Source organism: Rhodococcus rhodnii NBRC 100604 (genome assembly GCF_001894925.1).
Taxonomy (GTDB): domain Bacteria; phylum Actinomycetota; class Actinomycetes; order Mycobacteriales; family Mycobacteriaceae; genus Rhodococcus_F; species Rhodococcus_F rhodnii.
On the sequence record NZ_BCXD01000014.1, the window covers coordinates 1 to 57,671 of the forward strand.

Genomic DNA, 57,671 nt, shown 5'->3' on the forward strand with positions numbered 1-57,671 from the left:
CCAACTGGCCCTCGATCGACGCCAACGACGACAACTTGAACAGATTCCGCACACCCGTCGCGTTCTCCGCGACCATCGTCATGTGCGTGTACGCACCACTACCCGACACATCGTCCGACTTCTGCCCCGGATCACCCCACTTGACCCGCTTCGACGAGAACCGCGACTCCGGCGCCACATACGCCTCGATCCCGATGATCGGCTTGATCCCGTGCTTCGTCGCGACGTTGTAGAACTCGCTCGCCCCGTACATGTTGCCGTGATCGGTCATCCCGACCGCCGACATCCCCAACCGCTCCGCCTCCGCGAACAACGGCCCCACCTTCGCCGCACCATCGAGCATCGAATACTCGGTGTGATTGTGAAGATGCACGAACGAGTCAGCCACGAACGCCTCTTTCGTCTCGTCGTCGGCCGGTGTCGTCGCGTCGGTGTCGTCGCGTCGGCCTGGGGGCGCACCGAGTCTAAGCCCTGCCTCCGACACCACCCGGGGTGCCGCGCCGTCGCCGCAGGCGAACTGTCACGTCTGTGGTGAAAATCGCGAGCGCGACCCAGATCAGAGCGAATCCGGCCCACCGCGACGCGGGCATCTCCTCGTGCGCGACGAGCACTCCCCACGCCATCTGGAGGGTCGGTGTGAGGTACTGGAACATCCCCATCGCCGCGAGCGGAACGCGCTTGGCCGCGAACCCGAACAGCAGGGGCGGCGCCGCGGTGACAGGCCCCGCGGCGAGCAGCAGCAGAGTGTGCCCGAGCCCGTCCGCCACGAACGTGCTCGTCCCGGTGACCGCGAGGAAAACGAGATATCCGATCGCGAACGGCGCCGCGACGATGCCCTCGGCGGTGAGCGACGAGCGCGGGTCGAGCGGAACGACCTTCTTGACGAGCCCGTACGTCGCGAACGAGCCGGCGAGCAGCAGCGCGACGACCGGCACGCGGCCGTAGTCGACAGTGATGACGACGACGGCCGCGAACGCGAGAACCAGGGCGACGGCGACGGGCCGGGTGAGTCGTTCACGGAAGATCACGACGCCGAAGATCACGCTCACGAGGGGGTTGACGAAATACCCGAGCGCGGCCTCGACGACACGTCCCGACGTCGCGGCGTAGATGTAGACGCCCCAGTTCAGCGAGATCGCCGCCGACGCCGCGGCGACGATCGCCCACGTCCGCAGCGGCAGCCCGCGCAGCAGCCCGAGCCGGCGGGTGGGCGCACCCACGACGAGCATCAGCACGAGCGTCCACACGACGCGATGCGCGAGAATCTCGACCGGGCCCGCGCCCGTGAGCAACCCGAAGTAGGCGGGGAACGCACCCCAGATCGGTAGGCGCCGACGGCTGCGGCGGCCCCGATCCCGACGCCTGTCGCGGCGTCGGGGTGTGTCACGGACCGACCGCCGGGATCGGCCCGTCGTCGGGTCCGGGAGCGATCGTGCGGGTCTGCTCGGGTTCGAGCGGCCGCACCGCGAACCTGCCGGCGACGGCGTCGGCGGGCGCCACCTCCACGGCCCGCACGACGGGCTCGGCGGCGAGCGCGCGCAACGCGTCCGCCTCACCGCGCACCACCGCGGTGAGCACGCACCGGCAGTTCTCGCCGAGTTCGGCGGACGTGTACGCGAGGGCGGCCGACGCCCGATCCGACGACGCGACCATTCCCTGCGCCCGGCCCTGGGCCAGAGCGGGGGCGCGGAGCAGCGCGTCCTCCCCCGCCGCGACCGACAGCGTCACGACGGGCATCTGGACTCGATCGAGTTGCGCGCGGAAGAGCACCTGCGCGACCCGGACGTCGGCGGCCTCGGTCACCGCGGCGAGCGTCGGCACGTCGATCTGCTCGGTGAACGACACCAGCGCCCACCGCGTGCCGTCGGCGGCGTCGAGGCCGTCCCGCGCCGTACTCAGATAGTCGTCGACCTGTGCGCGCCCGTCGGGCCCGAGCGAGTCCGACATCGCGACGTGGGTCCGTGTCGACGGGGTCGCGATGCCGACACCGACGACGAGCGCCAGCAACGCCACGACCCCGATCACGACCCGGCGAGACACCTCACACGTTCCGGAGGACGTCGAGCGCGTGCTCGAGATCGGCGGGATAGTCGCTCGTGATCTCGATCCAGCGGCCGTCCGCGGGATGCGCGAAGCCGAGGGAGCGGGCGTGCAACCACTGGCGCTGCAGGCCGAGCCGCTCGGCGAGCCGCGGGTCGGCCCCGTACGTCAGATCGCCGCAGCACGGATGCCGCAACGCGGAGAAGTGGACGCGGATCTGATGCGTCCGGCCCGTCTCGAGGTGGATGTCGAGCAGGCTCGCCGCCTGGAACGCCTCGACGGTGTCGTAGTGCGTGACGCTGGGCTTGCCGTCCGCGGTGACCGTGAACTTCCAGTCGCTGCTGCGGTGCCGTCCGATCGGCGCGTCGATCGTGCCGCTGCTCGGATCGGGATGCCCCTGCACGAGGGCGTGGTACCGCTTGTCGATCGTGCGCTCCTTGAAGGCACGCTTGAGGACGGTGTACGCACGCTCGGACGTCGCGACGACCATGACGCCGGACGTCCCGACGTCGAGGCGGTGGACGATGCCCTGCCGTTCGTGCGCTCCGGACGTGCTGATCCGGAAGCCGGCCGCGGCGAGACCGCCCACGACGGTCGGCCCGGTCCAGCCGACGCTCGCGTGCGCAGCGACACCGACGGGCTTGTCGACGGCGACGATGTCGTCGTCCGCGTAGAGGATCTCCATCCCCTCGACGGGTTCGGCTTCGACGGTGAGCGGCCGCGGGGGCTCGGGCAACTGCACCTCGAGCCACGACCCGCTGGGGAGCCGATCCGACTTGCCGGCCGGCCCGCCGTCGAGGGCGACCGCTCCTTCGTCGCAGAGCGCGGCGACCGCGGTGCGCGAGAGCCCGAGCAGGCGCGACAGGCCGGCGTCGACCCGCATGCCGTCGAGTCCGTCGGGGACGGGCATCGACCGCGTCTCCCTCATTCCGCGGTCTCCGCGCCGGGCTGCTTCGCCTCGGACTTCTGCGTCGTCTCGGACTTCTGCGCGTCACCCGACTTGCCGTCGCGCTCGTACCGGGTGCCGTTCGGCTCGATGCCGAAGAGCGTGAGCACGACGAGCAGGATCGCGCCGCACACGATCGACGAGTCGGCGACGTTGAAGACGGGCCACCAGCCCACCGACACGAAGTCGACGACGTGGCCCTGCATGAACCCGGGGGCACGGAAGAGCCGGTCGACGAGGTTGCCGAGGGCGCTGCCGAGGACGAGTCCGAGGCCGAGCGCCCACCACCCCGACCGCAGCCGCCGTCCCATGCGGATCACGCCGATCACGACGGCGACGGCGACGAGCGTCAGCAGCCACGTCATCCCGGTCGCCATCGAGAACGCAGCGCCGGGGTTGCGGACGAGCGTGAGCGTCACGGTGTCGCCGATGATCTCGACGGGATCGCGCGGATCGATGAACTCGACCGCGGCGATCTTGGTGACGAGGTCGGCGACGAGAATCGACAGGGCGAGCGCGACGAGCGTCGTCATACGCGGCCGACCCGCGGGTTCGGCGTCGTCGTGCGGCCGCGTCGCGGCCTCGCTGTCGGGCGTGTCGTGTCCGGTCGCGGACGCGCGATCGTGGGGGACGTCGGGGCTCACCCCTCCATCATCCACGATGCGCGAGCCGATGGCCGCCCCCCGGTCCGTAACCTGGACGGGTGTCTGCCGCGCCGCCCCTCCCCGCAGCCCGTGTCCGTCCCCGATCGGCTCCGTTTCGCGGTCGCGTGGCGTCGAGCGGCGAACGCGGCCGCCGGCTGCGCCGCGTCGGTGCGGCCGCCGTCGCGGCGGTGGCCTCGCTCTCGCTCGTCGCCGCGTGTTCGTCCGAGGACGAGCCCGCCACGGCACCCCCGGCGGGCGGAGCGACCGGTGAGGTGACGGTCCCGATCTCGGCGATGACGACGCGACTGCTCGATCCGGGCGCCGAACCGCACGCCACGATCGAGGTCGCCCCCGCCGACGGGACCTCGCAGCGGATACGTATGACGACCGAATCCGGTGTCCATCAGCAGATCGGAACCCAGCCGACGCAGGACTTCTCGTCCCCCGAACTCACGCTCGATCTCGATGCGCGGACGCACACCGAGCCCACCGGCGGCTACCGCGTCGAGATGACCATCGCGGACACCTCCAGCCCCGACGAGACACTCGGTCGCGCGCTCGAGGACGCTGCCGGTTCCGGCGCCGGCCTCACTGTCGCACCCGACGGCTCGGTCACCGCACTCCGACTCCGGCCGGCACCCGACTCGCAGGACATCGCGCGCTCGGCCATCGAGCAGGCCTTCTACACGGCCGTGTATCGGATGATCGCGTTCCCGGCCGAGCCGATCGGCGTCGGCGCGCAGTGGACGATCCACCAGAACGTGCAGAGCGGAATCGCGCTCGACCAGACGACGACGGCGACACTGACCGCACTCGACGGCGACGTCGCGACAGTGGAGTTCAGCGTCGACCAGACCCCGCAGTCACCGACGTGGACGCTGCCCGGCGACGGCGGCACCCTCGACGTCGACCGCTACGTCATGCAGGGAACCGGGACGGCGCGAGTCGACATCGGCTCACCGCTGCCCACGCTCCTCGACGTGTCGGTGGGCGGCGAACAGTCGTACAGCGATCCGGCGGGGACGACGGCGCTGCACCAGACCACCACCAACAGTGTCGAGCTGAGCGAGCAGTGAGACCGGCTTCACGAGCAGTACTGCGGCGCACAGCACCGGGCCGCACAGTACTGGGGCGCACAGTACTGCGGCGCACCGCGTTCGGCGCCGTCGCCGCGGTGGCACTCATGGCCGCGGGCTGCGGCGACGACGACGGCACGGGAGCCGAACCGATCGGAGCGCCGGTCACCGCGAACCCCGAGGCACCCGGAACGCCGATCCTCGGCGACGACGCGCTCGCGGCGACGCTGCTCGACGTCGCAGATCTGCCGCCCGGGTTCGTCGCGCAGCCCGATCCGGTCGCGGACCTCGGCCTCGATCCCGAACCGGGACCCGACGACTCGCGCACCGATCCCGCACAGTGTGGTGACGTGCTCGCGCCGCTGGACCGGCAGAGCGATCCCGAGTCCGCAGCCGCACGCGCGTTCACGGGACCAGGCTTCACGAGCATCGATCAGGACAGCGCGTCGTACGGCGACTCCGCCGCCGCGGCCGACGCGTTCGCCGCGGTGCAGCGCACGCTCGCCGAATGCTCCGAGTACAGCGGTACGGACGCCGACGGCTACTCGATCGAGTACCGCGTCGGTGCGGGCGAGGACGTCGCCGTGCCGGGCGATCCGGCGCCGCCGAGCGCGACGGTCCGGGTGGAGTCGACGAGCGAAGGAATCACCCTCTACTCGGACGCCGTACTCGTCGCCGTCGGGCCGACCCTCACCCAGGTCGTCGTGACCGGCACCGAACCCGCCGACTCCGGTGAGGTCACGGATCTCGTCGATGCCGCGGTGGCGCGGCTCGACGCGCCCTGACCCGGTAGGCCCGAGCCCCTGACGCCCGTGGGCCCCGGAACCGTACGGTTCCGGGGCCCACGAGAGGTCGTTCGCGTGCCGTGTGTCAGGCGGGGCACGCAGGCGACGTGAGGCCCGCGAGCGTCACAATCTGGCACGCGCTGGCCTGCGCGAGCTGCCACTCGCCGTCCGGCGTGGGCACGAACTGCGCCGCCGGGCCGCCCTGCTGCGGCTGGCCGTTGATCGTCAGCTGCAACTGGCCCGAGGCCGAGCCGTCACCGTTGTCGATGATCGGGTCGAGCACCTGGACCTGCACGCCGTTCTGCTGTGCGGCAGCGACGACCTGGTTGATCAGCTCCGGATCCTGCTCGGCGCCCTCGACCCAGCCGACCTTCTCCTCCAGCGGGACGGCGGGGTCCAGCGCCCGGTTGAGCAGGTCGTTGAAGTAGGCGGCGTCGGGCAGCTCGGCGATCACGGCGTCCTCGGTCGTCGTGGCGGCGGCCGTGGTCGTCGTGGTCTCGGTCGTACCCGAATCGTCGGAGCCGCAGGCCGTCATCGTCAACGCAGCGGCCACGGCGACGGTGGCAACAGACATGGTCCGGAACTTGCGAAGCTTCAACTCGATATCCTTCTTCGTCTCGGGGATCGGCGGTCTCGCACGATCGTGGCATGACCGCCACACGCGTCCACGACGAGGGCGACGGGCCGGTTCAGCGTATCGGACCCCCACCACCGGTCGGGGACACACGTGGCTTCCGTCGGCGCACGCTACCGGCCGCACCTGTGGACTCTCTGAGAGACCGGCGGGCAGGCCGACGCGCCGCACGGCGCCGGCGGCGCGTCAGGCGAGACTGTCGAGCGCATCGGCGAGAATGAGATCGGGATCGTCGGCGGAGAATGTGCGCGCGACGCCGGGACCGGTCGTGCGGGTCTCGAATCGGACGGTGAGCACGCCGTGTCCCGCTCCCTGCACCCAGCCGTGCCCGTGCTCGGGGTGGCGCACGTCGAGCCCCGGATACCAGCGGTCGGTGGGACGGCGCGCGGACGCCGGAACCTCGCCGATCGTCTCGGGCCCCGCCGGCGTGTCGGGGTCTCCGCCGGTGGTGAGCGCGACCGATCCCCCGTCCCGACAGAGCGAGTCGAGATCCGGGAAGAGCGATCCCTGGCTCGCCGTCGACAGGCCCGAGTACCCCACTCCGACGAGCCGAATCGGCCCGATCTCCGCGGGATCGAGGATGCTGCGCCGTGCCGCCGCGGCGAGGACCTCGGGGTCGGCGCTCGCGTACGCCAGCGTCGTCGATCGTGTCAGCACCGACATGTCGGACTTCTTGAGCTTCACGACGACGGTCCGCGCGGCCCGGCCGTCGGCACGCAGCCGCCCGAACGCCTGGGCGGCACTCGCGTCGACCGCCGCCCGCAGTTGCGCGAGCGTCACGATGTCGCTCGCGAAGGTCGTTTCGGCGCTGATCTGTTTGGCCTCCGCGCGCTCCGCCACAGTGCGATCGTCGAGGCCCCGCGCGATGCGGTGCAGTGCGGGGCCGATCGTCGCGCCGAGCAGGGACGCGACCTCGACCTCCGGTGTCCGGGCGAACTCCCCGATCGTGTCGATCCCGACGCGCGCGAGCTTCTGCTCCGCGACCGGGCCGACGCCCCACAGCTTCCGGACGGGAAGCGGGTCGAGCACGGCGTGCTGGTCGTCGCGCCCGATCACCAGCACACCGTTCGGTTTCGCGAGGCCCGACGCGATCTTCGCGGCCTGCTTGCCGGGCCCGCCGCCGAGCGACGCGACGAGTCCGGTCTCCTCGAGGACGCGGGCGCGCATCCGTTCGCACCACTGCCGCACCTCGTCGGCAGAGGCACCCGCGAGGTCCGCCGGTTCGGCGAACGCCTCGTCGACCGACAGCTGCTCGACGACGGGAACGAACGACCGGACCACCTCGAAGACCCTGCCGCTCAGCGCCGAGTACAACGCGCCGCGAGGCGGCAGCACGACACCGGCCGGCCCGACGAGCCTGCGGGCACGGTGCATCGGCATCGCCGACCTGGCGCCGAACACGCGCGCCTCGTAGCTCGCACCCGCGACGACGCCACGGCCGCCCAGCCCTCCCACGAGGACGGGGCGACCGCGCAGCGTCGGTCTGCTGAGCTGCTCGGCGGACGCGAAGAACGCATCCATGTCGAGATGCAGCACCCAGCGGGCGGTCACCGCACGCTCAGTCCCGCGCCACCCGCGCGAGCGACGCGCGCACCCCGTCGCCGAGGTCCACGCCGTCGTCGCCGACGGTGCTGAACTCGAGCGACGTCGCGAGGACCTCGCCCGCGACGAGGTCGCGATGACGCTCGGCCCAGTCCCGCCGCGCGCCCGGGACATCGAGCACGACGGCGATGCGGTCGGACACGTCGAGCCCGGCGGCACGGCGGGCCTCCTGCAGCTCGCGGATCCGGTCCTTCGCCCAGCCCTCGGCCTCGAGCTCCTCGGTCACGTGCGAATCGAGCACGACGACACCGGTTCCCGCGGGCAGCGCCGCCGTCGACTCGGGTTCGACCGCCACGAGCTTGCGCGTGAACTCGGCGGGCTCGAGCGCGATCCCGGCGGCGACGACCGTGCCGTCCGCCTCCTCGTGCCAGTCCCCCGCCTTGACGGCCTTGATGACGGTCTGCACGTCCTTGCCGAGCCGCGGGCCCGCAGCACGAGCGTTGACCGCGATCTCGAACCGGCCGTGCGCACCGACGTCGTCGGTGAGATCGACCTTCTTGACGTTGACCTCGTCGGCGATGAGGCCCGCGAACGGCGCGAGCCGCTCGGCGTCCTGCGCCGCGACGGTCACCTCGGACAGCGGCAGCCGCACCCGAAGCTGCTGCGCCTTGCGCAGGCTCAGCACCGTCGAACACACCGTGCGGACCTCGTCCATCGTGTCGACGAGGTCGGTGTCGGAGGTGAGTTCGTCCGCGGTCGGCCAGTCGGCGAGATGCACCGAACGGCCGCCCGTGAGGCCACGCCACACGACCTCGCTCATCATCGGCAGCAACGGCGCCGCGAGCCGCGTCGTCACCTCGAGGACGGTGTGCAACGTGTCGATCGCGTCCTCGTCCTCGTCCCAGAACCGCGTCCGCGACCGCCGCACGTACCAGTTGGTGAGCGCGTCCGCGAACTGCCGCAACTCGTCGCACGCACCCGCGATGTCGATCGCCTCGAGCGCGCGAGTCATCTCGTCCCGCGTCGCCGCGAGCTTCGCGAGGATGTACCGATCGAGGACGTTCGGCGAATCCGTCCGCCACACACCCGGTTTCGGTGCGTACAGCTGCAGGAAGCTCCACGCGTTCCACAACGGCAGCAGCGCCTGCCGCACGCCGTCGCGGATCCCCTGCTCGGTGACGACGAGATTGCCGCCACGCAGGATCGGCGAGGACATCAGGAACCAGCGCATCGCGTCCGAGCCGTCACGATCGAAGACCTCGTTGACGTTCGGGTAGTTGCCCTTGGACTTGCTCATCTTCAGGCCGTCGTCGCCGAGCACGATGCCGTGCGCGGCGACCGACTGGAACGCCGGCCGGTCGAACAGCGCCGTCGCGAGCACGTGCAGATTGTAGAACCAGCCGCGGGTCTGCCCGTTGTACTCGACGATGAAGTCGCCCGGGTAGTGCGTCTCGAACCAGTCCTGGTTCTCGAACGGGTAGTGCACCTGCGCGAAGGGCATCGATCCCGACTCGAACCAGCAGTCGAGCACCTCCGGCACCCGGCGCATCGTCGACCTGCCGGTCGGATCGTCCGGATTGGGCCTGGTCAGCTCGTCGATCGCCGGCCGGTGCAGGTCGTCCGGACGCACCCCGAAGTCCCGTTCGAGTTCGTCGAGCGAGCCGTACACGTCCGTACGCGGGTACGCCGGATCGTCCGAGACCCACACGGGGATCGGGCTGCCCCAGTAGCGGTTCCGGCTGATGTTCCAGTCGCGAGCGCCCTCGAGCCACTTGCCGAACTGCCCGTCGCGGATGTGATCGGGCACCCACCGGATCTGCTGGTTGAGCTCGACCATCCGGTCACGGAACTCGGTGACGGCGACGAACCACGACGGCACCGCCATGTAGATCAGCGGCTGTCCGCTGCGCCAGCTGTGCGGGTACGAATGCTCGATCGTCTCGTGCCGCAGCAGCCGGCCGTTCGCCTTGAGGTCCTTGATGATCACCGGGTTCGCGTCGAACACCTGGAGGCCCTCGTACTGCGGCACCATCGAGGTGAACTTCCCGCCCGCGTCGAGCGGCTGGACGAGCTCGATGCCGTTCGCCGTCGCGACGTCCATGTCCTCCTCGCCGAACGCCGGCGCGAGATGCACGACGCCCGTACCGGAGTCGGTCGTGACGTAGTCCGCGGCAAGGATCCGGTGCGCGTTCTCGCGACCCACGAAGAAGTCGAACGGCGGGTCGTACGCCAGTCCGACGAGGTCGGCGCCGGTGTGCTCGGAGAGGATCGCGGGCTCGGCGCCGAGCTCCCGCGCGTAGTGCGCGAGCCGTTCCTTCGCGAGGATGTACCGCGCGCCGTCGACCTCGACCTGCACGTACGTCAGCTCGGGGTGTACGGCCATCGCGAGGTTCGACGGCAGCGTCCACGGCGTCGTCGTCCAGACGAGCGCGGCGGCGCCGTCGAGTTCCGATCCCGGTGCCCGCAGCGGCATCGTGACCGTGACGGCGGGGTCCTGCCGCATCTTGTACGCGTCGTCGAGCTTCGACTCCTGATTCGACAACGGCGTCTGCTCGTACCACGAGTACGGGAGCACCCGGAAGCCCTGGTAGATCAGGCCCTTGTCCCACAGTCGTTTGAACGCCCACATCACCGACTCCATGAAGTCGAGATCGAGCGTCTTGTAGTCGTTGTCGAAGTCGACCCACCGAGCCTGGCGCGTGACGTAGTCACGCCACTGGTCGGTGTAACGCAGGACCGACTGCCGGCAGTAGTCGTTGAACCGGGCGATGCCCATGTCCGAGATGTCGCCGGTCTTGATGCCGAGTTGCTTCTCCGCTTCGAGCTCGGCGGGCAGACCGTGCGTATCCCAGCCGAACCGGCGATCGACCTTCTTGCCGAGCATCGTCTGGAAGCGCGGGACGACGTCCTTGACGTAGCCCGTCAGCAGATGGCCGTAGTGCGGCAGCCCGTTCGCGAACGGCGGGCCGTCGTAGAAGACGAACTCGTCGTTGCCCTCGCGCTGCGTGATCGACGCGCGGAAGGTGTCGTCGGCCTCCCAGTCGGCGAGGACCTGCTCTTCGAGACGCGGAAACGACACGCCGGAGTCACGCGGCATGTCGTAGGCGATGCGCGGGTACCCGTCGCGAACGTCCCGCGGTGTCGGGGTGTCGGCAGTCATCGTGGCTCGTCTCCTCGTGCCCGTCGTGTCCGGCACGGGGACGACGCGGCGCATCTCGCGCCGGGCCGCGGTACCACCCCGCTTGCGCCGCTCGCCGGTGACGGCAGCGCCTCTCTCACGGACTGTGACGGGTCCACCCGTTCGGTTCTACTGAGCCGCGTCGGCGGCCGTTCTTCCGAAAGACTCCCCGGTGATGGCCGGATCGGTGCCTGCGCGTGCGCCGACGAATCGGAGCACCCGATGTGTCGAGATTAGCAGTCCGTGACCACGGAGCCGACGAGCGTGCAGACCCGACGAGCGTGCGCACGCCCCACCGGGCGTACTCAGCGACGATGGCGGTGCGCTGACCGATCCGGCTCGTCACGCGGCCCGGCGTGCTTGCCACCGAGTGCCGACACGAGCAGCAGCACTGCGCCCGCGAGACACACGGCGATACACGCCCAGGCCCACGCGACCGAGCCGGTCGTCACGGCCACCACGAGCAGGGCGAACCCGATCGCGGCGAGCGCGAGAGTCGCGATCAGCACGGCGCGCCGGCCGACCGTCGGCTCAGTTGCCGCCCTTCGCGTAGGACTGGGTGAACGACTCCTGGCTGCCTTCCGCGGGCGCGGCCGAGCCACGCTGCTCGAGCTCTTCGAGCTGCGACTCCAGGTACGACTTCAGGCGCACCCGGTACTCCCGCTCGAAGGTCTTGAGCCGCTCGATGCGGCCCTCGAGAACGGAACGCTGCTGGTTGATCGTCGCCATGATCTCGGTGTGCTTCTTCTCGGCATCGCTCTGCAGCGCATCGGCCTTCTCCTTGGCCTGGCGCAGCTGCGTCTCCGAGCGGGTGCGCGCGTCGGCCAGCAGTGTGTCCGACTTCTCACGCGCCTCGGCGATCATCGACTCCGAACGTGTACGCGCATCGCTCACGAGCTGCTCGGAATTGGTGCGAGCACTGCCCAGCAGCTGCTCCGACTCCGCCTTGGCGTCGCTGGTGAGCCGATCGGCCATCTCCTGTGCGAGGCCGAGGACCTTCGCGGCCTGCATGTGCGCATCCGAACCGGAGGACGCAGCGGCGGGCGCCGCCGCAGGAGCGCGGGCCGGTGCTGGTGCCGGTGCCGGTGCCGGGACGGGCTTGGTCTCGGCAGGACGCGGAGTCTCGGCCTTGACGGGAGCCGAGTCCGACGCGGAACGGCCGTTCTTGGCCTCTGCGAGCTCCTGGTCGAGTTCGGTCACCCGCTGACGCAGATCCGTGTTCTCCTCGATCAGATGTGCGAGTTCCTGCTCGACGAGATCGAGGAACGCGTCGACCTCGTCTTCGTTGTAGCCACGCTTCCCGATCGGCGGCTTGCTGAACGCGACGTTGTGCACATCAGCTGGGGTCAGCGGCATGGACGGATCCCTTCACGCGGTTACTTGGCGGGCGAGCAGCCCGGACACTTTCCGGACGACTCTTCATCGTCAATTGTCACCATTGTGTCACACCACGCCCGCGGCACGGGCTTGTCCTTGCACGATCGACATCAGAATGAACACGAGAAACAGCAGCACCATGATCGACAGATCGAGACGGACGCCACCGAGATTGATCGGCGGAATCACGCGGCGCAGCAGCTTCACGGGCGGGTCCGTGACGGTGAAGATCGCTTCGAGCACGATGACGACGAAGCCGCTCGGCCGCCAGTCTCGTGCGAAGGTCCGGACGAACTCCACGACGATCCGGCCGATGAGCAGCAACCAGAACAGGAACAGCAGCAGGTACAGCACCGAGAACAAGGCCACATCCTCACTCTGCCCGAAACTCGCGGGCTGGTCCAAACCACAGGCACACTCTCGGCCCCCGGACCGTTGAGATCCGGGGGCCGAGAGTCGCGCTGGAAGATCTTGCAGGACAGGTCGTCCGGACGGCGCCGCGTGGGTCGATCGCCCCGGCGCTCGTCATCCGGTCGGTCTCACCGCCGGGTGCGGCGTCGTCACTTCTGGCTGTAGAAGCCCGTCTCCGCGATACGGCGACGTTCCTCCGCCGACACGTCGATGTCGGCCGGCGACAGCAGGAAGACCTTCGTCGCGACCTTGTCGAACGATCCGCGCAACGCGAACGCGAGACCCGCCGCGAAGTCCACGAGTCTCTTGGCGTCGGCGTTGCTCATCTCGACGAGATCCATGATGACGGGCGTGCCGTCACGGAAGCGCTCACCGATCGTGCGGGCCTCGCTGTAATCACGCGGACGCAGCGTCGTGATCTTCGACAGCGGACCACCCTCGTCGAACAACGGCGACCGGCCGTCGCCACGCGACGCGAAGCCGCCACCGGACGCGCGAACCGGCCGCGGGCCCGGTGCCGCCGGACGGGGACGCACGGGTGCGGCTTCGCTGCGCGGCGCACGGCGCTCGTAGCGGTCGTAGTCGGCATCCGCGTCGTCTCGCCGCGACGCGTATCCGGCTGCGCTGTAGGAAGGTTCGAACTCGCGGTCCTCGGGACGGTACGAGGCCGGCTCACGTGCGGGCCGCGGCGCGCGGCGCGGCTCCGGCTCGTCGATGTAGTCGTCCTCGTAGTCGTCGAGCGGGACCATGCCGAAGTACGCCTTGAACTTGTGCAAGCTGCTCATTGTCGACCTTCCTTCGCGCGGCGAGAACTAGGGCGAGACTATCGGCCGTGATCCGAGGATCGCGGTTCCGACACGCACGAGCGTCGACCCGTGTGCGATCGCGGCCTCGAGATCTCCGGTCATCCCCGCCGACAGCGCGCCCGAGTGCGGAAACTCCGCGACGAAGCGGTCGCGGATCCCCGCGAGATCGGCGAACGCGCGTTCGGCGTCGGCGCCGAGCGGGGCGACCGCCATCAGCCCCGCGCAGTCGAGGGAGTCGCTCGCCGACACCCGCTCGCCGAGACTCGCGAGGTCGGCCGCCGCGACGCCACCCCGCGACGTGTCGCCGTCGAGACTGACCTGGAGATACACGGACAGCGGCCCGGACCGCGCGCCGTCGTCGAGCGCGGCGCGCACGCCCCTCTCGAGTGCGTCGACGAGCTTGTGGCCGTCCACCGACTGCACGACCGACGCCCAGCGGGCAACGGCCTTCGCCTTGTTGCGTTGCAGCCGCCCCACCATGTGCCAGCGGATGTCGGGGGCGTCCAGCGCCGCGGCGACGTCGGCGACCTTGACGGAAGCCTCCTGCTCGCGCGATTCGGCGAACGCCCGGGCACCGAGCCCGTAGAGGATCTCGACGTCGGAGCTCGGGAAGAACTTGGTGACGGGCAGCAGTTCGACCGCGTCGCGCGCGCGACCCGCGTCGGCGCACGCCCGTGCGACCCGCGCCTCGACGGCGGCCAGCGACTCCGCGAGCTCGGCGCGGCGAGCCCCGCTCACCCCCGGCTCCACCCGATTCACGCCGATTCCATCCAGATCACCGCGGCGAGCCGTCCCGTCGGTGCGTCGCGACGATGGCTGAACAGTTCGGTGTCCTCGATCGTGCAGCGCGGATCCTCCGCGACGGCGCCGACGCCGGCCGTGGTCAGCTGGCGCCGCAGTCCGGCGCGCAGATCGAGCCCCGGCGTGCCCTTCTCGGTACGGCTCGCGCTGCCGGGCAGATGCGTCTCGACGTCCTGCTGCATCGCGAGCGGAACCTCGTACCGCCGACCGCTCGCCGCCGGGCCGAGCAGGGCTCCGATCCGGGCGGGTTCGGCGCCGAGTCCGATCATCGCGTCGAGGACACGCGGCACGATCCCGATTCGTGCGCCGATCCGGCCCGCGTGCACGGCGGCGATCACGCCCGCGTCGTCGTCGGACAACAGGATCGGGACGCAGTCGGCGCTGAGCGTGACGAGCGCGAGATTCGGCACCGTCGTGACGAGAGCGTCCGTCGCGGCGACGGGCCCGTCCTGCGGTTCCGTCACGACGGCGACGTTGCGGCTGTGGATCTGCTCCATCCAGACGAGCCGATCGGGCGGAAGCCCGATGCCCTCCGCGAGCCGGCGCCGATTGACGGCGACCGCCTCGGGATCGTCGCCGACGTGATCGCCGAGGTTGAAGCTGTCGTACGGTGCCGCCGACACACCGCCCCGCCGGGTCGTGACGACCCGGCGGACACGGCGTGCGTTCGAGGTGTGTGCGTCGTTCACCGCTGCATGAACGTCGGAACGTTGATCTCGTCCTCGTCGTCCCCGATGTCGGTGACGGGCTCACGGCGGCCGTGATCGGGCTTCGGCGGGGTGCCGCGAACCGGATCCGGCAGCGGCGGCAACGTGCTCCCGCCGGTCGCGCCTGCGGGCTGCGACGGCGCCTCCTCACGCGAGCCGTGTCCGTCGACGTCGCCGGCCCGTCCCACACCGATCGCGGTGCGGCCCGCCTTGTCGCCACCCTCGCCCTGGCGGCGCGTGGGAGTCCCGCCGTCGAAGCCGGCGGCGATGACCGTGACCCGAACCTCGTCGCCGAGCGAATCGTCGATCACGGTGCCGAAGATGATGTTGGCGTCGACGTGCGCCGCCTCCTGGACGAGCGACGCGGCCTCGTTGATCTCGAAGAGACCGAGGTCGCTACCACCGGCGATCGACAGCAGCACGCCCTTGGCGCCTTCCATCGACGCCTCGAGGAGCGGCGAGTTGATGGCCGACTCGGCCGCCTTGATCGCGCGGCCCTCGCCCCGCGAGCTGCCGATGCCCATGAGCGCGCTGCCGGCTCCCGACATCACACCCTTGACGTCGGCGAAGTCGACGTTGATCAGGCCCGGCGTCGTGATGAGATCCGTGATGCCCTGCACGCCGTTGAGCAGGACCTCGTCGGCCGAGCGGAACGCGTCCATGAGGCTCACGGCGGCGTCGCCGAGCTGGAGCAGGCGGTCGTTCGGGATCACGATGAGCGTGTCGCACGACTCGCGCAGCGACTGGATACCCGCGTCCGCCTGCGATCCGCGGCGCTTGCCCTCGAACGAGAACGGGCGCGTGACGACGCCGACGGTGAGCGCGCCGAGCTTGCGGGCGATGCTCGCGACCACGGGAGCGCCACCGGTTCCGGTGCCACCACCCTCGCCCGCGGTGACGAAGACCATGTCGGCGCCCTTGAGCACCTCTTCGATCTCGTCCTTGTGGTCCTCGGCGGCCTTGCGCCCGACCTCGGGGTCGGCACCCGCGCCGAGACCACGGGTGAGTTCGCGGCCGACGTCGAGCTTGACGTCGGCGTCGCTCATGAGCAGCGCCTGCGCGTCGGTGTTCACCGCGATGAACTCGACGCCCTTGAGGCCCTGCTCGATCATGCGATTGACAGCGTTCACGCCGCCGCCGCCGATGCCGACGACCTTGATTACGGCGAGGTAGTTGTGCGGGGGCGTCATCGGCTCTCGCCTTCCGTGAGTGTGTTTCGCGTGCTCGTGCTGGTGGTGCTGGTACTGCTGCGGATGGTCAACTATCGCCTTCCCGGTGTGCGGGCCGCCGAGACCGCCCCGACCTGTCGTGTTCCGGTCCGGGCCGAACCCTCGACCACAACCCTCAACCTCAACCATAGGGTTAGCGTTATGTCAAGTGCTCGACTGCGACCGAACGTTAGGTGGCCACGGGGCTCGATGCCATTAGGCGCGCCGCTCGCGGACGAATTCTCGTGTCGCGCGTTCCGGTACCGGCGGGGACCCGGCGTCATCGCACCGTCGGCAGGTCGGGACTCGACACGTCGAAGGTCCCGCCCGGCTGGGTGAGCAGTGCCAGGGTCACCGCCGCCTTGCGCTCGGCGTTCTCGTCGGCACCCCACAGCACGATCCGTTCGTCCGCGAGGGTGAACTCGACATCCGAGATCGTCGAGGCCCGCACGACCGTCACCTGATCGCGCAGCGGCGCCGGCAGACCGCTCAGGGCACCCAGCGCCGCCTCCGTCGCGGGATCACCGAATCCGGCGTTCTCGGCGACCAGCTCCGGGACGCCGGGCGGCGGCGGGGCGGTCTCGAAGTCGACGCCGTCGCGGTCGAGCAGATGCGGGCCGTCGTCCGCCTGCACGAAGACCATGGGCGTGCGTTCCTCGACCGTGACGCGGACGGTGGACGGATAGACCCGCTGGACCCGGGCCGACGCGACCTTGCGGAGCTCCGCGACGCGCATCGCCGCCGCGCCCGTGTCGACACGCGCCAGCGGCTGCCCGTCGGGAACGGCCAGCGCCGTGCGCACGTCCGATTCCGGGACGGTCGCTGCACCGGTCACCTCGATCTCGCGGACCGACAACACCGGCGTGAAGAAGACGACGGCACCGAGTCCCAGCACGACGACGAGCACCGCGACCGCGATCGGGAGCGGACGGGCGTACCACGACCGCCGCGGACGCTCGGGCCGTTCCGTGTGCTCGCGACGCTCGGCACCGGGCCCACGTCCGGGCTTCTCGCGGCGCTCGGCCTTTCCCGCGCGCCGGGCTCGCTCGTCCGGCCGCTCGCCGCCCACCCGCTCCGGGCGCGCGCGGCGCTGCTCGCTCTCGCGCCGCCCCCGCTGCGACGCCGCATCTCGGCGGTCCCGCGTCACCGCGGACTCTCGAGCCGCGGCGCCGAGCCGAGCGCGCCGAGGATCTGGTTGCCGAGCATCGTGACGTCGCCCGCGCCCATCGTGATGACGATGTCGCCGCGCCGGGCGAGGTCGGCGACCTGCCTCGGCACGAGCGAGAGGTCGGGCTGATAGTGGACGGGACGCGTCACCGACCGCGCGATGAGCGCGCCGCTGACCCCGGGAATCGGCTCCTCACGGGCACCGAAGACGTCGAGCACCACGACCTCGTCCGCGAGATCGAGCGCCTGCGCGAACTCCTCGGCGAACGACGCCGTCCGGGAGTACAGGTGCGGCTGGAAGACGACGATCACGCGGCCGTCGCCACCCGTGTGCGACGACGCGACGAGTTCGCGTGCGGCGCTCAGCACGGCCCGCACCTCGGTCGGATGATGCGCGTAGTCGTCGAACACCCGCACGTCGTGCTCACGGCCCGTGAACTGGAAGCGCCGGTGCACTCCCCCGAAGCCCGCGATGCCGTCCAGGATCTCGTCGGTCGACGGCGCCTCACCGGTGTCGGTGACGGCGTCGCGCGCCGCGAGGAACGCTCCGAGCGCGTTGAGCGCCATGTGCCGGCCGGGAACGCCGAGCCGGACGGTGCGCGGCCGCGACTCCCCCGCGACGTGCACGCGCATGACGCCGCCGACGTCGCGCGGCTCGAAACCGACGAGCCGCACCCCGACCTCGACCCCGTCGACGGGCGCGAACGGATCGCCGTCGTCGGCCGTCGCACCCGTGTAGCCGACGACGCGGATGTCGTCGCGCGCCGCCGCGACCCGGGCGCCGAGCGCGTGGGCGCCGGGATCGTCGAGACAGACCACGAGCAGCCCGCCGGGCTGGATGCGCGTCGCGAAGTCGTCGAACACCTGCACGTACGCCTGCGCCGTCCCGAAGAAGTCGAGGTGATCGGCCTCGATGTTCGTCACGACGACGACGTCGGGGGTGTACTGGAGCAGCGAGCCGTCGGATTCGTCGGCCTCCGCGACGAAGACGGCGCCGCTGCCGTGATGGGCGTTGGTCCCCGCTTCGTTGAGCTCGCCGCCGACCGCGAACGACGGATCGACACCGCAGTGCTGCAGGGCGACGACGAGCATCGACGTCGTGGACGTCTTGCCGTGCGTGCCCGAGACGAGCAGCGTCCGGTCACCCGCCATGAGGGCCGCGAGGACCGCGGGCCGCAACGAGATCGGGATGCCGCGTCGCCGAGCCTCGACGAGCTCGGGATTGTCCTGCGGGATCGCGGCGTGCGTCGTGACGACCGTCGTCGGGCCGCCCTCGACGAGGTCGAGTGCGCTGGCGTCGTGACCCACGCGCACCTGCGCCCCGCGCGCCCGCAGCGCGAGGACGGACCTGCTCTCCTTCGCGTCGGACCCGGACACCTTGCCGCCGCGCGAGAGCAGAATGCGCGCGATCCCCGACATGCCCGCCCCGCCGATTCCGACCATGTGGACTCGCTCGAGTTCCGGCGGCAGGCTTTCCGACGCGCTCATCGTTCGCTATCCCTCTACTCGTGTCGCTCGTGTATCGGTCAGGTGCGCTCGCGCGCGGTGCTCGCGGCGATCTCGAGTGCCACACGCGCGACGTCGTGTGCGGCGGTGCGGTGCCCCGTTCCCGAGGCCGCGGCGCTCATCTCGGCGAGCCGCGTCGCGTCGGTCGCCACGGCGACCACGGTAGTCGCGACGAACTCCGGGGTGAGGTCGCCGTCGGCGACGAGGACGCCGCCGCCCGCGGCCACGACGGGGCGCGCGTTGAGTTCCTGTTCGCCGTTGCCGTGCGGCAGCGGGACGTAGAACGCGGGCAGGCCGGTCGCCGACACCTCCGCAACCGTCATCGCCCCGGAACGACAGATCACGAGGTCCGCCGCCGCGTACGCGAGATCCATCCGATCGAGATACGGGACGGCGACGTACGGCGCGCCGCCCGGATCACCTGGCACCTCGACGGAGTTCTTGGGGCCGTGGGCGTGCAGTACCGCGACGCCCGCGTCCGACAGGGCGCGCGCCGCGCCGGACACCGCGACGTTGAGCGAACGGGCGCCCTGCGAGCCGCCGAAGACGAGCAGCACCGGGCCGTCGTCCGGGAGGCCGAAGAACCGCCGTGCCTCGGCGCGCAGTCCGGCGCGATCGAGACCGGTGATCGACCCGCGCACGGGAATCCCGACGATCTGCGCGTCGGCGGCGACGCCCGATCCCTCGACCGCCGCGAGCGTGCGCACGGCGAGCCGGGAGCCGATCTTGTTGGCGATGCCGGCACTCGCGTTCGCCTCGTGCACGACGACGGGGATCCGGCGGCGGCGGCGCAGCGGGCCGCCCGTGGACGCGAGATATGCGGGCAGTGCGACGTAGCCGCCGAAGCCGACGACGACGTCCGCCGAGGTGCGATCGAGCACCTCGCGGGTGCGGCGTACCGACCGGACGACACGCGCCGGAAGGCGCAGCAGGTCGGCGGTGAGCCGCCGGGGCAGCGGCACCGGCGGGATGAGTTCGAGCGGATACCCGCGCGCGGGGACCAGCGTCGTCTCCAGACCTCGCTCGGTGCCCAGCGCGGTCACGGTCGCCGTCGGGTCGAGTTCGCGCACGGCATCCGCCACGGCGAGCGCCGGCTCGATGTGACCCGCCGTGCCACCGCCCGCCACCACGATCGACGGGCCTGTCCTCGGCTCGCTCACCGCCGTTGTCCTCGCTCTCGTCGTTCTCGTGGATCTCGTCGCCGCCGGGTGTCGGATGCATCCGGCCGCCGCGGGCGCCCGCGGGCGGGGCCGTCGTCGCGGCGCCGCTCGGCCGTCCGCCTGCCGTCACCACCGTATGTCGCCGCGCGCGGCGCCGAGGAACGACCCCGGCTCTGCGCCTGCGCCTTGCGCACGGCGGCGTTGCGCGCGACTGCCGGATCGACGGGCAGGTACGGCTCGGGCACGGGGAGCCGGAAGAGCTTGCCGGCCCGCTTGTCGCGTCCGGCGCGCAGCGCGGCGATCGCCTCCGGTTCGTGGCGCGCCGCCGACGCGATGATGCCGAACATCACGAGGGTGATCGCGAGCGACGACCCGCCCGCCGAGACGAGCGGCAGCTGCAGACCGGTGACCGGCAGCAGCCCGACGACGTACCCGATGTTGATCATGGCCTGGGCCAGGATCCACGTCGTGGCCGTCGCCGTGAGCAGCTTCAGGAACGGATCGACCGACCGGACCGCGATGCGCAGGCCCGTGTAGACGAACAGCGCGAAGAGCCCGACGACGGCGGCGCAGCCGATGAGGCCGAGCTCCTCGCCGATGATCGCGAAGATGAAGTCGTTGTGCGCATTCGGGAGATAACTCCACTTCGCGCGGCTCTGGCCGAGCCCGCGGCCGAACACTCCCCCGTCGGCGAGCGAGAAGCTCGCCTGCCGGGCCTGGTAGTTCATACCCTGCGGGTCCGCGCCGGGATTGAAGAACGCCTGCACGCGGCTCGACCGGTACCCGGCCGTCACCGCGAGGACGCCCGCCGCGATCACACCACCGAGCGCGAGCCCGCCGAAGAGCTTGCCCGGCAGCCCGCCGAACCACAGCAGCGCCGCGAGGATGATGCCCAGCGCGATGGTCGTCGACAGGTTCGGCTGCGACACGACGAGCAGGCAGACGAGCAGGCCCATCGGGACCAGCGGGAACAGGATCGTCTTGAGCGGTGCGCCCGGCCGCCGGGACGCGAGCAGATGCGCGCCCCACAGGGCGAGCGCGACCTTCATGAGCTCCGACGGCTGCAGCGAGAATCCGGCGACCTGGAACCACCGCGTCGAACCCTGGACCTCGGTGCCGACACCGGGAATCAGGATCAGCACCAGCATCAGCAGACACACGGCGAACAGGGGGAACGACAGCCGCCGCCACACCCGGATCGGGACGCGCAGCGCGACGTAGAACAGGACGGCGCCGAGCAGCGCGTACACGAGTTGCTGTACGAACAGCGAGTAGGCCGAGCCGGACGCCGCGTACTGCTCGACGCTCGACGACGACAGCACCATCACGAGGCCGAGCACCGTGAGCAGGAACGCGATGGTGACGACGAGGTGGAACGACGCGAGCGGCCGCGCGAGCCACAGCCCGATGCGCGTGCGCACACCGGCGAGCGGACCCGACGCGGCGTCGCGTGCCGGCGCGGGGCGCCGCTGCGGAGCCCGCGTCACGTCGCGGGGCGGCGCCTCACGGCTCGTCATACCGCTCGTCCCGGTTCCGGCCCGCGGTCACGGCCGCAGCGAACGCGTCGCCGCGGTGCCCGTAGCTGCGGAACATGTCGAGCGACGCCGCCGCCGGCGCGAGGACGACAGCCGTGCCCGGCGTCGCGAGCGCGGCCGCCTCGCGGACCGCTGCCGCCATCACGTCGTCGGCGGAGGTTCGCGGCGGCAGCACGCGTGTCCTGGACGGCTGCTCGGCCTGGACGGCCGGGTCGGGGCGCTGCTGCACGTCCCCATCGTCACCCGCGACGACCCGAACGACGGGGACCCCCGGCGCGTGTCGCGCGAGCGCGGCTGCGATCTTCGCCGCATCGACTCCGATGAGCACGGCGCCTGCCAGGCGTGGCCCGACCTCGGCGACGAGCGCGTCGACGGCGGCACCCTTGAGCTGGCCCCCGCCCACCCACACGACGCGATCGTGCGCGAGCAGTGCCGGACGTGCAGCGTGCGGATTGGTCGCCTTCGAGTCGTCGATCCACGTCACGCCGTCCGTTGCAGCGACGACCTGGCCTCGGTGCGGGCCGACCTCGTGCGCCGCGAGCCCCGCCGCGACAGCGTCCGCGGACACTCCTGCCGCACGGGCCAGCGCGGCGGCGGCGAGCGCGTCGAGCAGACCCGCCGGCCCCGGCGGCGTGATGCCCGATGCGGGGCCGAGGGCGACCCGGGCTCCGTCGCCGAACACACCGCCGTCACCGAACGCGCGATCGACCAGCGAGTCCCCGGCGACACCGAGTTCCCCGGGAGCGGGCTCGCCGAGCCGGAATCCGACGACCCGCCCCGACGCCTGCGGGGCGAGCGCCGCCGCGTTCTCGTCGTCGAGACCGACGACGGCGACGTCACCCGAGAGCGCGCGGGCCTTCGCCGCGACGTATCCGGGCATCCCGCCGTGCCAGTCGAGGTGGTCCTCGGCGATGTTGAGCACGGCGCCCGCGTCGGGACGCACCGACGGCGCCCAGTACAGCTGGAACGACGACAGCTCGACGGCGAGCCACTCGACGCGCGGCTCCGCCGTCAGGGCGTCGAGCACGGGCAGGCCGATGTTGCCGCACGCCGCGGCACTGCGGTCGGCGGCACCGAGGATCGACCGCAGCATCGACGTCGTCGTCGTCTTGCCGTTCGTGCCCGTCACGACGAGCCAGTGGCGCGGCGGGCCGTACACCCCCGCGCGGTCGATCCGCCAGGACAGTTCGACGTCCCCCCACACCGCGACGCCGGCGCCCGCGGCCGCCGACAGCAACGGTGTGTCGGGCCGGAAACCGGGACTCGTGACGACGAGCGAGAACTCGCCGATACGGGCAGGGACGTCGTCGTCGAGCACGACGGTGTCGGCGCCGAGCGCCGCGCACGCAGCGAGCGCGGCGGGATCGGTGTCGGTCACGGTGACCCGCGCACCGAGCGCCTGCAACGGGGCGATCGTCGCGCGGCCCGACACACCGGCGCCCGCGACGAGCACACGTTCTCGCGCCGGGGCGAGGTCGTCGCCGTCCGGCCGCTGCGACTGCGCCATCACGTGCCGATCGCCGCGAGATACTCGCTGTAGAACAGCGCGAGACCGATCGCCGAGGCGATCGCCCCGAGCAACCAGAATCTGATGATCACCGTGGTTTCCGCCCACCCGGCCAACTCGAAGTGATGATGGAACGGGGCCATCCGGAACACGCGCCGTCGGCTCGACCGGAAAACCGCGACCTGGATCATGACCGACGCCGCCTCCGCGACGAACAGCGCGCCGATGACGACCATGAGCAGTTCGGTGCGCGTCGTGACGGACAGGCCCGCGAGCAGACCGCCGAGCGCGAGCGAGCCGGTGTCGCCCATGAAGATCTTCGCCGGTGCGGCGTTCCACCACAGGAAGCCGATGCACGCGCCCGCACCCGCCGCGCAGATCAACGCGAGATCGAGCGGATCGCGGACGTCGTAACAGCCGATCCCCGGACTCGTCTCGCACGCGTTGCGGTACTGCCAGAACGTGATGACGACGTACGACCCGAGCACGAGGCTCATCGAACCCGCGGCCAGGCCGTCGAGCCCGTCGGTGAGGTTGACGGCATTCGACCACGCGACGACGAGGAACACGCACAGCAGCACGAACACGAGGGCGCCGAACGTCACCGTCGTGATGTCGCGGACGTACGACAGATTGGTGCTGCCGGGCGTGAGCCCGCTGCCACCGCGGAACTGCAGCGCCAGCACCGCGAAGATCACGGCGGCGAGGATCTGGCCGACGTACTTACCCGTCGCGGTCAGCCCCAGATTGCGCTGTTTGCGGATCTTGATGAAGTCGTCGAGGAAGCCGACCATGCCGAGCGCCGTCGCGAGGCCGAGCACGAGCATGCCCGACGCCGACGGTCCCGGCGCGTCGTATCCGATGCCGATGAGGTGCGAGCCGAAATACCCGGCCCACAGGCCGATGATGATCGCGACGCCGCCCATCGTGGGCGTGCCGCGCTTGGACTGGTGGCTCTGCGGGCCCTCGACACGGATCTCCTGCCCGAAGCCCTGCCGGGAAAACGCCTTGATCAGGACGGGAGTCAACAGGATCGACACGGCGAGCGCGATGCCCGCCGCGAACAGTATCTGCCTCACGCGCGGCCACCTGCCTCGTTGTCCGTGCCGTCACCGTTGTCCGTGCCGTCACCGTTGTCCGTGCCGTCACCGGTGATCGCCTCCGCGACCCGCCACAGTCCTGCGGCCTGCGACGCCTTCACCAGCACGACGTCGCCCGGCGCGAGTTCTTCGCGCAGCAACGCGACCGCGGCGTCGACGTCGGGGACGAGTACGGCCTCGTCGCCCCACGATCCCTCCATCACCGCACCCTGGTGCAGGGCGCGCGTCGGGCGCTCGGTGCCGACGACCACGAGCCGGCTCACGTCGAGACGCACCGCGAGCCGCCCCAGCGCGTCGTGGGAGGTGATCGTGTCGTCGCCGAGTTCGGCCATCTCGCCGAGGACGGCCCAACTGCGGCGCTCGCTGGTGCGGTCCGACTTCGCCATCGTGACGAGCGCCTTGAGCGCCGCGCGCATCGAATCCGGGTTCGCGTTGTACGAGTCGTCGACGACGGTCACGCCGTCGGGGCGCTCGTGAACCGCCATGCGCCGCGCGGACACGGGCCCGGCTCCCTCGAGCGCGCGGACCACCGTCGCGAGATCGGCGCCGCATTCGAGACCGACGGCCGCGGCGGCGAGCGCGTTGCCGACCTGGTGTTCGCCGTGGACCGCGAGCCGCACGGGCGCGCTCTCGGTCTGCGTCGTCAGCGTGAACTGTGCGCGGGCGCTCGGGTCGAGCACGACGTCGGTGGCGCGGACTCCGGCCGAGGCGTTGAGCCCCACGTAGACGACGCGCGCGGTGGTCCGCAGGCTCATCGGGACGACGCGCGAGTCGTCGCCGTTGAGGATCGCGATGCCGCCGTCGTCCGCGGCCGGAAGTGCTTCGACGAGTTCGCCCTTCGCCTGCGCGATCGCGTCGCGCGACCCGAACTCGCCCAGGTGCGCGGTGCCGACGTTGAGAACGACGCCGATCCGCGGCGGCGCGATGCGGGCGAGCTGCGCGATGTGCCCGGTCCCGCGCGCCGACATCTCGAGGACGAGGAAGCGGGTCGACTCGTCGGCCCGCAGCGCCGTCCACGGATGGCCGAGTTCGTTGTTGAACGACCCCGGTGGCGCGACGACCTCGCCGAGCGGCGCGAGGACGGCGGCGACGAGGTCCTTCGTCGACGTCTTGCCCGCCGACCCCGTGATCCCGACGACGGTGAGGCCGCGCTCGGCGAGTTCGCGCGTCGAGACGCGGGCGAGTTCGGCGAGGGCGTGCAGGACGGCGGCGCCCGCGCCGTCACGGTCGTGTTCGAGGGCCATCGCACGGCTCGGGCCCGAGTCCGGCGCGGGCGGCACCACGATCGCGGGGCCGTCGACGGGACGTGCCGCGATCACCGCGAGTGCTCCCGCGTCCACCGCCGTGCGCGCGTAGTCGTGCCCGTCGACACGCTCGCCGGGCAGCGCGAGGAACAGCCCGCCCGGCGTCACCGTGCGCGAGTCGAACTCGACCGTGCCCGTCACGAGCGCCGACGGGTCGTCGACGCCGTCGAGCCGTCCGCCGACGATCTCGGCGACGCGTGCGAGCGTCATCGGGATCATGAGCGCTCTCCCAGAACGTGGTCGATCGCCGCACTCGTGACGTCACGATCGTCGAATGGGTGCTTCACCCCGTGGATCTCCTGACCAATCTCGTGTCCCTTGCCGGCGACGAGGACGACGTCACCGCTTCGTGCCCAGCGCACCGCGTCCGCGATCGCGTGCGCGCGGTCCGCGATCTCGCGTACCTCGCCGCGCTCGGTGACCGGCACAGCGAGCGCGCCCGCCATCACCTCCCGGCGGATCTCGGCGGGGTTCTCGCTGCGGGGATTGTCGTCGGTGACGACGAGCAGATCCGCGCTGCGTGCCGCGACCTCCCCCATCTGCGGCCGCTTGCCGGTGTCGCGGTCGCCGCCCGCACCGACGACGACGGCGAGTCGCCCCGCGCTCTGCCCGCGCAGCGTCGCGATGACCGCCTCGAGCGCGGCCGGCTTGTGCGCGTAGTCGACGACGGCGAGGAATTCCTGGCCGCGCTCGATGCGCTGCACGCGTCCCGGCACGTCGACGTCGGCGATTCCCCGGGCCGCGTCGTCGACGGCGACACCGAGTTCGGCGGCGCACGCGAGCGCGAGCGAGGCGTTCGCGACGTTGTACGCACCCGGCAGCCGAGTCGAGACGGTGTGGCTCGCGCCGTCGGGGCCGACGAGCGTGAAGGTCTGCGTTCCGGACGCCGACGCCTCCGGAGCACCGGCCGCCCAGTCGGCGTCGGCTCCGCGCGTCGCGACGGTGACGACGACGCCGTCGCCCGAACCGGCACGCGCGGCCATCGCCTCGCCCCAGCGGTCGTCCACGCACACGACGGCGCGGTCCGCGTGTACCGGCGACTCGGGGTCGAACAGCCGGGCCTTGGCCTCGAAGTAGTCGTCGAGATCGCGGTGGAAGTCCAGGTGGTCCTGCGAGAGATTCGTGAACGCGCCGATGTCGAAGTGCACGCCGTCGACGCGGCCGAGTGCGAGCGCGTGGCTCGACACCTCCATCACGACGGTGTCGACGCCCGCCTCGAGCACGAGGGCGAACAGTGCGTGGAGTTGCGGTGCCTCGGGGGTCGTCAGTGCGCTCGGCACGCGCCGCCCCTCGACGCGCGTCTCGATCGTCCCGACGAGCGCACACCGGCGACCGGCGGCGGCGAGCGCGGCCTCGACGAGATAGGACGTCGTCGTCTTGCCGGACGTTCCGGTGATCCCGACGACGCTCATGCGCTGCGACGGGTTCCCGTAGATCGCTGCAGAGATCACGCCGAGCACCGAGCGCGGAGCGTCGTGCACGAGAATCGGCACGGTCTGCGGAATCCCGGACTCCCGGGCCAGCGCGAGCCCCGCCTCGTCGGTGAGGACGGCCACGGCCCCCGCGGCGACGGCGTCGGCCGCGAAGCGGGCGCCGTGCGAACGCGTCCCGGGCAGCGCGGCGAAGAGATCGCCGGGCTCGATGTCCTGTGCTCGCAGATCCACGCCCGTGACGGCCGCGCCGCCGTCGGCGGGATCGTCCGGTGCGGGCAGTTCGAGGCGGGCCTGCGCGAGTCGCGCGAGATCCCGGAGCGGGGTACTGATCCGCCGCTCCGGGCGCAGACGACCCGACGCCATCCTCGCTGCGAGGTCGGGCGACGGATCGGAGTCCGGCGACACTGGCAAACGCCTTCCTTTCTGTGCCGAGTCATCTTCCGCCGGTCCCACCCCCGTACCGGCGTCCTCTCGTGTGATCGTCGTTGCATCCGGTCGTCTCGCGCAGCACATCCGCGCGCGAATCGACCACGCGCGAAACGGCCCCGGGGCGATCCCGATCCGGGGAGTCAGCGTACCGCGCGAGGGTGCTCGCTCAGGACCGGTGACCGCCGTGCCGCCCGGCGGCACTCCGCCCGTGCGCCACCCCTCAGTCCGCTTCGAGAACCAACTCCCGCCCCGGGTCCGGCGACATCGGGACGCTGTCGCGTTGCAGCATCCACGACGCGATGTCGTGGAAGAGCGGCGCGGCCGACTGTCCACCCGAACCGTCCGAGCTCCTGGTCGGCGCATCGAGCATGATGCCGATGACGAAGCGGGGATCGTCCGACGGGGCGATGCCCGCGAACGTGATCCAGTAGTTCGAGTTGGAGTAGCACCCGCACGCGGGATCGACCTGCTGCGCGGTGCCCGTCTTGCCGCTGATCTGATATCCCTCGACGGCGGCCTGCACGCCGGTCCCCTGCTGGACACCCATCGGGTCGCTCTGGGTGACGGAACGGAACATGTCCCGCACCGTGTCCGCGGTGTCGGGACTCACGACGCGCACCCCTTCCGGCCGTTCGGCCTCGGTCCGTGTGCCGTCGGGATCCACGACGGCACGCACGACGCGCGGCGGCACGCGGACGCCGTCGTTCGCGATGGCCTGATAGATGCCCGTCATCTGCAGCAGCGTCATCGACAGACCCTGCCCGATCGGGAGATTCGCGAACGTGCCGCCCGACCACTGGTCGCGCGCCGGGACGCTGCCGGCGCTCTCGCCGGGAAGCCCGACGTCCGTGCGCGCGCCGAGCCCGAACCGCGACAGCATGTCGGCGAAGCGATCCTCGCCCACCCGCTCCGCGAGCATCAGCGTCCCGACGTTCGAGGACTTCCCGAAGATTCCGGTGGTCGTGTACGGCTCGACGCCGTGGTCCCACGCGTCCTTGACGCTGACCCCGGACATCTCGATCGACCCCGGGACCTGCAGCACCTCGTCGGGATTCGTCAGCCCGTACTCGATCGCCGCCGCGGCCGTGATCATCTTGTTCACCGACCCCGGCTCGAACGGGGTGCTCACGGGAAGATTGCCCATCTGCACGTCGCGCGGATTGTTGCCGACGCCGATCCCGGCGTTGAAGGTGTTGTCGTTCGACATCGCCATGACCTCGCCCGACTTCGCGTCCAGGACGACGGCGGACGCGTTCTGCGCGCCGGAGCGGTCCTTCGCGAGCTGCACCTGCTGCTGGACGTAGTACTGCAGATCCGAGTCGATCGTGAGCTCGACGCCGGAGCCGTCGACGGCGGGCCGCCGGTCACGCCAGCTGCCCGGGATCACGGCGCCGTCGGAACCTCGGTCGTAGGTCTGCGAGCCGTCGGTACCCGCGAGGATCGAGTCCATCGACTCCTCGAGTCCGAGGAGGCCGTGCCCGTCCCAGCCCGTCGCGCCGATCATGTTCGCCGCGAGCGAGCCGCCCGGATACTGACGGATGTCCTGCCGTTCGAGTCCGACCTCGGGGAACTCGTCCGCGATGCGTGCTGCCGTCGCCGGATCCACGCTGCGCGCGAGATAGACGAACGTCTCGTCGCTGCGCAGCTTCTCGAGCACGTCCTCGGCGGACGGCGCCGACGTCACCTGCTCGGCCGCGGCGTCGGATTCGGCGGCGGCGAGTTCGTCGTGGACCTTGTCGGCGATCGCCTCGAGCCGGGCGTCGACCTCGGGTTCGCTCGGATCCTGCTCGTGCGCCTCGGCCAGCTCCTCGCGGACCCGCTGCGGCTGGAACGTGAGGGCGCGCGCCTCCATCGTGAAGGCGATCGGATCGCCGTCGCGATCGTTGATCGGGCCACGCAGCGCCTTCTCCACCATGGTCGTGGTGCGCTGGTTCGCGCCCTCGGCGGACAGCGCGGGTGCCTCGAACACCTGGACACGGACGAGCTGTGCGAGGGCGACGGCGACCACGACGAACATGACGACACGTGCGGCACGCGTCCGGGACGCGAACATGGTGCCGGCGGATCCGGCGCCGCGCCGCGGGTCGCGGCGCGGCGGCTGCGGATATCCGCGGGAGGAGCCGGCCACGGATCAGTCTCCCGGTGCGTCCGATGCGGGCACGGCCCCGGCGGGCGCGGACTCCGCGCGTTCCGCGTCGTCGGTCTGCGGCGCCTCGGCGGGTTCGGCCGAATCTGAACGAGGACTCACGGGTACCAATTGTCCTTCCTGCGCCGCGATCTCCCGGTCATTGCCGGTGTGCGGCGTGGCGGACCCGCGTCCGGGACCGGACGACCGCACGTCCGGATGCGACGGCGTCGTCACCGATCCCGAGACGGGCCGGTCGAGCGGCGGAGCGGGCGTGCCCTCCGCGGGTGCGGGCGTACCCACGACGTCGACGGCGCCGTCCGGATGCACGATGAGCCGGGCCGGATCGATCGCCGGCACCATGCCGAGTTCGGCGGCCCGATTGGCGAGCTGCGGAGCCGAGTTCGCGGACTCGACGTCCCGCGCGAGCGCGGCCTTCTGCTCCGACAGCGACTGGTTGTGTTCCATCGCGGCGCCGAGCCGGTACGAGTTCTCCGCCGAGCGCGTCGTGAGCACGAGCGTCACGGCGAGGCCGCACACGAGCAGCGCGAGCACGATCGCGACGAACGGCACCCGGCCGACGAGTGTTCCGCTGGTTCCGGCGGACGACGACACTCCCCCGACGTGCGCTGCACGCTGCTGCCGGCGCTCGTAGGCACGCGCCGCGGCACCCGACCGCCGCGACCGCGTCGCCCGGCGGGTCCCGGAGGTTCCCTGAGACGTGGTGGAACCTTGAACAGTCATGCCGACCTCCTGGCGATTCGCTCGGCGGCCCGAAGGCGCACGGGAGCCGATCGGGGGTTGAACTCGATTTCCCCTTCCGTTGCGCGCTCGGCGCCTCGGGTGAGAATGCGCAGCTCGGGACCCGTGCCGGGCAGTTCGACCGGGAGCCCCTCGGGGCTGGTCGACCGGGCACGCGGGGCGAGCTCCTGCTTGACGACGCGATCTTCGAGCGACTGGTAGGACATGAACACGACGCGTCCACCGACCGTGAGGGCGTCGAGCGCGGCCGGAACCGCGGCTCTCAGCGAGTCGAGCTCGCCGTTGACCTCGACGCGCAGCGCCTGGAACGTACGCTTCGCCGGGTGCCCGCCGGTCCGTCGCGACGCCGCCGGGATGACGCGATACAGCAGTTCGACGAGCTGTGCGCTCGTCTCGAACGGAGCGCGCTCGCGCTGCCGCAGGACTTCGCTCGCGATCTTTCCCGCGAACCGCTCCTCGCCGTACGTCTTGAGGATCCGCGCGAGGTCGCCGTGCGAGTAGGTGTTGAGGACGTCGGCGGCCGTCGTCCCGGCCGTGGGGTCCATCCGCATGTCGAGCGGAGCGTCGACGGAGTACGCGAAGCCACGATCCGCCTCGTCGAGCTGCATCGACGACACGCCGAGGTCGAACAGTGCGGCGTGCACCGAATCGGTCGGCGAGAATCCGGCGCCGGCGAGTGCCCCAGCGATGCCGTCGTACCGCGTGTGGACGAGCACGACCCGATCGCCGAACCGCGCGAGACGTTCCCCCGCGATGCGCAGCGCATCGGGATCGCGATCGAGACCGACGAGCGTCAGGCCGGGGAACCTGGTGAGGAAGTGTTCGGAGTGACCGCCGAGGCCGAGTGTTCCGTCGACCATGACGGCGCCGGTTCCGTCGGGCGAGACCGACTCGATCGCGGGTGCGAGCAACTCGTCGGCGCGCGTCAGCATGACGGGAACGTGGGCGAATTCGCCGTTCGCCTCGTCCACGCTGACCTCCACGGGGTGTACTGAGAAGCAGGTTCGGTCTGATCGCTGGAATCGCACTGATGGCCGGGATTGCGTCACCGGGGTGAGCCCGAGCCCTGGGATCGGTTGTGGCAGCGAATGTTTCGTGGTCCCTGTCCGAGCGGCCACCTGGCGCTGGGGAAGTGCGCCAGGGTGCCGTCGGGCAGAGGCCGCGAGACACTCGTCAGACGATCTCGCCGAGAGCCTCTCCCGTCGCCTTCGAGTACTCCTCCTCGTTGGCGGCGAGATAGTCGTTCCATGCGTCGGGGTTCCAGATTTCGAGGAAGTCGACCGAGCCCGTCACGATGCATTCGGTCTCGCGTTCGAGGCCGGCCCACGCACGGTGCGCCGCGGGAATCGTGATCCGGCCCTGCCTGTCGAGCTTCTGTTCGTCGGTTCCGGCTGCGAGAGCACGCACGAAGGCGCGCGCCTCGGGATCGCGTCGTGACGCCGCTGCCGCACGCCGAGCGAGCTCGGCGAACTCGTCCCGCGGATACACGGCGAGGCTGTGGTCCTGGCCTTTCGTCACCATCAACCCCTCCTCGAGTGCGTCGCGAAACTTCGCCGGCAGCGTGAGCCGCCACTTGTCGTCGAGCTTGGGCGTGTAGGTACCGAGGAACACTCGACACCTCCAGCCCGCGCTCGCCAGCCGAATCCTGTTCGATCCCCACGACCCTCGCCGTGTGCACCGAACCCGATGCTGTGCGGACCCCTGCTCTCCGCCGTGCCCCACATTACCCCACTGTCACCCACCACTGGGGGAAGTTCGCGAGTCACCTGCCGTTGCGGGTTCCGAACTCACAGCTCACAGCGATTTCGACAGGTGGGGAACAGTGGGGCGGCGCGCGTCGGCATCGGGCGAATCGGACCACAGGGTGTCGTCGTCCGGCTCACGGAACCCGGGCCCGGCCCGTCGGCAGCGCCCTGCCACGGCAGGTCGCGACCCTGCCACGGCATGCCGCGACGCCGCGGCGGCCGGATTCCCGCCACACGAGTACGCGAGTGGAGCGCAGTGGGGTGTCCGGAGAAGCGCGGGTGGGGCGGTGTGGGCGGAGTGGTGTGCGTGGGGTTCTTCGGTGGTTCGCGACGGCGCCGGCACCCGACCCCCGGACACACGACAGCGCCGGTGATGCAGCATGTGCTGCATCACCGGCGCCGACTACGTGAAGCGTCGCTGTGTCTCGTCGACAGCCTTCGCGCTACGAGAGGTCGAGCTGCGGGAGAGCCCCGAGCCGGTGGGTGTCGGTGGCGGCGACCGATGTCGCGTCGCGCCGGACGGCCCCTACTGCTCGAAGCGCTTGCGGAAGCGTTCTTCCATGCGGGACGAGAAGCCGCCCCCGCCGCCGTTCGCGCGTTTCTTCGGACCTCGTCCGCCCGAGCCGCCGTTCTTCGGCGCGGGCGCGGCGTCGGACTCACCGTTCTGCTGCGTGCCCGACTTGCCGCCTCCCCACAGCAGCAGCACTCCGGCCCCGAACATCACGAGGAAGCCGACGAGACTGATGACGGGGAATCCGCCGGGCTGCAGCGGAAGCGCGACGCCTGCGACGAGCAGAACCAGCCCCAGCACGAAGAGTGCGATGGACTGCATGCGTCGCCTGCTGGATGCTCCGCGAATGCGACCACCGCGCACGTGCGACGCGAACTTGGGGTCCTCGGCATAGAGCGCGCTCTCGATCTGGTCGAGCATGCGCTGCTCGTGCTCGGAGAGTGGCACGGTACCTCCCCCGGCACTTGGTGGATCCACTTGCCCCGCCGGACGATGCAAGTGGGGTAACCCTGCGCGGCTACCTACTGTCGATGATAGGAGTCGAACGGGTCCCGTACCACCGACTCGGTGTACGAGTTCCGTCTCCGATCGTACTGGAAGACGGACACGCGGCGGGGACACCCTCCCACCGAGCGGATGAGGCGCTATGCGGGCCGGCGTGCGGCGGGCTCCGGCGCGGATCCTCGATCGAGTTCCGCTTCGACGTCGTGGAGAAAGCGGGCCGTCTCGTCGAAGAACTCCGTCGCCGCCTCGCTCGTGACCGTCCGCACCCCGGCGTCGACACCCGTACGCAGGGCCGAGTGATCGGCGAACCACGAAGCCCAGCCGGAGAACTCGGGCACGGCGCGTGCGAGCGCGACCCATGCACCGCCGGCCGCGCCCCGGCGACCGGTGCTCGAGGCGTCGACGAGGGCGCCCGCCCCGCGGAGTGCCGCGAGATAGGCGGCACGGAACCGCTCCTCCGGAACGTCCGCCGCGTAGGCCTGCGCCATGAGTCCGTCCGCACGGCGCAGGAGCGACCGGCCGTGGCGCGGACCGGGCCCGTTCCGCACGGCACACGCCGGCCGCGCGGGGGCCTCCCCCGACGCGACCCCGAGACTCCCGGTGCCGGCGATCGCCTCGCCGCGGATCCCGGTGCGCGCACGCCCGACGAGGGCAGTCGAACGTGCCGTGGACCGTGACCGAGCAGCCCCTGATCGTGTGGACATCGCACACCCCTTCTCGTCGGTACGTGTCGTGTCGGGATCCGGTGGAGCCCGCTTCCCTCGGGCCCCACCGGATCGCCGATGTCATCGAACTCTTGTTCGACACGTTCAATATAGCCGTACCCACCGACACCGGAAAGGGGACCGTCGTCAACGCCGTCACGCCGCCGCGCGTCATCGACCTCGACGCCGAGTCGTTCCACGCCCACATGGGCGAAGCGCTCTCGGTGTACGTCGCGGCGATGAACTATCCCCGCGGCACCGAGACCCACCGGGCACCGATGTGGGCCGAGCACGTCCACCGCCCCGGATGGGCGGCCGTCGGCGCGTTCGCGCAGGCCGACGATCCCGCGATCGGACCCGCGGGCCGGCTCGTCGGCATCGCCTACGGCTATCGCGGCGAGCCCCGGCAGTGGTGGCACCAGCAGGTGAGGACGGGTCTGCGCCACAGCGGCTGGACGCACTCCGCGATCGACGCGCTGCTCGGCGACTACTTCGAACTCACCGAACTCCATGTCGATCCGGCGGCGCAGGGAGCGCGGATCGGCGAGATGCTGCTGCTGCGCCTGCTCACCGGCCGTCCCGAGAGCGCCGTCCTCCTCTCGACCCCGGAGGTGCACGCCGAGGACAACCGCGCCTGGCGGCTCTACCGCCGTCACGGATTCCGCGACGTGCTCCGCCGTTTTCGTTTCGCCGGCGACGCCCGCCCCTTCGCGGTGCTCGGCCGCGCACTGCCGCTCGGCACAGACCCCACGGAGCCGCAGCCGGCTCGGGAAGGACGCTCGTGACCACCGACGCCGTCGTCATCGGATCGGGGCACAACGCGCTCGTCGCGGCGTGCTACCTCGCGGACGCGGGCTGGTCCGTGGAGGTGCTCGAGAAGGACACCGTCGTGGGCGGCGCGACCTCGACCGTCGAGCGCTTCCCCGGTCATCGCGTCGACCGCGGCTCGTCCGCGCACCTCATGATCCGGCACACCGGCATCGTCGAGGAACTGGGACTTGGCGATCACGGCCTGCGCTATCTCGACTGCGACCCGTGGGCGTTCGCACCGCCGCCGCCCGGCGAGGACGGTCCGGGCATCGTGTTCCGTCACGACCTCGACGCGACGTGCGCGTCGATCGCGGCGGCGTGCGGCGACCGCGACGCCCGCGCCTATCGCCGGTTCGTCGAGATCTGGGGGCCGCGCAGTGCGCGCGTGCTGCGCGCCTTCTCGTCGCCGCCGACCGGCGGCGCGCTCGTGTCGTCGTTCTGGGGAATCGGCGACGCCGACGGCGGCGGTGACCTGAGCCGCCAGTTCCTCACGACGGGCGACGCGCTGCTCGACGAGTTCTTCGACAGCGAGCGACTCAAGGCCGCGCTGTCGTGGTTCGGCGCGCAGTCGGGGCCGCCGATGTCCGAGCCCGGCACCGCCCCGATGGTCGGGTTCGCAGCGCTCATGCACACCCTTCCCCCGGGCAGGGCCGTCGGGGGCAGCGGTGCGCTCGCCGACGCACTCGTGTCGCGGCTCCGCGCGTCCGGCGGCATCGTCGCACCCGGCGACGCCGCGGTGTCGGTCCGGCGCGAGGGCGACGCGTGGGTCACCGTCACGGCAGCGGGGCGGGCCGTGCGCTCGCGCGTCGTCGTCGCCGGCTGCCACATCGCGACGACGCTCGATCTCCTCGGCAGGGGCGGTTACGACGCCGACCGCATCGCCCGGTGGCGGCGGTCGATCCGGGTCGGCCCGGGCCTGGGCTTCGTCGTCCGGCTCGCGACGACCGACGTCCCCCGCTACGGCGAGCACGACGTCGCCGAGACGGCGACGGGACTGCAACTGCTCGCCCACGACCGCGCGGCCCTGCACGCGGCGCACGGCGCGGCGATGGGCGGCGAACTCCCCCCGCGCCCCGTCGTCCTCGCGATGAGTTTCAGCGCGCTCGATCCGACGATCGCACCCGAGGGCCGTCATCAGGTGACGGCGTGGTCGCAGTGGCACCCGTACCGGCTCTCGGGCGGACGCTCGTGGGACGACGTCGGCGACGCCGAGGCGGACCGCGTTCTCGCGGAACTGGATCGGTACGCCCCCGGGTTCTCCGGCGGCGTGCTCGATCGCCACGTGCAGACTCCCGCGGACATCGAACGCGAACTGGGGATGATCGGCGGGAACGTCATGCACGTCGAGATGTCGCTCGACCAGATGCTGCTGTGGCGGCCGCTCCCCGAGCTCGCGCGGTATCGCGTTCCGGATGCACCCGGCCTGTATCTCACGGGAGCCTCGACGCACCCGGGCGGCGGTGTCAACGGCGCCTCGGGACGCAGTGCCGCACGCGCCGCGCTGCGTGACCGCCGTCGCCGCCGGTGGCGCCGGTGACGCGGCTCGCGATGGCCGCGAGCATCGTCGGTGGGGCGGCGATCGCCGCGCAGATCCTGTACCCGCTCGTGTCGGGTCGCGCGCTCGACGCCGTGACCGTCGCCGTCGTCGTCCTGCTCGCGAGTGCGTCGATCGTGCACGCGCTCGCGACGCGGGGCCTGCGGTTCGCGGTGGTGCTCGTCGTCGCGACGGCGGGAGTGGGTTACGCCTCCGAGGTGCTGGGCACGATCACCGGTATTCCCTACGGCGCGTACCACTACGTTCCCGACGGGCTCGGGCCTGTCGTCGCGGACGTGCCGGTCGTCGTTCCGTTCGCGTGGACGGCGGGGTTCTATCCGGTGTGGATCGTCGCGACGATCGTGTGCTCGCGCCTTCGGCCCCGTATGCGGGCCGTCGCACGGGTCCCGCTCGTCGCGGTGGGAATGGTCGGCTGGGATCTCTACCTCGACCCGCAGATGGTCGCGGACGGCAGGTGGGTGTGGCATCGCGCCGACGCGGGACTGCCGGGCCTCGAGCACATCCCGCTGACGAACTACGCGGGCTGGTTCGCCGTCGCGATCCTCATGGCGATCGTCGTGACCGTCGGTGGCGGCGACGGCGCGCGCCGAGGCGCCGATCTCGCGCGCGACGCACTGCCCGTCGTGCTGTTCGCGTGGACGTGGCTCGGCTCTGCGCTCGCGCACGCAGTCTTCCTCGACGCCCCCGAGCTCCGGTGGTCCGCGATGTACGGATTCGTCGGGATGGGCCTGCTCGGTGTTCCCGCCGTCGTGGTGTTCGCGGCACGTACACACCGAACCCCGCCAACTGCCGGACAGTCCGGGTCCCGGCTGGCACGATGACCTCCGTGCCCGCCACCTCCTCGCCCCCGCGGGGCGCCGCCGTACCGCCGCGCCGTCGCCGCCGGCTGGTGACGATTCTGGCGCTGCTCGCGCTCGTGGTCCCCGCGCTGACCGGCTGCCTGCGCGTACAGGTGTCGATGGGGGTGTCGGCGGACGATCGCGTGTCCGGCCAGATCGTCGCGGCCGCGATGCCCACGGGTCCCGACGACGTCGGCCCGCAGCTCACCCCGCCGGATTCGCTGGCCGGCAAGATCCGGGTCGCACCGTATTCGCAGGACGGGTACGTCGGCACGCAGGCGTTCTTCACCGATCTGTCGTTCGGCGACGTCGACCAGCTCGCGACGATGTACCCGCAGGCGGCGGGTGCGTTTCAGCTGTCGCTGAGCCGCTCGGGCGACGAGGTGACACTCGACGGACTCGTCGACCTCGAGAGCCTGCCCGCGCAGGGGTCCGACGTCCAGCTGACGGTCGCCTTCCCCACCCGGGTCGGGACGACCGACGGGATCCGGGAGGGCGATTCGATCGTCTCGTGGCGGCTGCCGCCGGGTGAGCAGTCGAGCGTCTCCGCGGAGGTCCGCTATCAGGATCCGACGACGCGCAGCCTCGCGGGCTGGGCGGCCCTGCTGATCGGGGTGTCGCTGGCGTTCGCGGCGATCGTCGGCGGACTCGCGTATCTGGGCCGCAACCGCGAACCCGCCGTCGGCAGCGGCCGCTCCTCCGGCGCCGGTGACGATCACGGCGCGGATCCCGACGATCCGGCTGCCGAACCGCACGACCGCGTCTCCGTGTGACGCTCGCCGAACCGTGGGCTCGCGGCGTGCGCGGCGCCGTCGGGGCGGGCTCGTCGCTCGCGGTCGCGAGTGCCGTCGTCACCGCGGTCAACGCCGTCACCGCTCCTGTCCTCCGGCTCGGCGCCGCACAAGGGACGGTCGGCGAGCCGGTGGCGGTGATCGTGCCCGCGCGCGACGAAGCCACCCGAATCGCCGCCGTCGTCGGCGATCTGCGCCGCCAGCGCGGCGTCCCGGACCTGCGGATCGTGGTGGTCGACGACGACTCGCGCGACGGCACCGCCGCCCTCGCCCGGGGCGCGGCGGGCGACGACGAGCGGGTGTCGGTCGTCCGGCTCACCGAGGATCCGCCCGGTGGCTGGCTGGGCAAGCAGTGGGCGTGCGCCCGCGGCGTCGCGCATGCCGGGGCCGCCGGGATCGTCGTGTTCGTGGACGCCGACGTGCGGCTCGGCCCGGACGCCGTCGCGCGGGCGTGCGCGGCGCTGCGCGACCGGGACGCGGCGCTCGTGTCGCCGTGGCCGTTCCAGGTCGCGGGGTCGTGGGGCGAGCAGTTGATGCAACCGATGCTGTGCTGGTCGTGGGCGTCGACGTTGCCGCTGGTCGCCGCTGCGCGATCGCAGCGCCGCTCGACGGTGGTGGCCGTCGGGCAGTTCCTCGTGGTCGACCGCGCCGCGTACGACGCCGTCGGCGGCCACGGCGCCGTCGCGGCGAGCCCGACCGAGGATCTGGCTCTGGCGCGAGCGCTGCGCGACGCGGGCGGACGCACGACGGTGCTGTGGGCGGGCGGCGACGCCCGCTGCCGCATGTACGACGACGCGCGCGCGGCGCGCGAGGGCTACTCGCGCTGGCTGTGGTCGGCGTTCGGCGGGGGTGGAGGGGCGCTCGCGGTGTCGGGTCTCGCGGCACTCGCGTATCTCGTCCCGCCCGTCGCACTGGTGACCTGCCGTGGACCCGAGCGACGCTGGGCCGCAGCGGGAACCGCGGCGGCCGTCGCCTCTCGCGCGACGGCGCGCGCGCTCGAGCGGGGACGACCCCACGTCGCCGACGTCGCGGCCGGCGCGGCTCATCCGCTCGCCGTCGTCACCGCCCTCGTGCTCACTGCGCGCTCGCACGCGCTGAGACGGCGCCGGCGACTCGAGTGGAAAGGCCGCAGGACGGCTCGTGAGTGATCTTCCGGCGCGGGGACCGGACACTCATGCACGAGCGCGAAGCGCCTACCCGACGGAACGGACGGGCGCGGAATCGGCCGCGGTGCGGATCCGGCCACCGAGCCGTTCGAGCACCTCGCCCGTCGCCCGCGCGAAGTTCAGTGTGATGAAGTGCAGCCCGGGCGCGCCCTCGTCGACGAGCCGCTCGCACATCTCCGTCGCGATGTCGATTCCTTCGGCACGCACGGCGGCGCGGTCCTCCTCGGGACCCGAGCCCGCGGCACGCACGAGGCGCTCCTCGAGGTGACGAGGCAGCCGCGAACCCGAGAGTTCCATCATGCGGCGCACCGAGCGCAACGACGTGATCGGCATGATCTCGGGAACGATCGGCTTCGCGCCCTGCTCGGGGTCGAACGCCGCGACCCGATCGCGCAGCCGCAGATAGTCCTCGACGTCGAAGAACACCTGGGTGATCGAATACTCCGCGCCCGCACGCAGTTTCGCCGTGAGGTACCGCGTGTCGTGGTCGAGGTCCGGCGAACGGTGATGTCCCTCGGGGAACGATGCGACGCCGACGTGGAAGTCGCCGAGATCGCGGACGAGCCGCACGAGTTCGTGCGCGTACTCCACGCCCTCGGGGTGGCGACGCCACTCGCCGAGCGGATCGCCGGGCGGATCCCCCCGGAGCACGAGGATGTTGCTGATCCCCCGGTCGGCGTACGCACCCACCATCGAGCGCAGTTCGTCGATCGAATGATCGACCGCCGTGAGGTGCGCGACGGGCAGCAGCGTCGTCTCCTCCGCGAGCTGTCCCGTGACCCGGACCGTGCGATCCCGCGTCGAGCCGCCCGCGCCGTACGTCATGGACACGAACGCAGGCCCGAGCCGCTCGAACACCCGCACCGCGCGCCACAGCCGCTGCTCGGCCGCTTCGTCACGCGGGGGCGAGAACTCGACGGAGAACGGGATCCTGGTGTCGTCGCCGCCGCGCAGCCGATCCACGATCGACGGCGTGGTGGTGCGCCAGCCCGCACTCGCGCGGCCCCGGACGGTATCGAAGATCACGTCGTCCAGCATAGAGACGACGTCGCGGGGCCCGGGCAGGTGGCCGGGCGCCGCAGCCCATCCCGGCCGCCGTGCGCGCGCCGATACAGTGGGGGCACCCGTCGGCCGGTCCTGTCCGCTGCCCGTCCTGCCTGGAGGAAGCCCTGTCCACACCCACCACGCCCGGCCCCGCGGGGCAGGACGCATCCGCCGCAGTCCTCTCGCCCGCCCGAGTCGAAACTGCGCTCGCCGACTTCCTCGCGCTGCGTGCGCCCACCGCACGCACCATCGGCGCGTCCTACGCCGCGGGCCTCGACGCGCTGTCGCGGTTCGTGCTGCGCGGCGGCAAGCGAGTCCGGCCGGCGTTCGCGTGGACGGGCTGGGTCGGCGCCGGCGGCGATCCCGCACACGACGCCGCGGACGCCGTCGTCTCGGCCGTCTCGTCGCTCGAACTGATCCAGGGCTGCGCCCTCGTCCACGACGACATCATCGACGCGTCCACGACGCGCCGGGGCTTCCCCACCGTGCACGTCGAGTACGCCGGACTGCACCGCGAGCAGGGCTGGTCGGGCGATCCGCTGCACTTCGGGACGTCCGCAGCGATCCTGCTCGGCGATCTCGCGCTCGCGATGGCCGACGACATGCTGCGCGAGTCGGGCATCGACGACGCCGCGCTGCGTCGCGCCCAGCCGGTGTGGTCGGCGATGCGCACCGAGGTGCTCGGCGGGCAGTTCCTCGACATCGTCGCCGAGGCGTCGCGCGACGAGTCGATCGACACCGCGTACGCGATCGACCGCTACAAGACGGCCGCGTACACGATCGAACGGCCGCTGCATCTGGGTGCCGCGATCGCGGGTGCCGACGAGGGCCTCGTCGCGTCGTACCGGGAGTTCGGCACCGACATCGGCGTCGCGTTCCAGTTGCGTGACGACCTGCTCGGCGTCTTCGGCGATCCCGAGCTCACCGGTAAGCCGTCCGGTGACGATCTGCGCGCGGGCAAGCGCACGGTCCTCGTCGCGAGTGCGCTCGAGACGGCCGACCGCGACGATCCCGTGGCGGCCGCCGACATCCGGGCGTCGCTCGGGACGGCACTCACCGACGGCGACGTCGCACGCCTGCGTGCCCGGCTGACCGATCTCGGCGCCGTCGCGGACGTCGAGGCGCAGATCGACCGGCTCACCGGACGCGCGCTCACGGCCCTGGCCGAGTCGACGGCGACGCCCGACGCGAAGGACGCCCTCGCGGCAATGGCCGAGACCGCGACGCGGCGGACTGCGTGAGCACCAGGGCCGTTCCCGGCCCGGTGCGCCACGTCGTCGTGGTCGGCGCCGGACTCGCGGGCCTGTCGGCCGCGCTGCATCTGCGTGCCTCGGGCCGCGACGTCACGCTCCTCGAGGCCGCCGGCACCCCCGGTGGCCGCGTCGGCACGTACCGGCTCCGCACCCCCGACGGCGACGAGTTCGACATCGACTCCGGCGCGACCGTCCTCACGATGCCCTCGCTGGTCACCGCGGCGATCGGCGGCGTCGAGACGGATCCACCGCTGCGGATCACCCGCCTCGATCCCGCCTATCACGCACGGTTCGCCGACGGCGCGTCGCTCGACGTCCACAGCGAGCCGGACCGGATGGCGGCGGAGGTGACCCGGTTCGCCGGGCCCGACGAGGCGATCCGGTACCGGCGGCTGCGACGGTGGCTCGGCGACGTCTTCGAGGCCGAGTTCGACGACTTCATGGACGCCGACTTCGACTCGCCGCTCGACCTCGTGGCGTCACCGCGCTCGCTGCGGGCGATCGTCCGGCTCGTCCGGCTCGGCGGCTTCGGCAGCCTCGGCCGGCGCGTCGGCTCGATCCTCCGGGACGACCGGCTGGCCCGGATCTTCACGTTCCAGGCGCTGTACGCGGGCGTCGCGCCGCGCGACGCGCTCGGCGTCTACGGCGCGATCGGCCACATGGACACGAGCATGGGCGTGTGGTTCCCGTCGGGCGGGATGCGGTCGATCGCCGAGGCGATGACCGACGCCGCGCGCCGGGCGGGCGTCGACGTCGTGTTCGACGCGCGGGTCGACGCGCTCGACGTCGCGGGTGGCCGCGTCACCGCGGTCCGGACCGCCGACGCGGTGTATCCGTGCGACGCCGTCGTCCTCACCCCGGACACCCACGTCGTGGACTCTCTGCTGGCCCCGCACGGGCTGGCTCCCCGGCGGCCGGTGCGGTCGTCGCCGTCGGCGGTCGTGCTGCACGGGTCGATCCCGGTGAGCGTCACCGACCGGTGGCCGGCACGCCGTCACCACACGATCGACTTCGGGGACGCGTGGGATGCGACGTTCCGCGAGATCACGGCGCGCGCGGGCCGCGGCAGGCTCATGACGGATCCGTCGTTCCTCGTCACCCGTCCCGCGACGACCGATCCGGACCTGATCATCGGGTCCGGTGAGACCGCCCGCGAGCCGTTGTCGGTACTCGCGCCGTGCCCCAACCTGCGGAGCGCGCCGTTCGACTGGGACCGGCTCGGCCCGCACTACGCGCGCGAGATCGTCACGACGCTCGAGCGGCGCGGCTTCACCGGAATCGCCGCGCACTTCGACGTCGCCCGCGTCGACACCCCCGCGACGTGGCTCGCCGACGGGATGCGGGACGGCTCGCCGTTCGCCGCCGCACACGTCTTCGCCCAGACCGGACCCTTCCGGCGCCGCAACACGGTGCGCGGGCTCGCCAACGCGCTGCTCGCCGGATCGAGCACCGTCCCCGGCGTCGGCGTCCCGACCGTCCTGCTGTCGGGCAAGCTCGCCGCGGAGCGGATCACGGGCAGCCACACGCGAGCTCGGGACGTCGATTCGACCGTTTCGCCCGATTGATTTCGGCATCGCGCGAGTGGACTCGCATCGCCGACGCGGCGTGGGGCGCGTACGTCACACCCGGAGGTGGCACTAGACTGACCGGGCGATCACGCAGTTCGGAGCTCCCGGGGCGTGTCCACACCGACACCGTCCACACGACATCGAGTCCGCGGGGAGGAACTGAAAACGATGGCATCCGCTGACGGCAGTGCCTTGCGTGTCCGTGCCCGGAGCTGGGCGGACTTCGTCCGCGCACCCGAGGGACACGCTGCACTGCTCGGCGTCCTCGGCGCGGTTCTCATCACCTTCGGCGGATTCGGTGCCGGTTCCGTCCGCCGCGAGGACCCGCTGCTCGAAGCGCTGTTCCTGTCGTGGCTGCGATTCGGCCACGGTCAGTGGATCTCGACCGTCCTCGTGTGGGGCGGCGTCATCGCGATGATCACGGCATGGGTGCGGCTCGGCCGCCGCACCATCGCGGGCGACGTCTCGGTCCGCTGCCTCATCGGCGTGTGCGCCGCCTGGGTGACCCCGCTGCTCGTCGCGGTCCCGATGTTCAGCCGGGACGCGTACTCCTACCTCGCCCAGGGCGCGCTGCTCCGCGACGGCTTCGACCCCTACGCCGTCGGCCCCGTCGTCAACCCGGGCCTGCTGCTCGACAACGTCTCCAACGTCTGGACGACGACGACGGCCCCGTACGGCCCGCTGTTCCTGCTCATCGCGCAGGGAATCACGATGATCTCGGGCGACAACGTCGTCGTCGGCACGCTGCTGCTGCGGCTCGTCATGCTGCCCGGTCTCGTCCTGACGCTGTGGGCGGTGCCACGGCTCGCGCGCTACCTCGGCGGCAGCGCGTCCGTCGCCGTGTGGCTCGCCGTCCTCAACCCGCTCGTCCTCGTCCACCTCATCGGTGGCGTGCACAACGAGGTCCTCATGGTCGGCCTGATGACGGCCGGCCTCGTCCTCGCCCTCGAGCGCAAGCACCTCGCGGGCATCGCGCTCGTGTCGGCCGGTGTCGCCGTCAAGGCCACCGCGGGTGCGGCGCTGCCGTTCATCGTCTGGATCTGGATGGCGCACCGGCGCAAGCAGGCCGCCGAGGAGGGCAAGCCGCCGCCCAATCCGTTCACGTCGTTCGTGCGCACCGCCGGCGCGGGCGCGGGCCTGTTCGTCGCGATCTTCGGTGCAGTCTCGTTCGCGGCGGGCGTCGGGCTGGGCTGGATGACAGCCCTGTCCGGCTCCGCGAAGATCATCAACTGGCTGTCGCTGCCGACGATCCTCGCCCACATCGTGACGGTCGGGACGTCGTGGTTCGCCGATCTGCGGCTCACCGAGGTCCTGGGCGTGACGCGCACGATCTGCGGCGCGGCGATGGTCGCGATCGCCATCGCCGCGTGGTGGCGGTTCCGCCGCACCGAACGCGACGCCGTCCTCGGCACGCTGGTCGTGCTCGTCGCGATCGTCGTCCTCTCCCCCGCCGCGCTGCCGTGGTACTACTCCTGGCCGCTCGCGATCGCCGCGTGCTTCCCGCTCGGCGCGCGCACCCTCACCGTGCTCGTCGGCCTGTCGACGTGGCTCATGCTCGTGTTCAACCCCGACGGCTCGATCGGCCTGTACAACCTCGCCCACGTCGCCGTCGCGACGCTCGTCGCCCTGGTCGCGGCCCGCTCGCTGTACACGATCGATCCGCTGCGGCTGCGGAGTCAGCGGCCACCGGGTGGTGACGCCGTGTCCGCGTCCGGCGAGCGCCCGCCCGTGGGCGCAGCATGACGTGCGCGCCGCCCCTGCCGTGACCACCGAGTCGTACCGCCACTGCCGGAACCTCGCCGCGTCGCACGGCCGCACGTACTTCCTCGCGACCCGGTTGCTCGCACGCGAGCACCGGCCCGCGATCCACGCGCTCTACGGCTTCGCACGCGCGACCGACGACATCGTGGACACCGGCACCATGGACGACGCGGGGGCCGCCCCGGACGCCGTGCGCGACGCCGCACTCGACGCGATCGAGCGCGCGCTGCGCGACGAGTGGTCCGGCTCCGGCTCACCCGGTTCTCTCGTCGACGGGCCGGCGAGCACGCTGGGGCCCGTCCTGCCGGCGTTCTTCGACACCGTCGCGGCCTACGGCATCGAGCACGACTACTTCTTCGCGTTTCTCGAGTCGATGCGGATGGACGTCCCCGGTTCGCGCCTGCACCGGCGCGCGTACCGGACGATGGCCGAACTCGACGAGTACATGTACGGGTCGGCGGCGGTCATCGGCCTGCAGGTGCTTCCCGTGCTCGGCGCCGACACCGCTACGCGTCCCTACGCGGCGGCACTCGGCGAGGCGTTCCAGCTCACCAACTTCGTCCGCGACGTCGGCGAGGATCTCGATCGCGGACGTCTCTATCTGCCGGCCGACGAACTCGCGGCGTTCGGTGTCGACGAGGAGTTGCTGCGGCGCTGCCGCCGCGACGGCCACGACGATCCGCGGGTGCGGCGAGCCCTCGCCCACGTCGTCGCGCACACGCGCGCCCGGTATCGGGCCGCGGAACCGGGCCTCACGATGCTCGGCCGGCGGGCGGGCGCCACCGTGACGGCCGCCTTCACCCTCTACGGTGAGATTCTCGACCGGATCGAGGCCGAGGACTTCGCGGTGCTGCATCGCCGCGCCGTCGTTCCGCGCAGCAGGCGCCTCGCCGTCGCGGCACGCGAGCTCGCGAAGATGACGGCGCCCCGCGCGTGCTGAGCGCGGCTGCGGGGCGCGGTCGGCGGCGTCAGAAGGCCATCGCCTGAGCGCGGCGAACGACCTCGCGGGCGGAGTCGGTGTGCAACGCGTCCACCGGCCGTCCCGGCAGCGACTCGTCCTCGCGGAAGAGCCACTCGAGCGCCTCCTCGTCGTCGAAACCTCCGTCGCGCAGCACCGACACCAGCCCGGGGACCCAGCGCAGGATGTCGCCGGCGTCGTCGAGGAACAGCGCGGGAACACCGATGATGCCGTTGCGACGGACGGCGAGCAGCTGATGGTCGCGCAGCATCTGGTGCACCTTGGTGACGCTGACGCCGAGATGCTCTGCCACGTCGGGCAACGGAAGGAGGGAGACGGACTCGTCGAGAATGTCCTGGACGTACGGGATGGCGCTCACACCGTCAACCGTAGCGACGCGACCGCGCCGCAGCCACCACGGGTCGGCGCAGTGCGCCGGGTCTGCGGGGCGCACGACGGCTCGAGCACACCGGGCTGTCCGCGCGAGTCGTTACGATGGGGTGTTCTTCGACGACGCTGTATCCGACAACACACTGTGGACGAGGGGGTTTCGTGATCGGCCAGCTGCTCGATCGTCGCTACCGAGTGGACGCGCCGATCGCCCGGGGCGGGATGTCGACCGTGTATCGGGGGCTCGATCTCCGGCTCGACCGCCCCGTCGCGATCAAGGTCATGGATCCCCAGTTCGCCGCCGACCCGGCGTTCGTCTCGCGGTTCGAGTTCGAGGCGCGGTCGGTCGCGCGGCTCAAGCATCCGTCGCTCGTCGCCGTCTACGACCAGGGCCACGACGGCGGGCACGCGTTCCTCGTCATGGAACTCGTCGAGGGCGGCACGCTGCGCGAGTTGCTCCGCGAGCGCGGTCCGATGCCCCCGCACGCGGTCGCCGCGGTCGCGGGCCCCGTGCTCGACGCCCTCGCCGTCGCTCACCGCGCCGGGCTCGTGCACCGCGACGTCAAGCCCGAGAACGTGCTCGTCTCGGACACCGGCGAGGTGAAGATCGCCGACTTCGGACTCGTCCGCGCCGCGGCGGCGTCCACCACGACCTCCGACAGTGTGATCCTCGGCACGGCCGCGTATCTCTCGCCCGAGCAGGTCACGACCGGCTCCGCCGACACGCGCAGCGACGTCTACGCGATGGGTGTCCTGATCTTCGAACTGCTCACGGGCAGACCGCCCTTCACGGGCGACACGTCACTGTCCGTCGCGTATCAGCGGGTCAATCAGGACGTTCCACGGCCCAGTTCCTTCATCGTGGGCGTGCCCGCGCAGTTCGACGACCTCGTCGCCGAGGCGACGCACCGCGAGCCGTCGCACCGGTTCCACGACGCCGCGGCGATGGCGCAGGCTCTGCGGACGATCGCCCGCGAACTCGATCTTCCCGACTACCGCGTCCCCGCACCGCGGCGTTCGGCCGAACACCGTTCGCAGTCGCTCACGCGCCCGCCCGCATCACCGGGTTTCGCGGCACCCGGGCTCGCCGCGGCGGGTTCGGACGACCCGACGCGCCGCGTCCCGTCCGCCGTATCTCCCCACGGCGCGCCGCCGCACGACGCGTCGCCCACCACCGCCGTTGCGGGCGACGTCGGCCGCTCGCCGGCGCATCACACCCGCATGCTCACGGAAGCCGCTCCCCGCCCGTCCGACGACGAACCGGACGAGCCCGGCGGCGGCTTCCCGTTCCCCGACTACCGCAGCGATCGCCGGCGCTCACGCCGATCGGGCATCGTCTGGATGCTCGTCGTCCTGCTCGTCGCGCTCGCACTGGGCGCGGGCGGATGGTGGCTCGGATCCGGGCGCTTCACGGCCGTCCCGGCCACCGACGGGCTCGATCGCGACGGCGCCGTGCAGGCGCTCACGTCGGCCGGTCTCACGACCGAGATCGAGGGACGGTATTCCGACGAGGCGGCACCCGAGGTCGTGCTGGGCACCGACCCCGGCTCGGGCGCGCGGATCGGGCGCGGCGACTCCGTCGCACTCGTCGTGTCGCTGGGGCGGCCGGTCGTCCCGAGCATTCCGGGCGGCGGGTCGAGCGAGCAGGTACGCCGCCTGCTCGAGGAGCGCACCCTCGCCGCCGAGGACGGCGGCGAGGCGTACAGCACGACGGTTCCCGTCGGCGGCGTCGCCGCACTCGAGCCGCCACCGGGTACTGCCGTCGACACCGGCTCGACGGTCACGCTCGTCTACAGCAAGGGAGCACCGCCCGTCGAGATCCCCGATCTCGAGGGCGAGACCGAGGCGCAGGCCCGCGCCGAGCTCGAAGAGCTGGGGCTGATCGTGCGCGACGTCGTGATCGAGTTCGACGACGACGTCGCGGGCGGCTCGGTCGTCGAGGTCTCCCCCGAGCCCGGCACGACGGTCAAGGCCGGATCGACGGTGTCGCTCACGGTCTCCGATGCCGTCGAGTTGCCTTCGCTGCTCGGTCGTTCCGTCGGTCAGGCGCGCGACGAACTCGGCCGGCTCGGCCTCGACGTGCGCGTGCGTCAGCTGACCGAATCCGACAGCTCGCGTGTCATCCGCCAGCGGCCGTCGAGCGGGGATCTCGTGCGCCCCGGGAGCACGGTCGAGTTGTACTCGCTTCCGTGATCACCGCGTGTACCCGCGTCAGCCGCGCAGCATCTCGGCGACGAGGAAGGCCAGTTCGAGCGACTGCTGGGTGTTGAGGCGAGGATCGCACGCCGTCTCGTAGCTGCGGCCGAGGTCGAGATCCGAGATGTCCTGGGCACCGCCCAGGCATTCGGTGACGTTCTCGCCCGTGAGCTCGACGTGGATGCCGCCCGGATGCGAACCGAGGGCGCGGTGGACCTCGAAGAAGCCCTGCACCTCGTCGACGACGCGGTCGAAGTGACGGGTCTTGTATCCGGTCGACGACTCGTGGGTGTTGCCGTGCATCGGGTCGCACTGCCAGATGACGCTGCGCCCCGTCGCCTCGACCTTCTCGACGATCGCCGGCAGCAGATCGCGGACCTTGCCGTTGCCCATGCGCGAGATGAGCGTGAGCCGGCCCGGCATGTTCGTGGGATCGAGCCGCTCGACGTATTCGACGGCCATCTCGGGCGTCGTCGACGGGCCGATCTTGAGCCCGATCGGGTTCGAGACGAGTTCGGCGAACGCGATGTGGGCGCCGTCGAGCTGCCGGGTGCGGTCGCCGATCCACAGGAAGTGAGCCGACAGGTCGTAGAGCTTGGGGTGATCGCCGCCGGCGAGGCCGTCGACGTCGAGCCGCAGCATCGCGCGCTCGTAGTCGAGGACGAGCGCCTCGTGGCTCGCGAAGATGGTCGCCGCCTGCAGGCTCGGGTCGGTGACGCCGCACGCCTTCATGAACTGCAGGCCGCGGTCGATCTCGCCCGCGAGCGCCTCGTATCGCGCGCCTGCCGGCGACGACGACACGAACTCACGGTTCCAGTCGTGGACCTTGTGCAGATCGGCGAGCCCTGCGCCGGTGAGCGCGCGGACGAGGTTCATCGCCGCGGAGGCGTTCGCGTACGCCCGCACGAGCCGCGACGGATCGTGGGCGCGGAGCGCCTCGTCGGGAACGAGCGCGTTGACCATGTCGCCGCGGTACGACGGCAGGCCGAGCGCGTCGATGTTCGACGACCGCGGCTTCGCGTACTGACCGGCGATCCGTGCGACCTTGACGACGGGCGTGCTCGCGCCGTACGTGAGGACGACGGCCATCTGCAGCAGGGTGCGGATGTTGCCCTTGATGTGCGGCTCGGTGTTGTCCGCGAAGGTCTCGGCGCAGTCGCCGCCCTGCAGCAGGAAGGCCCTGCCCTGCGCGACGTCGGCGAGCTGCTGCTGCAGCGCGACGATCTCGCTGGGCACCGTGATGGGCGGCACGCTCTCGAGGACGGTCCGCATGGCCGCGGCCTGGTCCTCGGGCCACTGCGGCTGCTGCGCGGCGGGCTTGGCCAGCGCGGCGTCGAGGCGCTCGCGCAGCACGGGCGGCAGCGGCGGAAGCTCGGGAAGGCGATCGATCGGCACGTCGACGGTCCAGTTCACGTTTCCAGCCTATCGGTCACGCGGACGGCGACCGTCGTCGGTGTCCGCCGTCACCTGCCCGCGCGACCGTACTCCTCGATCGCGCGGAACTTCGCGAGATTGTGCCGGGCGTCGGCGAGCGCGTCGTGCGCGTCGTCGGGAGCGGGAGGCAGCATCGGCTGCCCACTGTCCTCCCAGTACTGCTTGAGCTCGCGGGTGAACCGGGGCAGGTCGGTGGGCAGTTCGGTCATCGCACCCCAGAGCTGGCACAGCGCGACGTGGTCGTACGCCGCTACCCACGCCCACAGCTGCGGACGCGACCCCGCTCGGGGAACCAGGAACTCGAACAGTTCGTCGCGGATGCGGCTTCGGCTCATCCACGCCTTCGAGGAGGGCGACGGCAGCTTGGGGAGCACGTTGCGCCGCACCCACCGGCCCGCGCGGTCGGGATCGAACTCCGTCGAGACGGCGTAGAACTCACGTCCGTCCTCGGCGACGACTCCGATCGACACGAGGTCGATCGTCGTGCCGTCCTCGATGAACTCGCAGTCGTAGAAGTAGCGCACACGCCGACTATGCCGTACGAGCGGCCGATCGCCGGAATCGCGCAGCGCGTCAGCTCGCGCGCGAGTCGGGGACGCGGTCGGCGGGCTCGTCGCCCTGCGCACCGACAGGGCGGCCCGACGAGTCGACGGGCAGCGTCGGGGCGAGCCCGTCGCCGATCGGCAGCGGCGCGGGTGCCTTCTTCAGCGTTGCGGCGTAGACGTCGACGTACTCCTGCCCGCTCATCTGCATGAGCCGGTACATGATCTCGTCGGTGACGGCGCGCTCGACGAAGCGGTTTCCGCCCATCCCCTCGTATCGAGAGAAGTCGAGCGGTTCGCCGAACTTCACGGTGACGCGGCGCCGGCGCCAGCGGAACGGCCCGGGCGGGCTGACCTCGTTGGTGCCGATCATCGCGACCGGGATGACGGGCACACCGGTCTCGAGCGCGACGCGAGCGACGCCGGTCTTGCCCTTGTAGAGCCGTCCGTCGGGCGAGCGGGTGCCCTCCGGGTAGAGGCCGACGAGGCGACCCTCGGCGAGCATCCGCTTCGCCGTCACGAGGGCACCCTCCGCGGCGTCGCCGCCGCTACGGTCGATCGGGACCTGGCCCGTCTTGGAATAGAAGAACTTCTGCAGCGCGCCGCGGAATCCGGGCGTCGTGAAGTAGTCGCTCTTCGCGAGGTAACTGACGCGGCGACGAATCGCCAGCGGCGCGAACAGCCAGTCGGCGATGGAGAGATGGTTACCGGCGAGCACGGCTGGCCCGTCCTTCGGGACGTTCGCCAGTCCCTCGACGCGGGGCCGGTTGTACAGCTTGATGAACGGCCCGACGAACACGAACTTGACCAGCCAATAGAACATGGCACCCTTTCTCGGTGTCGACCCGTTCCGTGCCACGCCGATGCGGGCCGGCCCGGACGACCGTGTCGCGGACCTCACGCCGATACGCATGGAACTGTACCGCCCGCTCCTGGCGCCAGCCAGCGAACCCACGGCGCCGGCGGGCGAACCCCGGGCTGTCGTCAGCGCGCGATGGTGGCGCGTGCGATGTCGGCGGCACCGATCATTCCGGCAGCCTCCCCCAGTTGCGAACTTCGGATCCGGGCACGGGGCCGGAAACTGCCTCCCGTCGACAGTTCCGCCCACCGTTCCCGCGCGCGATCGAGGAAGAGGGGCCCGGACGCCCCTGCCCCACCGCCGATCACGACGAGCTCCGGATCGAAGACATCGACGACGACGGCGAGTCCGACGGCGAGCCAGTCGGCGAAATCGTCGATCACCGCCACCGCGAGCGCGTCACCGTCCTGTGCCGCGGCCGCGATCCGCCGTCCGGTGAGGCTCCCGGGATCGACCGCGACGTCGTGGGCGAGGACCGAGGTCGAGGGGTCGGCGGCGAGCATGTCGATCGCCGTGTCGACGAGAGCCGTTCCGCTGCAGTACCTCTCCCAGCAGCCGCGTTTGCCGCACGGGCAGGCGCGTCCGCCGGGGACGACCTGGATGTGCCCCAGTTCCGGTGCGATGCCGTAGGTTCCGCGGAACAACTCGCCGTCGCGCAGATACGCGGCGCCGATCCCCGTTCCGATGGCGAGGAGCACGACCCCGCGCGCCCCCGACGCCGCGCCGTAGCGGTACTCGGCGTGGCCCGCGGCGTTCGCGTCGTGCTCGACGACGACGGGAACACCCACCCGCTCCGAGAGCCGGGCGCCGACAGGAGCGTCGCGCCACGGCAGGTGCGGCGCGAAGCGGACCCGGCTGCGGTCGGCGGTGAGGAAGCCCGCGACGGCGAGACCGACGGCCGCGATGTCGTGACGCGACTGCAGATCGCGTACCGCGCGGACGAGGGCGTCGTCGAGTGCCTGCTCCGACGACGGCGTCGGGGCGCGCACGGTGTCGAGCACGGTGCCGAACCGATCCACCACGGCCGCACGGATGCTCGTACCGCCGACGTCGATACCGACGGCCTGGCCACCCGGCCGGCCGTGCCGCCTGTTCGCCACGAACCCCATGGTCGTCACGCTAGCCGACGCGGTGCGGCGTCAGTCGTCGGTGACGGTGACGGTGACCGAGATCGGCTGGTAGCCGCTCGGCGGGCGCGGCTCGGCCGCGTCGTCGTTCGGTGCAGCCGGGGCGCCGTCCGTGCCGCGGTCCGCATCGCGCGGTGCCGCGGCATGCGGGGACGCCGGGTTCACGTGCGGGGGCACGTGCCCGTCGAGCATCTCCCGCAGCACGGTGACGAGCACGCTCGACTGGACCGACAGCATCGTCACGAGATCGTGCCGCTCGCCACGCAGCGTCGCCGCGAGCGCGCACACCGGGCACCAACTGCAGCCGTCCCACCGTGGCGCGTCCGACGCGGCGTCCTCGGCAGCGGCCTCCGCGTGCGCCTGTGCCGACACCGTCGCGATGCGCGCGACCATCGGCTCGACGCGCTCGCACAGTGCCTCGACGAGCGCACGCCACTCCGCCGTGAGCCGCTCGTGTGTCGCGGGGTCGTCGTAGCCGCTCACGCCGTCTTCGCCCACGTCGTCTTCGCCCACGCCGTCTTCGCCCACGCCGTCGATCCGCTCACTCGGGCCACACCCGCGAGTCGGGCCGGAACCGGACGACGAGATCGGTGCCGTCGAGTTCTGCCCCGGTCACGACGCACCGTCGCAAGACCGATGCGAGTCGTACGCGCCGGCGCACACCTTCCGCCCCCACGATCACGTCGTCCTCCACTCGTCCCAGGGTGAGCGTCGCGGGGTCGGTGAGCGGTAGGTGCACGCGCATCGCGTAGACCGAATCCAGCCCCTCCCCGGACTCAAGTTCGACCCGTATCGGCGCGGCCGGCTCGTCCGGACGAGCGAGCACGTCGGCGTCGTCGCGGTACAGCCGCCTCCCGAAACGGGTGAGGTCGGCCAACCCTATCGGCTCCTCGCCGAAGTCGCTCGCGGCGAGCAGTTTCGCGCCGGGTGCCGCACGGCGCAGCACCGCGGCGACGTCGGCGGGAATCTCGTGCCCCTCCCCTGCACGGTCCGCCACGACTGCACGGTTCACCACGACAGCACGGTTCACCACGACAGCGTCGATACGCAGCGAGCACAACGCCGCCACCGCGAGCAGCCGTCGGGTGTGCGCGAGCGCGAGTGTGCCGGTGCCACCGACGATCCGGACAGTCGTGCGCGGATCGGCGAGCAGTGCGGCGGCGCGTTCTGCGACACCGAGCACGCGTTCGATCGCGGACACGATCACGACGGAACGCGCGTCCCCGTCGGCGAGCCGCGCCATCCGGCGGTGCTTCGGCCACACCCGCTCGGCGTAGTCGAGCAGCGCGCGCGGCACGTCGATCATGCGCAGCATCTCGTGCGTCGCAGGACAATCGAGGACGACGACGTCGTAGTCGCCGCTGTCGGCGAGATCGACGATCCCGCTCAGCGCGACGATCTCCTCCGCCGCGGGGACGCTCGTCAACTCGTCGGGTTCGAGCGAACCGAGCCCGAGTCGTTCGCCGTGATCGTGACGGCCCGCCGCGGCGAGCAGCGCGGTGATCGCGCGGAGCCGGTCGGCGACGAGTCCCACGGCGTCGGGCTCGAACGCATCGACGCGCGGCGCGATCGGCGTGACGTCCCGGAAGCCGCCGCCACCGCCCGGGGCCGAGCCCAGCGGTGCGCGCGTGCCCAGCACGTCGGCAAGAGTGTGCGCGCCGCCGAGTCCGACGAGCAGAACGCGGGCACCGGTGTCGGCGGCCCGGATCGCGGTCGCCGCGGCGACCGTCGTCTTCCCTGCTCCGCCCTTGCCCGCGACGGCGACGATCCGGGCGCGCTGCGCGCTCAGCCCTCGACCCGCTTCTTGAGTTCCTTGAGGGCGGTGTCGGTGACGACCTTCTCCGCTTTGCGCTTGAACAGACCGATCATGGGGATCGTGAGATCGACCGTGAGCTCGTACGTGACGGTCGTCGAACCGTCCGGACCCGGTTCGAGGCTGTACGACCCGTACTGCGACTTCTGGATCTCGCCCTCGATCAGTTCCCAGCTCACCGAGCGGCCGTCGGGAGCCCAGTCGTAGCGCAGCGTGTACGTGTCCTTCACGATGCCGGCGTCGAGAACGAACCGGACCGTCGAGGCGCGGCCGTCCGGACCCGAGGTGAGCACCTCGACGGACTTCGCGGCCTCGACCCACTCCGGGTACTCGTCGAACGCCGCGATCGCCGCCATCACGCGATCGGCGGGGGCGTCGACGGTGATCGACCTCTTGGTCCTGTCCGACATGTGCGCAGCGCTCCCTCTCGTCGTGCGGATCTCGCGGTCTTCGCGGTGAACGGGTGGATCGACGTCCGACCATCACACACGGAACGCCGTCGCGGTGCACGCGCGGGGTCGCTCCCGCCGGTCAGGACGCCGGCGCGGGGCCTTCCGGCGGCTCCCCGGCCGCACGGCCGCGTTCGAGTTCCGCCTTGATCTCGAACGACATCCGCTTGCCCTGGACGCGACGCACCCGGTTCTCGGCAACGGGATCGACCTCCCGGGTGGGTTCGGCGTGCACGAAGTAATGGACGACGGTCCCGTCGAGCACCGGTTCGAGCCACACCTCCATCGTGCCGTCGAGCGGCCCGCCGATCGTCCACCGAACGCCCTTGTCGCCACGGTTCTCCCCGACCGTGACGGCGAGATCGGGCCACCACGACCGCCACCGCCCCCGGCGGTCCACCGCCGCCGCGACACGGGCGGGCGCCGCCGCGACGAATGTCTGATCCGCCACCTGAATCGTGCTCATGAGAACAGCTTCACATATCACGGCATTCCGCCCGTCCCAGGGCCGCGACCTGCGGTGTTGCCGGGCGAATGAATGGCGCGTCACAACCCGCTCGGCGGCGGGGCTAGAGTCGAGGGCAACAGCTACTCGTCAGTATCTTTCAGTGCCCGGAGGTTTTCGTGCCCGAATCCAGCGTTCCCCAGTCGTTCACGATCCCCGACGACGCGTCCGCAGTCGATTCGGTGTTCTCACACGCGAAGAACCGTCCTTCCGCCGTCGTGTACCGCCGTCAGCAGGGCGGCTCGTGGGTGGACGTCACGGCCGCCGACTTCGCCGCACAGGTGACCGCCGTGGCGAAGGGTCTGATCGCACTCGGTGTCGGGCAGGGCGAGCGCGTCGCGCTGATGTCCGCGACCCGCTTCGAGTGGCCGCTCGTCGACTACGCCGTGTGGGCCGCAGGCGGCGTCACCGTCCCGATCTACGAGACGTCGTCCGCCGACCAGGTCTCATGGATCCTCGAGGACTCCGCGGCCGTGACGCTCGTCGTCGAGAACGACGCGCACACCGAGACCGTCTCCACCGTGGCCCAGGCAGCGGCGTCGCTGCGCAGGACGCTGCAGATCGAGGCACCCGCGAACGGCACCGGCGCGATCGACGAACTCGTCGAACTGGGCAAGAACGTCCCCGACGAGGACCTGAAGGCCCGCACCGACGCGCTGCGGTCGTCGGATCCCGCGACCCTCATCTACACGTCCGGCACGACCGGCCGCCCCAAGGGCTGTGCCCTCACGCACGCGAACTTCATCGCCGAGTCCCAGGGCATCCTCGCCTCGACCCTCGGCGACCTGCTCAAGCAGGACGGCGTCACGACGCTGATGTTCCTGCCGATGGCCCACGTGCTCGCGCGTGCCGTCGCCGTCGCCGCGTTCGACGCCGGCGCGGCCCTCGGCCACACGAGCGACATCAAGAACCTCGTCCCGACGTTCGGCGAGTTCGAGCCGGACTTCATCCTCTCGGTGCCGCGCGTGTTCGAGAAGGTCTACAACACCGCACGCCAGCAGGCCGTGACCGGCGGCAAGGGCAAGATCTTCGACGCCGCGGCCGAGACCGCGATCGCCTACAGCAAGGCGACGGAGGACGACGGCAAGGCCGGACTCCTGCTCACCGCCAAGCACTTCGTGTTCGACAAGCTCGTCTACGCGAAGCTCAAGTCCGCCCTCGGCGGCAAGTGCCAGCTCGCGATCTCGGGCGGCGCGCCGCTCGGCGCCCGGCTCGGCCACTTCTTCCGCGGCATGGGCGTTCCGGTGTACGAGGGCTACGGCCTGACCGAGACCACGGCCGCGTTCGCGGTGAACACCCCGGGTGCGCACCGCGTCGGCACCGTCGGCCGTCCGCTCGCCGGCAACACGGCACGGATCGCCGAGGACGGCGAGATCATGCTGTCGGGTCCCGTCGTCTTCAACGGCTACTGGAACAACGAGGAAGCCACGAAGGACGCGATCGAGGACGGCTGGTTCCACACCGGCGACCTCGGCGACATCGACGCCGACGGGTACATCTCGATCACGGGCCGCAAGAAGGAGATCCTCGTGACGGCGGGCGGCAAGAACGTCTCGCCGGCCCAGCTCGAGGACTCGCTGCGCGCGAACCCGATCATCAGCCAGGCACTCGTCGTCGGCGACCAGAAGCCGTTCATCGCGGCGCTCGTCACGATCGACGAGGAGACGCTGCCGGCATGGAACGAGGCGCACGGCAAGCCGAAGGAGACCGCGGCGGCGGATCTGCTCGCCGACCCGGATCTCATCGCCGAAATCGACGCCGCGGTCGCGGAGGCGAACACGCACGTCTCGCACGCCGAGGCGATCAAGAAGTACCGGATCCTCGCGACCGACTTCACCGAGGACACCGGCGAGATGACGCCGACGATGAAGCTCAAGCGCAACGTCATCACCGCGCAGCGCGCCGACGAGATCGAGAAGATCTACGCCAAGTAGCCGCGCCCCGGCGACGAGCCACCGACGACGGGCGGGCACGGAATCCGATCGGGTTCCGTGCCCGCCCGCCGTCGTCGTGTCAGCCCGCGAGCAGTTCGCGGAGCCGCTCGCCGAGAACGTCCCAGCGCCAGGACGATTCGATCCACTCGCGCCCAGCCGCTCCCATCTCCGCCGCCCGGCCGCGATCCGAGAGCGTCTCGACGATCGCCGCGGCGACCTCGCCCGTCCTGCGGCCGTCGACGACGAAACCGGTGCGCCCGGGCAGCACCGTCTCGGGAGCACCGCCGGACTCGCCCGCGACGACGGGCACCCCGGTCGCCGACGCTTCGAGATACACGATGCCGAGGCCCTCGACGTCGAGACCGCCGCCACGCGTGCGTGCCGGCATCGCGAAGACGTCGGCCATCGCGTGATGCGCGGCGAGTTCGTCCTCGGGCACGCCGCCGGTGAACACGACGTGGTCGCTCACCCCCGTGCGCTCGGCCATCGCGCGCAGCGTGTCGCCGTACGGCCCGCCGCCGACGATCACGAGGACGGCGTCGGCAATCTCCCGGCGTACCGCGGGAAGCGCCGCCACGAGCACGTCCTGGCCCTTGCGCGGGACGAGTCGCGAGAGACACAGCACGACGGGCCGCTCCCCCAGCCCGTACCGCTCGCGCAGCCGGGCGCGGGCCTTCGGGTCGGGCGCGAACCGCACCGTGTCGACGCCGGGCGGAAGGTGTTCGAGCGCCGCCGTCGGCCCGAAGGCCGCCGCGAACCTGCTGCGCGTGTACTTGCTCACGTAGGTGACGACGTCGCTCGTGTCGCCGATCCGGCGCAACGCCTGCCGCGCGACGGGGAGCATCGACCAGCCGACCTCGTGGCCGTGCGTGCTCGCGACGATGCGGCGCGCACCCGCCCTGCGCATCGCGGGGCCCAGGAGCGCGAGCGGGGCGGCGGCGCCGAACCACACCGTCTCGATGTCGCGGCTGCGCACGATCTCCCGCGCGCGCCGGGCGACGAAGGGCGTCGGCAGCATCAACGTCGTGGG

At 71.5% G+C, this 57,671-nt stretch carries 52 protein-coding genes and 1 pseudogene (1 of these 53 running past the window's edge); 13 read left to right on the forward strand and 40 right to left on the reverse strand.

Annotated features, from left to right (window positions below; translation table 11 throughout):
- The 5 genes and pseudogenes from RR1_RS11900 to lspA form a co-directional block, all read right to left on the reverse strand.
- On the reverse strand, positions 1 to 388 hold a 388-nt coding region (locus tag RR1_RS11900; RefSeq protein WP_143153810.1), incomplete at its 3' end, for a PHP domain-containing protein.
- 76 nt (positions 389 to 464) lie between these two features.
- Positions 465 to 1,354 (reverse strand): annotated as a pseudogene (rarD, locus tag RR1_RS11905) (EamA family transporter RarD).
- A gap of 29 nt (positions 1,355 to 1,383) precedes the next feature.
- Positions 1,384 to 2,025 (reverse strand): hypothetical protein, encoded by a 642-nt coding sequence (locus tag RR1_RS11910; RefSeq protein ID WP_010836517.1) that lies wholly within the window; start codon positions 2,023 to 2,025, stop codon positions 1,384 to 1,386.
- A 16-nt stretch (positions 2,026 to 2,041) separates the two neighbouring features.
- Positions 2,042 to 2,968: an RluA family pseudouridine synthase gene (locus RR1_RS11915; RefSeq protein ID WP_040772124.1), complete on the reverse strand. Its 927-nt coding sequence runs from the start codon at positions 2,966 to 2,968 to the stop codon at positions 2,042 to 2,044.
- A complete protein-coding gene (lspA, locus tag RR1_RS11920; protein ID WP_218017476.1) occupies positions 2,965 to 3,519 on the reverse strand; it encodes a signal peptidase II in 555 nt (184 codons plus the stop codon). The genes RR1_RS11915 and lspA overlap by 4 nt, the downstream gene beginning before the upstream one ends.
- Positions 3,520 to 3,755: 236 nt before the next feature.
- Between lspA and RR1_RS11925 the strand changes: the two genes are divergently transcribed.
- Both RR1_RS11925 and RR1_RS11930 read left to right on the forward strand, forming a co-directional pair.
- Positions 3,756 to 4,706, forward strand: a complete 951-nt coding sequence (locus RR1_RS11925; protein WP_010836520.1) for a DUF6263 family protein — start codon at positions 3,756 to 3,758, stop codon at positions 4,704 to 4,706.
- A gap of 107 nt (positions 4,707 to 4,813) precedes the next feature.
- The gene (locus RR1_RS11930) at positions 4,814 to 5,491 is read left to right on the forward strand and encodes a sensor domain-containing protein (protein ID WP_051111016.1); all 678 of its coding nucleotides are present in this window, start codon (positions 4,814 to 4,816) and stop codon (positions 5,489 to 5,491) included.
- An 85-nt stretch (positions 5,492 to 5,576) separates the two neighbouring features.
- Here RR1_RS11930 and RR1_RS11935 read toward each other — a convergent pair whose 3' ends face one another.
- The 24 genes from RR1_RS11935 to RR1_RS22890 all read right to left on the reverse strand — a co-directional run bounded on the left by RR1_RS11935 (position 5,577) and on the right by RR1_RS22890 (position 33,647).
- Positions 5,577 to 6,065 (reverse strand): WKL family lipoprotein, encoded by a 489-nt coding sequence (locus tag RR1_RS11935; protein WP_051111017.1) that lies wholly within the window; start codon positions 6,063 to 6,065, stop codon positions 5,577 to 5,579.
- A 246-nt stretch (positions 6,066 to 6,311) separates the two neighbouring features.
- Positions 6,312 to 7,676 (reverse strand): DNA polymerase IV, encoded by a 1,365-nt coding sequence (locus tag RR1_RS11940; RefSeq protein WP_010836523.1) that lies wholly within the window; start codon positions 7,674 to 7,676, stop codon positions 6,312 to 6,314.
- A gap of 7 nt (positions 7,677 to 7,683) precedes the next feature.
- On the reverse strand, positions 7,684 to 10,764 hold the full coding sequence (gene ileS, locus RR1_RS11945) for an isoleucine--tRNA ligase (protein ID WP_274518684.1): 3,081 nt from the start codon (positions 10,762 to 10,764) through the stop codon (positions 7,684 to 7,686).
- A gap of 386 nt (positions 10,765 to 11,150) precedes the next feature.
- Positions 11,151 to 11,354 (reverse strand): hypothetical protein, encoded by a 204-nt coding sequence (locus RR1_RS11950; protein WP_010836525.1) that lies wholly within the window; start codon positions 11,352 to 11,354, stop codon positions 11,151 to 11,153.
- Positions 11,355 to 11,376: 22 nt separating this feature from the next.
- Positions 11,377 to 12,201, reverse strand: coding sequence for a DivIVA-like cell division protein Wag31 (gene wag31 / locus RR1_RS11955; RefSeq protein WP_010836526.1), 825 nt, complete (start codon positions 12,199 to 12,201; stop codon positions 11,377 to 11,379).
- A gap of 87 nt (positions 12,202 to 12,288) precedes the next feature.
- Entirely contained in the window at positions 12,289 to 12,591 is a 303-nt protein-coding gene (locus tag RR1_RS11960; RefSeq protein WP_010836527.1) for a YggT family protein, read from the reverse strand.
- A 191-nt stretch (positions 12,592 to 12,782) separates the two neighbouring features.
- Complete coding sequence (locus RR1_RS11965; RefSeq protein WP_010836529.1) at positions 12,783 to 13,418, reverse strand: cell division protein SepF; 636 nt, start codon at positions 13,416 to 13,418, stop codon at positions 12,783 to 12,785.
- 27 nt (positions 13,419 to 13,445) lie between these two features.
- Complete coding sequence (locus RR1_RS11970) at positions 13,446 to 14,177, reverse strand: YggS family pyridoxal phosphate-dependent enzyme (protein WP_040772125.1); 732 nt, start codon at positions 14,175 to 14,177, stop codon at positions 13,446 to 13,448.
- 17 nt (positions 14,178 to 14,194) lie between these two features.
- A complete protein-coding gene (pgeF, locus tag RR1_RS11975; protein ID WP_010836531.1) occupies positions 14,195 to 14,929 on the reverse strand; it encodes a peptidoglycan editing factor PgeF in 735 nt (244 codons plus the stop codon).
- Positions 14,926 to 16,137 (reverse strand): cell division protein FtsZ, encoded by a 1,212-nt coding sequence (gene ftsZ / locus RR1_RS11980; RefSeq protein WP_040772126.1) that lies wholly within the window; start codon positions 16,135 to 16,137, stop codon positions 14,926 to 14,928. Before ftsZ ends, pgeF begins: the two co-directional genes overlap by 4 nt.
- Positions 16,138 to 16,435: 298 nt before the next feature.
- The gene (locus RR1_RS11985) at positions 16,436 to 17,302 is read right to left on the reverse strand and encodes a cell division protein FtsQ/DivIB (protein ID WP_238558912.1); all 867 of its coding nucleotides are present in this window, start codon (positions 17,300 to 17,302) and stop codon (positions 16,436 to 16,438) included.
- The gene (gene murC / locus RR1_RS11990; RefSeq protein WP_010836534.1) at positions 17,299 to 18,810 is read right to left on the reverse strand and encodes a UDP-N-acetylmuramate--L-alanine ligase; all 1,512 of its coding nucleotides are present in this window, start codon (positions 18,808 to 18,810) and stop codon (positions 17,299 to 17,301) included. The genes RR1_RS11985 and murC overlap by 4 nt, the downstream gene beginning before the upstream one ends.
- Positions 18,811 to 18,848: 38 nt before the next feature.
- The gene (gene murG / locus RR1_RS11995) at positions 18,849 to 19,988 is read right to left on the reverse strand and encodes an undecaprenyldiphospho-muramoylpentapeptide beta-N-acetylglucosaminyltransferase (protein ID WP_010836535.1); all 1,140 of its coding nucleotides are present in this window, start codon (positions 19,986 to 19,988) and stop codon (positions 18,849 to 18,851) included.
- Positions 19,985 to 21,505 (reverse strand): putative lipid II flippase FtsW, encoded by a 1,521-nt coding sequence (gene ftsW / locus RR1_RS12000; protein ID WP_051111011.1) that lies wholly within the window; start codon positions 21,503 to 21,505, stop codon positions 19,985 to 19,987. The genes murG and ftsW overlap by 4 nt, the downstream gene beginning before the upstream one ends.
- Positions 21,492 to 23,030: a UDP-N-acetylmuramoyl-L-alanine--D-glutamate ligase gene (gene murD / locus RR1_RS12005; protein ID WP_040772127.1), complete on the reverse strand. Its 1,539-nt coding sequence runs from the start codon at positions 23,028 to 23,030 to the stop codon at positions 21,492 to 21,494. The genes ftsW and murD overlap by 14 nt, the downstream gene beginning before the upstream one ends.
- Positions 23,030 to 24,109 carry a phospho-N-acetylmuramoyl-pentapeptide-transferase gene (gene mraY, locus RR1_RS12010; RefSeq protein ID WP_010836538.1) on the reverse strand — a complete coding sequence of 360 codons (1,080 nt, stop codon included), beginning with the start codon at positions 24,107 to 24,109 and terminating at the stop codon, positions 23,030 to 23,032. The genes murD and mraY overlap by 1 nt, the downstream gene beginning before the upstream one ends.
- Positions 24,106 to 25,653 (reverse strand): UDP-N-acetylmuramoyl-tripeptide--D-alanyl-D-alanine ligase, encoded by a 1,548-nt coding sequence (locus RR1_RS12015; protein ID WP_010836539.1) that lies wholly within the window; start codon positions 25,651 to 25,653, stop codon positions 24,106 to 24,108. Before RR1_RS12015 ends, mraY begins: the two co-directional genes overlap by 4 nt.
- Positions 25,650 to 27,230: a UDP-N-acetylmuramoyl-L-alanyl-D-glutamate--2,6-diaminopimelate ligase gene (locus RR1_RS12020; RefSeq protein WP_040772143.1), complete on the reverse strand. Its 1,581-nt coding sequence runs from the start codon at positions 27,228 to 27,230 to the stop codon at positions 25,650 to 25,652. The genes RR1_RS12015 and RR1_RS12020 overlap by 4 nt, the downstream gene beginning before the upstream one ends.
- 286 nt (positions 27,231 to 27,516) lie before the next feature.
- Positions 27,517 to 29,349: a peptidoglycan D,D-transpeptidase FtsI family protein gene (locus tag RR1_RS12025; RefSeq protein WP_051111018.1), complete on the reverse strand. Its 1,833-nt coding sequence runs from the start codon at positions 29,347 to 29,349 to the stop codon at positions 27,517 to 27,519.
- 78 nt (positions 29,350 to 29,427) lie between these two features.
- On the reverse strand, positions 29,428 to 30,165 hold the full coding sequence (gene ftsL, locus RR1_RS12030) for a cell division protein FtsL (protein ID WP_238558913.1): 738 nt from the start codon (positions 30,163 to 30,165) through the stop codon (positions 29,428 to 29,430).
- Complete coding sequence (gene rsmH, locus RR1_RS12035; protein ID WP_010836543.1) at positions 30,162 to 31,166, reverse strand: 16S rRNA (cytosine(1402)-N(4))-methyltransferase RsmH; 1,005 nt, start codon at positions 31,164 to 31,166, stop codon at positions 30,162 to 30,164. Before rsmH ends, ftsL begins: the two co-directional genes overlap by 4 nt.
- 190 nt (positions 31,167 to 31,356) lie before the next feature.
- The gene (mraZ, locus tag RR1_RS12040; protein WP_010836544.1) at positions 31,357 to 31,794 is read right to left on the reverse strand and encodes a division/cell wall cluster transcriptional repressor MraZ; all 438 of its coding nucleotides are present in this window, start codon (positions 31,792 to 31,794) and stop codon (positions 31,357 to 31,359) included.
- A 660-nt stretch (positions 31,795 to 32,454) separates the two neighbouring features.
- Positions 32,455 to 32,886 carry an SCO2097 family morphological protein gene (locus RR1_RS12045; RefSeq protein ID WP_010836545.1) on the reverse strand — a complete coding sequence of 144 codons (432 nt, stop codon included), beginning with the start codon at positions 32,884 to 32,886 and terminating at the stop codon, positions 32,455 to 32,457.
- Between the two features lie 197 nt (positions 32,887 to 33,083).
- Positions 33,084 to 33,647, reverse strand: coding sequence for an SAV_6107 family HEPN domain-containing protein (locus tag RR1_RS22890; RefSeq protein ID WP_238558914.1), 564 nt, complete (start codon positions 33,645 to 33,647; stop codon positions 33,084 to 33,086).
- 206 nt (positions 33,648 to 33,853) lie between these two features.
- On the opposite strand from RR1_RS22890, the gene RR1_RS12055 reads away from it, so the two are divergent.
- From RR1_RS12055 to RR1_RS12075, 5 genes are read left to right on the forward strand one after another with little or no spacing between them, the layout of a single operon-like run.
- Positions 33,854 to 34,432 carry a GNAT family N-acetyltransferase gene (locus RR1_RS12055; protein ID WP_143153815.1) on the forward strand — a complete coding sequence of 193 codons (579 nt, stop codon included), beginning with the start codon at positions 33,854 to 33,856 and terminating at the stop codon, positions 34,430 to 34,432.
- The gene (locus tag RR1_RS12060; RefSeq protein ID WP_010836548.1) at positions 34,429 to 35,994 is read left to right on the forward strand and encodes a phytoene desaturase family protein; all 1,566 of its coding nucleotides are present in this window, start codon (positions 34,429 to 34,431) and stop codon (positions 35,992 to 35,994) included. The genes RR1_RS12055 and RR1_RS12060 overlap by 4 nt, the downstream gene beginning before the upstream one ends.
- 11 nt (positions 35,995 to 36,005) lie before the next feature.
- On the forward strand, positions 36,006 to 36,833 hold the full coding sequence (locus RR1_RS12065) for a carotenoid biosynthesis protein (RefSeq protein WP_040772146.1): 828 nt from the start codon (positions 36,006 to 36,008) through the stop codon (positions 36,831 to 36,833).
- Positions 36,830 to 37,624: an LppM family (lipo)protein gene (locus RR1_RS12070; RefSeq protein WP_371836786.1), complete on the forward strand. Its 795-nt coding sequence runs from the start codon at positions 36,830 to 36,832 to the stop codon at positions 37,622 to 37,624. The genes RR1_RS12065 and RR1_RS12070 overlap by 4 nt, the downstream gene beginning before the upstream one ends.
- A complete protein-coding gene (locus RR1_RS12075; RefSeq protein WP_010836551.1) occupies positions 37,621 to 38,790 on the forward strand; it encodes a glycosyltransferase family 2 protein in 1,170 nt (389 codons plus the stop codon). The genes RR1_RS12070 and RR1_RS12075 overlap by 4 nt, the downstream gene beginning before the upstream one ends.
- A 45-nt stretch (positions 38,791 to 38,835) precedes the next feature.
- Here the strand turns inward: RR1_RS12075 and RR1_RS12080 are convergent, their stop codons facing one another.
- Entirely contained in the window at positions 38,836 to 39,846 is a 1,011-nt protein-coding gene (locus RR1_RS12080) for a methylenetetrahydrofolate reductase (protein ID WP_010836552.1), read from the reverse strand.
- Between the two features lie 59 nt (positions 39,847 to 39,905).
- On the opposite strand from RR1_RS12080, the gene RR1_RS12085 reads away from it, so the two are divergent.
- From RR1_RS12085 to RR1_RS12100, 4 genes are all read left to right on the forward strand, one after another.
- A complete protein-coding gene (locus tag RR1_RS12085) occupies positions 39,906 to 41,093 on the forward strand; it encodes a polyprenyl synthetase family protein (RefSeq protein ID WP_010836553.1) in 1,188 nt (395 codons plus the stop codon).
- Positions 41,090 to 42,670 carry a phytoene desaturase family protein gene (crtI, locus tag RR1_RS12090; protein ID WP_040772128.1) on the forward strand — a complete coding sequence of 527 codons (1,581 nt, stop codon included), beginning with the start codon at positions 41,090 to 41,092 and terminating at the stop codon, positions 42,668 to 42,670. The genes RR1_RS12085 and crtI overlap by 4 nt, the downstream gene beginning before the upstream one ends.
- Positions 42,671 to 42,841: 171 nt before the next feature.
- On the forward strand, positions 42,842 to 44,416 hold the full coding sequence (locus RR1_RS12095) for an alpha-(1->6)-mannopyranosyltransferase A (protein ID WP_040772129.1): 1,575 nt from the start codon (positions 42,842 to 42,844) through the stop codon (positions 44,414 to 44,416).
- A 19-nt stretch (positions 44,417 to 44,435) separates the two neighbouring features.
- The gene (locus RR1_RS12100; RefSeq protein ID WP_010836556.1) at positions 44,436 to 45,374 is read left to right on the forward strand and encodes a phytoene/squalene synthase family protein; all 939 of its coding nucleotides are present in this window, start codon (positions 44,436 to 44,438) and stop codon (positions 45,372 to 45,374) included.
- A 28-nt stretch (positions 45,375 to 45,402) separates the two neighbouring features.
- Here RR1_RS12100 and RR1_RS12105 read toward each other — a convergent pair whose 3' ends face one another.
- Entirely contained in the window at positions 45,403 to 45,771 is a 369-nt protein-coding gene (locus RR1_RS12105; RefSeq protein ID WP_010836557.1) for an Rv2175c family DNA-binding protein, read from the reverse strand.
- Between the two features lie 116 nt (positions 45,772 to 45,887).
- On the opposite strand from RR1_RS12105, the gene RR1_RS12110 reads away from it, so the two are divergent.
- On the forward strand, positions 45,888 to 47,975 hold the full coding sequence (locus tag RR1_RS12110) for a Stk1 family PASTA domain-containing Ser/Thr kinase (RefSeq protein ID WP_010836558.1): 2,088 nt from the start codon (positions 45,888 to 45,890) through the stop codon (positions 47,973 to 47,975).
- Positions 47,976 to 47,993: 18 nt separating this feature from the next.
- Here RR1_RS12110 and RR1_RS12115 read toward each other — a convergent pair whose 3' ends face one another.
- From RR1_RS12115 to RR1_RS12150, 8 genes are all read right to left on the reverse strand, one after another.
- Positions 47,994 to 49,391 (reverse strand): class II 3-deoxy-7-phosphoheptulonate synthase, encoded by a 1,398-nt coding sequence (locus RR1_RS12115; protein ID WP_010836559.1) that lies wholly within the window; start codon positions 49,389 to 49,391, stop codon positions 47,994 to 47,996.
- 50 nt (positions 49,392 to 49,441) lie between these two features.
- Positions 49,442 to 49,936 carry a polyadenylate-specific 3'-exoribonuclease AS gene (locus RR1_RS12120; protein ID WP_010836560.1) on the reverse strand — a complete coding sequence of 165 codons (495 nt, stop codon included), beginning with the start codon at positions 49,934 to 49,936 and terminating at the stop codon, positions 49,442 to 49,444.
- Between the two features lie 49 nt (positions 49,937 to 49,985).
- Entirely contained in the window at positions 49,986 to 50,777 is a 792-nt protein-coding gene (locus tag RR1_RS12125; RefSeq protein ID WP_081634062.1) for a lysophospholipid acyltransferase family protein, read from the reverse strand.
- 161 nt (positions 50,778 to 50,938) lie between these two features.
- Positions 50,939 to 51,922, reverse strand: a complete 984-nt coding sequence (locus RR1_RS12130) for an ROK family protein (RefSeq protein WP_010836562.1) — start codon at positions 51,920 to 51,922, stop codon at positions 50,939 to 50,941.
- Positions 51,923 to 51,952: 30 nt separating this feature from the next.
- Positions 51,953 to 52,468: a hypothetical protein gene (locus tag RR1_RS12135; RefSeq protein WP_051111012.1), complete on the reverse strand. Its 516-nt coding sequence runs from the start codon at positions 52,466 to 52,468 to the stop codon at positions 51,953 to 51,955.
- A gap of 13 nt (positions 52,469 to 52,481) precedes the next feature.
- Positions 52,482 to 53,729, reverse strand: a complete 1,248-nt coding sequence (locus tag RR1_RS12140; RefSeq protein ID WP_071990682.1) for an ArsA family ATPase — start codon at positions 53,727 to 53,729, stop codon at positions 52,482 to 52,484.
- Positions 53,726 to 54,163: an SRPBCC family protein gene (locus tag RR1_RS12145; RefSeq protein ID WP_010836565.1), complete on the reverse strand. Its 438-nt coding sequence runs from the start codon at positions 54,161 to 54,163 to the stop codon at positions 53,726 to 53,728. Before RR1_RS12145 ends, RR1_RS12140 begins: the two co-directional genes overlap by 4 nt.
- Positions 54,164 to 54,284: 121 nt before the next feature.
- Positions 54,285 to 54,668: a hypothetical protein gene (locus RR1_RS12150; RefSeq protein WP_010836566.1), complete on the reverse strand. Its 384-nt coding sequence runs from the start codon at positions 54,666 to 54,668 to the stop codon at positions 54,285 to 54,287.
- Between the two features lie 158 nt (positions 54,669 to 54,826).
- Between RR1_RS12150 and RR1_RS12155 the strand changes: the two genes are divergently transcribed.
- Positions 54,827 to 56,641: an AMP-dependent synthetase/ligase gene (locus RR1_RS12155; protein WP_010836567.1), complete on the forward strand. Its 1,815-nt coding sequence runs from the start codon at positions 54,827 to 54,829 to the stop codon at positions 56,639 to 56,641.
- 79 nt (positions 56,642 to 56,720) lie between these two features.
- Here the strand turns inward: RR1_RS12155 and RR1_RS12160 are convergent, their stop codons facing one another.
- Positions 56,721 to 57,671, reverse strand: partial view of a glycosyltransferase family 4 protein gene (locus tag RR1_RS12160; RefSeq protein WP_010836568.1) — the 3' portion only. Its footprint extends 180 nt past the window's final position; 951 of the gene's 1,131 nt are visible here — the last part of the coding sequence; its start codon lies beyond the right edge, outside the window — the gene reads right to left on this strand; it ends in the stop codon at positions 56,721 to 56,723.

Coding starts and splice junctions, on each gene's coding strand:
- RR1_RS11915 (WP_040772124.1), bottom strand. CDS start 2,968: ATGAGGGAGACGCGGTCGATGCCCGTCCCCGACGGACTCGACGGCATG.
- lspA (WP_218017476.1), bottom strand. CDS start 3,519: ATGACGACGCTCGTCGCGCTCGCCCTGTCGATTCTCGTCGCCGACCTC.
- RR1_RS11930 (WP_051111016.1), top strand. CDS start 4,814: ATGGCCGCGGGCTGCGGCGACGACGACGGCACGGGAGCCGAACCGATC.
- RR1_RS11935 (WP_051111017.1), bottom strand. CDS start 6,065: ATGTCTGTTGCCACCGTCGCCGTGGCCGCTGCGTTGACGATGACGGCC.
- ileS (WP_274518684.1), bottom strand. CDS start 10,764: ATGCCGCGTGACTCCGGCGTGTCGTTTCCGCGTCTCGAAGAGCAGGTC.
- wag31 (WP_010836526.1), bottom strand. CDS start 12,201: ATGCCGCTGACCCCAGCTGATGTGCACAACGTCGCGTTCAGCAAGCCG.
- RR1_RS11965 (WP_010836529.1), bottom strand. CDS start 13,418: ATGAGCAGCTTGCACAAGTTCAAGGCGTACTTCGGCATGGTCCCGCTC.
- ftsZ (WP_040772126.1), bottom strand. CDS start 16,137: ATGACGCCCCCGCACAACTACCTCGCCGTAATCAAGGTCGTCGGCATC.
- murC (WP_010836534.1), bottom strand. CDS start 18,810: ATGAGCGCGTCGGAAAGCCTGCCGCCGGAACTCGAGCGAGTCCACATG.
- ftsW (WP_051111011.1), bottom strand. CDS start 21,505: ATGACGAGCCGTGAGGCGCCGCCCCGCGACGTGACGCGGGCTCCGCAG.
- murD (WP_040772127.1), bottom strand. CDS start 23,030: ATGGCGCAGTCGCAGCGGCCGGACGGCGACGACCTCGCCCCGGCGCGA.
- RR1_RS12015 (WP_010836539.1), bottom strand. CDS start 25,653: ATGATCCCGATGACGCTCGCACGCGTCGCCGAGATCGTCGGCGGACGG.
- RR1_RS12020 (WP_040772143.1), bottom strand. CDS start 27,230: ATGGCGTCGGGTCGTCTGCGCCCGGAGCGGCGGATCAGTACCCCGCTC.
- RR1_RS12025 (WP_051111018.1), bottom strand. CDS start 29,349: ATGTTCGCGTCCCGGACGCGTGCCGCACGTGTCGTCATGTTCGTCGTG.
- ftsL (WP_238558913.1), bottom strand. CDS start 30,165: ATGACTGTTCAAGGTTCCACCACGTCTCAGGGAACCTCCGGGACCCGC.
- RR1_RS22890 (WP_238558914.1), bottom strand. CDS start 33,647: ATGTCCACACGATCAGGGGCTGCTCGGTCACGGTCCACGGCACGTTCG.
- RR1_RS12055 (WP_143153815.1), top strand. CDS start 33,854: ATGGGCGAAGCGCTCTCGGTGTACGTCGCGGCGATGAACTATCCCCGC.
- RR1_RS12065 (WP_040772146.1), top strand. CDS start 36,006: ATGGCCGCGAGCATCGTCGGTGGGGCGGCGATCGCCGCGCAGATCCTG.
- RR1_RS12070 (WP_371836786.1), top strand. CDS start 36,830: ATGACCTCCGTGCCCGCCACCTCCTCGCCCCCGCGGGGCGCCGCCGTA.
- RR1_RS12080 (WP_010836552.1), bottom strand. CDS start 39,846: ATGCTGGACGACGTGATCTTCGATACCGTCCGGGGCCGCGCGAGTGCG.
- RR1_RS12095 (WP_040772129.1), top strand. CDS start 42,842: ATGGCATCCGCTGACGGCAGTGCCTTGCGTGTCCGTGCCCGGAGCTGG.
- RR1_RS12110 (WP_010836558.1), top strand. CDS start 45,888: ATGGGGTGTTCTTCGACGACGCTGTATCCGACAACACACTGTGGACGA.
- RR1_RS12125 (WP_081634062.1), bottom strand. CDS start 50,777: ATGTTCTATTGGCTGGTCAAGTTCGTGTTCGTCGGGCCGTTCATCAAG.
- RR1_RS12130 (WP_010836562.1), bottom strand. CDS start 51,922: ATGGGGTTCGTGGCGAACAGGCGGCACGGCCGGCCGGGTGGCCAGGCC.
- RR1_RS12145 (WP_010836565.1), bottom strand. CDS start 54,163: ATGTCGGACAGGACCAAGAGGTCGATCACCGTCGACGCCCCCGCCGAT.
- RR1_RS12150 (WP_010836566.1), bottom strand. CDS start 54,668: ATGAGCACGATTCAGGTGGCGGATCAGACATTCGTCGCGGCGGCGCCC.